Genomic DNA, 57671 nt, shown 5'->3' on the forward strand with positions numbered 1-57671 from the left:
TCGGCCAGATTGATGCTGCTCACGGCGCTGTCGGACTTCGCAGCAGAGGTATCGAACGACCTGGACGGACATACGGTCACAGTTCGCCTCGACGGTACGCAGGCGCACGCGGATGTTCGACGCGAAAGCCCCGTTCCCGGCCTGCACGACGGCGATCCGGCGGAGCCCGTCACCGAGGACTACCCGACCATGGACGACGTGTCCGGTGAGGTCCGACGGGTGACGCTGCGACTGGTCGAACAGATCAAGGAACGTGCCGAGGACGCCGCGAACAACAGCGGAGTGTCACTCAATTCGTGGTTGTCGCAAGCGGTTCAGGGCGCACTGCGCGATCAGATGCGCAAGGATCGCGGCTGGAACAACTGATCGGCCCTACTTCTTCTCGCGCCACTCCCGCTCGAACGGCAACCGCCATGCGTGTGGAGCGATGAGTTGATGAATGGCGTTGGGCCCCCACGAGCCCGGTGCATACAGGCGAACCGGGGGCGGGTCGGCGAGCAGCGGTTCGGACACTTTCCACAGCCGCTCGATGCCCTCGGCCGTGGTGAACAGCGTGTGGTCGCCGTACATGGCGTCGAGAATCAGCCGCTCGTAGGCCTCGAGTACGTCGCCGACTCGTTCGGTTTCGTGAACTGCGAACTGCATGCTGAGTTTGTCCAGGCGCATTCCGGGACCGGGGCGCTTACCGTAGAACGACAGTGACACCTTCGAGGCGTCCGCAAGATCGAAGGTCAGGTGGTCGGGACCTTGCGCACCCACGCCCGAGCCGACCGGGAACATGCTCTTCGGTGGTTCCCTGAAGGCGATCGAGATGATGCGTTGCCCCTCGGCGAGGCGTTTTCCGCTGCGCAGGTAGAAGGGCACTCCGGCCCAGCGCCAATTGTCGATCTCGCACTTGAGTGCCACGAAGGTGTCGGTGTCGGAATCGGCAGCCACCCCCTCCTCCGAGCGATAGCCCGTGTACTGGCCTCGCACAACGTTTTTCGGGTCCAGCGGCATCATGGATCGGAAGACCTTGTTCTTCTCCTCGCTGATGGCGCGGGGTTCGAGCGCCGTCGGCGGTTCCATCGCCATGAACGCCAGCACCTGGAACAGGTGGGTGACCACCATGTCCCTGTACGCACCGGTGGATTCGTAGAATCCGGCGCGCCCGTCCAGGGCGAGCTTCTCCGGGATGTCGATCTGGACGTGATCGATGAAGTTTCGGTTCCAGATCGGCTCGAACAACCCGTTGGCGAAGCGGAAGGCCAGGATGTTCTGCGCGGGCTCCTTGCCGAGAAAGTGATCGATTCGGAAGATCTGATCCTCGTCGAACGTTTCGTGAACCCGGGCGTTCAGTGCGATCGCGCTCTCGAGGTCGGTGCCGAACGGCTTCTCCATGATGATCCGGGAGCGCTTCACCAGATCTGCCGACGCGAGCGTATCCACCACTGCCAGAGCAGCTCTCGGGGGAACCGACAAGTAGTGCAGCCGTTTGGCGCTTCCTCCGAGCTCGATCTCGGCCTCGGCCACGGCCTCCCCCAGCGCCGCCGGTCCTGCCTTCTGCGACACGTAGGTCAGTCGCGAGGCGAAACGACTCCATTGCTCGTCGCCGACCTTGCGACTCGAGTGGGTGTTGATCGATTCGCGAGCGAGAGCGCGGAATTCGTCGGTCGACAGCTCTTCCAGCGATGTGCCGACGACCCGGATGTTCGGCGCGAGATCGGACAGCGCCAGATGCATCATCCCGGACAACAGTTTTCGCTTGGCCAGGTCTCCTGTCGCCCCGAACAGGACGACGACCTGGGGTGGGAGTTCCGTGGCGGTGTCCGTCCGGCGTGAAGTCACGGTTCGAATAGTGGCACCGATCCTGCCCGAGTGCACTTCGGCAGGATTCGACCAGGCCGGCAGGCGTCAACGCAATGCGGCGACGAGGTCTCCCCGGTCCCCCACCACCACGCGTTCGAGTTCGAGCCAATCCGCCATCTCGCGCAGTACCTCTCGTAGTCGAGGCGCGATGTCACCGGCGTTGCGGTCGCCCTCGACGTACGCCGCGATCACGTGCAGTTCGGACTGCGCCCGCACTGCCTTGAGATCGACGCGGGCCACCAGATGCCCGTCGAGCAGAAAGGGAAACACGTAGTAGCCGTGAACTCGCTTGTGCTGTGGGGTGTATATCTCGATTCGGTAGTGGAAATCGAAAATTCGCTGCACCCGCGGCCGGTAGAAGATCATCGGATCGAACGGACACAGCAGTGCGGCGGCGGTGGCCGTTCGCGGTGTTCTCGCCTCGCGGTGCAGGTATGCCGGTGCGTTCCAGCCTCGGACGGTCACCTGGTCGAGCACACCGTCCTCGACCAGTTCGCCGATCGCCGCCTTCGCCTGCTTCTGCGAGAGCCGGTAGTAGTCCCTCAGATCCGGCTCGGTACCGATTCCCAGTGCCCGCGAGGACTTTTCGATGAGTCGACGTGTCGCCTCCGGTTCGTCGACGCGCCTGTGCAGAACGTTCTCCGGGATCACTCGTTCACTGAGCTCGTACCGGCGCACGAATCCCGTCCGTGCCGGCACGGTCACCACGCCTGCCGCGAACAGCTGTTCGCAGACGACCTTGACATCGCTGCGATCCCACCAGGGCCCTTTACGACCGGGTGTGTCCACCTCGAGGTGCTTCTCGATGTCACCGGCGCTGGCCGCACCGTTGTCGCCGATCACCGCGAGGACGTCGTCGACGAGAGTCGGTTCGCGATCGAGAATGTGGGCGGCTCCGCCCCACCGCCCGTGTCGATACAACTCCATTCGCCACCGCATCAGCGGCCAGTCCTCGACGGGCAGCAGTGCGGCCTCGTGGGCCCAGTACTCCACCAATCGACGAGGCCGACGCGCGGTGTCGGTCCATGCGGCGTCGTCGACGATCGTGCGGTCGTAGGCACCGACGCGACTGAACACCGGTGCGTAGTGCGCGCGCACCACCACCGACACCGAGTCGATCTGCAACAACCCGGTGGTGTCGATGGCTGCGTGAACTGCGGTCTTGCTCGCCGGCCGAGTTCGCGACCGTCTCGATGCCAGCCCTTGGGCGGCCAGCGCGGTACGACGAGCGGCGGCGGCACTCATCTCCTGCATCGGATCAGCCTGTCACGGCCCACCGACACATCGACTCAGGTGCTGAACAGGTTCGCCGCCTTGAGGATCAATTCGTACAGCCCGTAGGCGAACGGCACGGCAACCCAGGCCCATGCGACCGCCATCGTGACCTGCCTCTGTCCGCCGCTCATGCCTTCGCTCCTGTGGTCGTCGCGGCCTTCGCCGGATCGGCTTCGTGGTATTTCGATGCAACCGGCTTGATGGCTTCGTTGGCCAGGAACCCGACCACCAGCAGACCGATCATCACGTAGAACGCCGGCAGATATCGGCCGGTGGTGCCGGGCTCTCCGGCGTCGGCGATGGCATTGACGATCAGCGGCCCCAGCACACCGGCCACCGACCACGCGGTGAGGAGTCGTCCGTGGATCGCGCCCACCTGATACGTACCGAAGAGGTCCTTGAGGTAGGCCGGAACCGTCGCGAAACCCGCACCGTAGAACGAGAGAATCAGCAGGGCCGAGACCATGAACAGGATCTTGTTGGTGTTGGTGAACAAGGCGATGTAGAGGTACAGCAGTGCACCGATACCGAGGTACATCCGATAGATGTTCTTACGCCCCACCACATCGGATACCGAAGACCAGACGAACCGTCCGATCATGTTGGTCAGGGAGAGGAACGCGACGAAACCGGCCGCAGCCGCGGCGAGCGATTCGGGCGAGGTGGCGTCGGGAAAGAAGTCCTGATAGATGCCCGATCCACGTTCGAGAATGCCGATTCCGGCAGTGACGTTGAAGCACAGGACGACCCACAGCAGCCAGAACTGCGGTGTCTTCACTGCGTTCGCGGCCGAGACGTTGTGCGTCGAGATCATCGACGACGACGCGGGCGGGGTCCACCCTGCCGGTGTCCACCCCTCGGCGGGCACTCGAATGAGAACGACTCCCAGCGCCATGAACACCGCGTATCCGACGCCCAGCGTGAGGAACGTCTTGGCGATCGAACCGTCGGTGAAACCGCCGAAGTTCACCATCAGCTGGCTGGTGAGCGGGGACGCGATGAGTGCGCCGCCGCCGAATCCCATGATGGCGATACCGGTGGCCATTCCCGGCCTGTCCGGGAACCATTTCATCAAGGTCGAGACGGGTGAGATATAGCCGATTCCGAGGCCGATACCGCCGACGAATCCGTAGCCGAAGATCACCAGCCAGAACTGTCCGAGGGCCATGCCGAGCGCGGACAGCAGCAGTCCGGAGACGAAGAAGACCAGAGAGACGGCCATGGCCCATCGTGGGCCGTTCTTCTCGACGCGGGTCCCGAAGATCGCCGCGGACAGGCCGAGCATCACGATGGCGAGCTGGAACGGAATGGCGGTGACGGTGCCGCTGAGCCCGAGTGCGTCGGGCTGCGAGATGGCGTTCTTGAACACGCTCCACGCGTAGGCGGACCCGATCGCGAGGTGAATGGACAGCGCGGCCGGTGGTATCAACCAGCGGCTCCACTCTGGTGTCGCGACGATGGCAGAGCGGTCGAGAATGCGGAGGGTCATCGAAATCCCTTGCGATAGAATTCGGTACAAAATTGCACTATCCCCTGCAGTCAAACACGGCCACCGCTCTACTCGCTCACAACCGCGAATAGTTTCTTCACCGAACTCACATTCTGACCCGCGTATCCTCGAGGCAGTGGATATCGAGCGGTGGCGCAGCAGATTGCCGGTGAGACGAGCCTCCGACGGCGAGGTGATCGGGTGGACCGTCGGGCACGGCACGAGTGCGCAGGACGAGTACGACGACGGCTATGTGGTCGATGCCGTCAATCCCGCCGGAATCACCGTTGCGCAGGGCGTTCCGATCGAGACTGCCATCGCGCACCTCGAGGATCGCGGTCTGGCATCGCTGTCGGCTCCACACTGGACGAAGGCACCCCTGCCATTGGAATCCGAGACCGATCTGTCTGCACCGCAGGAGGATTGGCAGTGGCGGCGGGTGCTGATGACGCAACTCGACGACAACCGAGTGTGGATTCGGCCCGCTTATCCGAGTTGGCCGGAACGCCTGCTCGAAATTCCGCTACCGATCCCGGCCGATGACATTCTGCTCCCGGACTCCCCCGAGAATTCCGACTGAGTCAGTAGCGTCCCAGAACGGACCTCATGGTGTCGGCAAGTTGGGTCAGCCCGGGTTCCTCGACGGGCAGGTGACCGCACCCGTCGAGCATGACGATCTCGGTGTCGGCCCGAATGCGTTCCAGGAAGCGGATACTGACCTCCGGTGGCGTCCACCGGTCGTCGGCGGGGTGGGTCAGCAGTATCGGCGGACCGTCGTAGTTCTCGGGTCGGGTGTGCGAGTAGCCGAAGAAGCACGCGAGGAAGCCGATCGGAACACGCACTCCGCCGCCTCTGGGGTCACGTGCACACAGGCCGGACAGCTCCGCGTCCAGGCTCATGTTCGCCATGTCGGCCATCCACCTGACGGGAATGCGTGCTCGGCTCGCGACGCCGGCGAGCAGCCGAAGCAGCTGTGGTGCGGGCCAGCCGAGCACGTCGAATCTCGCCGCAGCACGGCGGGCGCCGGGATCGGCCGGGTCGAGCAGACAGGTGGCGATCACCCTGTCCACCAGCCCCGTTCGGTGCGCTACCTCGTACGCGAGCATGCCTCCCATGCTTGCGCCCAACAGGACGAGAGGACGGCCGTCGCGAGACTTCTCGGCAACCACGAGCTCGCACAGCAGATCGATCCAGTCGCGGTAGCGAACGGACGCGGGGTCCGAGACGACGGTGTCTCCGTAGAGAGGCAGGTCGGGGCACATCACCTCGACGCCCTCTCGAACGGCGACAGCGGCGTACGGCCACAGCAGACCGGAGTAACCCCCGGCACCGTGCAGGGCCATGACACGGACCTTCGATTCGGGCCGCGCAGCGCGGGCGATGTGAACGCGCGTGTCGCGCCACATCCAGAACGTCGACTCCGGCTTCTCCCCTGGTACCGGCCGATACTGCTCGGGCAGGAATCGGGCATATCGGTCGACGTTCACGGACACACGGTATCCGTCAGACCGACAGCCCCGCTGCGACAGTTCCGCCGAGTTCGTAGCAGCGTTCACGTGCGGGCTTGCCGCTCTCGGCGAGGTGCACGGTGCCGAAGACCTTCTCGAGGCCCCAACCCGTCGCGATCTTCTCGATGGCCCGTCCGGCACCAACGGTGTCGTCGTTGCCGTGAACCCAAGCGGCGTAGGGCTTTGCGGCAACGGCACCGAGGCACGGGTAGTACACGGTGTCGAAGAAGTGTTTCAGAGCTCCGCTCATGTATCCGAAATTCGCCGGTGTTCCGAACAGAAACCCATCTGCGGCAAGCACATCGGGAACGGTAGCGCCGAGTGCAGGCACACTGCGCACGTCCACGCCGGTGATCTCGGGGTCGTGCGCGCCGTCGAGAACTGCCTCGAGCAGCTCACGAGTGAGCGGGCTCGGGGTGTGATGAACGACCAGAAGGGTGCGCGTCACCGGTGTCAGTTCTCTGCGCGTTCCAGTGCCACAGCACGTTTCATCGTCTCGCGGGCCCGCCCGCGGTCACCGGCGTAATCGTAGGCACGAGCCAGACGATAGGAGTTTCGCCAGTTGTCCGGATCCTTCTCCCATTCGGTCTTGACCTGTTGGAACAACTCGTCTGCGGCATCGCGTTCGATCCGTCCCGACGGCCTACGCGGAAGATCCGCGACGTCGAGTTCGAGGCCCTCCTCGTGGATGCGCGAGGCCAGCCTCTGGTGGTCGAAGCCGGCTTTGAGGGTGGCCCACACGATCCACAACCCGAGTATCGGCAGCAGCAGGACCCCGATCCCCAAGGAGATACTGGCCACGCCGCCGTTCTGGATCAGCGTCACACCGCGCTGGCCGAGCAGGAAGAAGTAGAAGCCGAGGATCAGCACCATCACCGTGATGATGGCGAGCACCTTCGTCGTTTTGTTCACCGTCGATCAGCTCACAGATCCAGCAGCGGATCGAGGCCGACGGTCAACCCGGGTCGCCCGGCGATCTCGCGGACTCCGAGAAGGACTCCGGGCGCGAAGGACGTGCGATCGAGCGAGTCGTGCCGAATGCTCAGCGTCTCCCCCTGCGTGCCGAGCAGAACCTCTTGATGCGCAACGAGTCCCGCGAGCCGGATCGAGTGCACACGCACTCCGTCCACGTCGGCACCACGTGCGCCGTCGAGTTCGGTCGTCGTCGCGTCGGGGCTCGGCGGAGTACCTGCGGCGGCGCGTGCCTCGGCAATCAGCGCGGCAGTGCGGTACGCCGTTCCCGACGGCGCATCGGCCTTGTTGGGGTGGTGCAGTTCGATCACCTCGACCGAGTCGAAGAACCGGGCGGCCTGCTGTGCGAACCGCATCGACAGCACCGCTCCGATGGCGAAGTTCGGCGCGATCAGCACACCCGTCTGCGGCGATCCCGCCAGCCATTCGCGAACCTGTTCGAGGCGCTGCTCATCGAATCCGGTGGTGCCGACCACTGCATGGATGCCCTGCTCGATCAGGAACTGCAGGTTCTCCATCACCACGTCGGGATGGGTGAAATCGACGACCACCTGGGCGTTCGCGTCGACGAAGTTCGCCAGCGGATCGCCCTGGTCGACGGTCGCCACGAGCTCGAGATCGTCGGCTGCCTCGACGGCGGCACAGATGGCCTGACCTACCTTGCCGCGTGACCCCAGTACCCCTACTCGAACAGGTGCCGTTGCACTCACGTCGTACCCACACTCGTTTCGTCGTCGTCTTGTCGCTTCTACCGACTTCAGAGCCTACTTCTCCACGGTCTGCCCCGGCCGCTACGGTCGTCCGGTGACTTCCAGCGTCCTGTTCGCCGACCGAGTCGATCTCGTCCGCGGTGGCCGATACCTGCTCAGCGATGCAACGCTGCGGGTCGAGGAGGGCGAGCACTGGGTATTGCTCGGCGCCAACGGCGCGGGCAAATCCACCCTGCTCAGCTTGCTGGGCGCGCTCGTCCATCCCACTCACGGTTCCGTGCACGTTCTGGGCCATCGCCTCGGGCGTGTGGACATGCGCGAGTTGCGGACGCACATCGGCCACGTCGATCCACGCCTGAGGGTCGAGGCTCCGCTGACGCTCTTCCAGGTCGTGTTGACCGGACTGACCAACACACCGGATCTGATCCCGAGATGGTCGGCCACCGACAGCGAAACCGCCCGGGCTCACCGACTCGTCGAGTCCCTCGGTGTCGCCCATCGACTCGACGCGTCGTGGCACACGCTCTCGCAAGGTGAGCGGGGCCGAGCGCTCATCGCGCGCGCTCTACTTCCCGACCCGGCGCTGCTGCTGCTCGACGAGCCCGCCACCGGGCTCGATCTCGCTGCCCGCGAACAACTCCTGAGTGCACTCGACTCGCTGCGCGCCGAACACCCGACTTTGGCCAGCATTCTGGTGACTCATCACCTCGAGGAAATCCCGACCTCGACCACCCACGCCCTGCTCATCCGTGACGGAAGAGTGCAGACGCAGGGTGCCGTCGACGCGGTGCTGACCACCGAGAACATCAGTGAGTGTTTCGACCATCCCATCGAGATCTCGAAGCAACGTGGCCGGTGGGTCGCCACGGCGGCCCACCGCTGATGCTCGGTCGAAGACAGCTGAAACTCAGTCGAAGACGATGACCTGACGGATCGCGTTACCGTCGGCCAATTCGTCCATGCCGCGGTTGATCTCGTCCAACGTGATTCTCGACGAGATCAGCTTCTCGACGGGAAGCCGTCCCTCACGCCACATCTGGGCGTAGGTCGGGATGTCGCGTGCAGGCACCGCCGAGCCGAGGTAGCTGCCGATGATCGTGCGCGCCTCCGCCACCAGGCCCAGCGGCGAGATGGATGATCGGGCGTCGGGTGCGGGGAGACCGACCGTGATGGTCTTGCCGCCGGGAGCCGTTGCAGCGACGGCAGTTTCGAAGGCTCGGGCGTTGCCGGCGGCCTCGATGACGATATCGGCCTTGATTCCCTTCTCGGCGAGCTCGGCCGGCGAATATACCTGCGTTGCACCCAGATCGGTTGCGGTGGAGAGCTTGTCCGGGACCCCGTCGACTCCGATCACCTCACCGGCACCCACCGAGACGGCCGTCAGAACAGCTGCCATGCCGACGCCGCCGAGGCCCACCACCATCACCGACTGCCCGGGCTTCGGAGTACCGGCGTTGAGCACCGCGCCGCCGCCGGTCAGTACCGCACAACCGAGGACTGCTGCGATATCGGCCGGGATGTCGTCCTCGACCGGCACCACCGACTTTCGGCTGACCACCGCGTGGGTGGCGAATCCGGAGACTCCGAGGTGATGCTTGACCTCTTCCCCGTCACGGTGCAACTTGATGCCGCCGCCGAGCAGCGTCCCGGCATTGTTCGACGCACTGCCGGTGATGCAGGGCATCTGGCCGTCGGTGGCGCACCCGGCGCATTCGCCGCAGCGCGGGAGGAACGTCATGACGACACGAGTGCCGACCGCGATGTCGTCGACACCGGGGCCGACTTCCTCGACGCGGCCTGCGGCCTCGTGGCCGAGCAGCATCGGGACCGGACGAACTCGATTGCCGTCGACCACCGACAGATCCGAGTGACACAGCCCCGCGGCTTCGATCCGGATCAGCAGTTCGCCGTCTCCGGGCGAGCCGAGCTCGAGGTCGGAGACGGTGATGGGATGCGAGTCCGCAAAGGGACGAGATCGGCCGATTTCTTCGAGTACTGCGCCGCGAATCTTCATCCCGCCAGACTATGCGGCTCCGCCGCAGTGGTGTGGAAAAGTGCCGTGGGGGGCAGTCAACCGCACCACTGCGCGTAGCGCACTACAGCGGCAGACGCGGCCTGAGCAGGTGCGCAACCAGTGCCGTCCACCCGGTTTGGTGCGTGGCCCCGAGTCCCTCGCCGGTGTCCCCGTCGAAGTACTCGTTGAAACTGGGATGCCGGCTCCACAGTGGGTCGAGGCTGGATTCGATGCGCTCGCCGTCCGCGGGTCTCTTGCCGTCGACCGGTCGGAACAGTCCGGCGAGACCGTTGTCGATCAGATCGGCGGCGTCGGTGAGGGTGCGGTGGTTGCCCGAGCCGGTGGGGATCTCGATGGTGAACGAGTCGCCGTAGTACCGGCCGTAGGCGCGGAGCTTGTCGGCGAGCAGCACGTTCACCGGGAACCACACCGGGCCGCGCCAGTTGGAGTTGCCGCCGAACATGCCGGTACGCGACTCCCCCGGCTCGTATTCGATGGACAGGCTACGGCCGTCGACGTCGAACGTGACCGGTTCTCGGTACGAGGCCGAGAGCGAACGAATCCCGAAGTGCGACAAGAACTCCTCGGAGTCGAACATGCGGGCCAGGATGCGCTTGAGCCGCTCGGGCTGTACGAGCGTCAGCAGCATGCGCACCTCGCCACCCTCACGCCGAGCCAGCAGCGGGCTGACCATCTCCGGCCGTCGACGCTGAATCCAACGCAGGCGGGCGGTGAGGTCCGGGCATTCCTCCTCGACCCACGGCGGGATCTCGGTCGCCCCGAGAATCGGAAGCAGACCCACCATCGACCGAACCCGCATCGGTACCGCATCGCCCTCGGGTTGCACGAGGACGTCGTAGAAGAAGCCGTCCTCCTCGTGCCACAGCGAAATGTGTTGAGAACCGAACGAATTGACCGCCTTCGCGATCGAGAGGAAGTGCGAGAAGAACTTGGTCGCGACGTCGTCCCAGGCGCTGTCGTGCCGCGCGAGTTCCAGTGCGATCTTGAACATCTGCTGGCAGTAGAACGCCATCCAACTCGTCGCGTCGGACTGCTCGAGCCGGAAGCCGGGAGGCAGCGGTGCCGATCGGTTGAACAACCCGATGTTGTCCATACCGAGGAATCCACCCTCGAAGATGTTCGAGCCCTCGGAGTCCTTGCGGTTGACCCACCAGGCGAAGTTGAGCAGCAGCTTGGTGAACACCCGCACCAGGAACTCGCGATCCCGGTAGCCGTCGATGCGATAGACGTGCCATGCCGCCCATGCGTGCACGGGTGGGTTGACGTCACCGAACTCCCACTCGTACGCGGGCAGCTGGCCGTTGGGGTGCATGGCCCATTCCCGGCACATGAGCACCAACTGCTCCTTGGCGAAATCGGCGTCCACGTGCGCCAACGGAATCGCGTGAAAGGCCAGGTCCCAGGCCGCGAACCACGGGTACTCCCACTCGTCGGGCATCGAGATGACGTCGGCCAACGCCAGGTGACGCCAGTGCGCATTGCGCCCACCCGGGTTCTGCCTCGAGTCCGGTGCCGGAGCACCGACCTTGTCGCCCTCGATCCATTCCTCCACGTCGTATCGATAGAGCTGTTTGGTCCACAGCAAGCCCGCGTAGGCGCGCCGCGCCACGTGCCGGTCGACGTCGGTGAGGTCGGAGCCGATCACGGCGCCGTAGAACTCGTCGGCCTCGGCCTGGCGATCGACGTTGACGGCATCGAATCCGGCCCCGAACGTCTGCTCGTCCGGTCGGTTGGGCGACAACCGCAGTCGGACCGATTCCGTTGCACCGGAGGCGATGTCGTCGAAGCGGTACCAGAACGCAGCCTTCGTACCGGTCTGCTCGGGGTTGACCGCATCGAGCTCCCCGTCGACGACTCGGCGGCCGATGCCGTCCTTGGGGTAGGCCGAGATGTTCTCCTGCCCCCACAGTGCTTCGGCATTGGTTTCGTTGTCGCAGAACAGAACTGCAGGCGTTCCTTCGGCGCTGAGGTAGTAGCGACCGAGAAATCCGTGGTCGACGGCGATGGCTTCGAGTCCACCTGCCATGAGGTCCGGCGGGCTCAGCTGCGCCAGTGTTCCGCCCCGCTCGTCGCGTCCCCAGGACCAGGTGTTGCGCAACCACAGGTGCGGCAGAAGGTCGACCGATGCCGCCTCGGGGCCGTGGTTGGTGATGGAGATGGTGATGCAGATGTCGTCGGGTGAGGCCTTGGCGTACGTGACCTGGACGTCGAAGAATCTGTTCTCGTCGAGAATGCCGGTGTCGGCCAGCTCGTATTCGCGGTCGTCACGCCCGCGCCGGGCATTCTCTTCTCGCAGGTGAGCGTAGGGATACTCCGCGTGCGGATAGCGGTAGAGCCATTGCATCCAGCTGTGCGTCGGCGTTCCGTCGACCGCCCAGAAGTACTCCTTGACGTCCTCGCCGTGATTGCCCTCTTCGTTGGCGAGACCGAACAACCGTTCCTTGAGGATCGGATCCTTGCGATTCCACAGTGCGAACGAAAAATTCAGGAACCCGAAGCGGTCGCAGATTCCCCCGATACCGTCCTCGCCCCAGCGGTATGCCCGTTTGTGTGCCTGATCGAACGGGAACGACGCCCAGGCGTTTCCGTCTTCCGAGTAGTCCTCGCGCACTGTGCCCCACTGCCGTCCCGCCAGGTACGGACCCCACTGACGCCACGGGCCGCTGACTCCCGGCGATTCGGCCAACCGATTGTGTTCGACGGTCGACGGGGTGGGAACGCTCACGGGATTGGTGGTCACAGCACACAGTCTGGTCGTTGGCGGTCAGCGATGCACGCCGACATTGGCCGCAAGGTATCCGACGCGGCGCTGCACCGCGGCGATCTCGCGGATCCCGTCGGTGAGCAGACTCCGTTCCAGCGGCGACAGATCGGCCATGATCAGCACGTCGCCGGGGCGGTGGCCCGCTGTGATCTGGTCGATCTGATGCGACAGTCGGAGCCGCTGCAACAGGGCGAACACTTCGGTCAGTGTGGCGACATCGCGTTCGGAGAGCATGCCGTTGCCCGACGCCGCGGCGAGCCGCGCGGGGGTGGAGGACGACGCGATGCCGACCGACAACCCACCCCACCGAGCGAGATTGACGATGGGAGTCAGTGCATGGGCCTTGAGGTCGAACGTCCCGCCTCGCCGAGCCAGCACGTCTCGCAGCGAACGCAATCGGGCGCGCCCGGCGAGCGCGTCACGCAGTTGCAACCGCAATGCATCGGGGTGATCGAGCAGGAGTCGACGGTAGGCCTCGGGCACGGTGTGCAGTTCCCTCGGGCCCCACACCACTCTGCCGTCGATCATCAGCGAGGACATGATGAGGCCCGAGTCCTCTGCCGGATTGCCACGTTCACCGAAGGGGTTGCTGAGCCAGTGGGCCGCGGCCCTTTCCCACTGACCGGCAGAGCGTGCGAATCGGGGCGAGCTCGCAACCGCGCCGTTGCTGTCCGACGGTAGTCCGGCAGCGTCGAGGCTCACGTGGACGCGAGTGGCCAAGTCCATCAGCGCCTCGTCGCGGGTCCACGACACCGCGTTCGATTTTCCTCGGACATCCGGGTCGGCGGTGGCATCCGCCCAGGTCAATGCACTGTCGACGTCCGAGGAGGGCATGGCTTCTCGACGTGCCACGCTGCCGAGAGTGATCCAGGCGAAGTGGTCACGCGGCACGTCCGGACGTGCGGTCCATTCGATCTCGACGGCCCGGCGGACGAGGCTGTCGACCACGACGGAGAGAATCGCGCTCACCGCCATCGCATCGGTTCCGCCCTTGAACAGATCCACCACAAGGCGAGGCACGAGTCTGCCTGCGTCGGCGAGTTCGGCGGGGGTCGACGCCGATGCCACAGCTCGGCGGACCACAAAACTGCGTCGGGTGGATGCGGCATGCAGATCCGAATCCTCGACGACGCCGAGTACCTCACCGCGGGTCGACACCACCGGTATGTGCCGCAAGCCTCGCTCGAGCATGTCCATCAGCACGGTGCCGGCCAACCGGTCCGCCGTGACGGTCTCGGCGGGCGACGTCATGACCTGCTCGATCGGAGTATCGATGCCGATACCGGCGGCCACCACACGAATTCGGAGGTCGCGGTCTGTGAAGATGCCGTGACGCGATCCCCGGAGCGGAATCAGAACGTACGAGCTGCCCTGCTCGGTCATGTGCCGGACGGCATCTCGGACCGTGGTTCCGACGGGCGTGAACACCGCAGGCGCAGAGACCAATTCACCGACGGTCCGGCCGGCACTGCCCTCCACCGGTCCCCCACGGTATGCAGAGGAGGAGTTGACGGCATCGGCCAGGAACGCCAGACCGGTGGGCGTTGCGAACAACGGCCGAACCAGCGCACCGGGCAACTGCAGGACGACAGTCGGTTCGGTTGCCCGCGCGCAGAATTCGACGGTTCCACCCGAGAGCAGCGCCGAGAATCCGAACACCCCACCGGGACCTATCGTGTCGACGGGAACGTCGGTGCGCGAGGTGTCGTCCGGGTGCGTGATCACCACGCGCCCGGTACGCACCACCCACACGGTGTCGGCATCGGCCGAGGCGTCCATCTGTGGACGGTCCACAACCCATGCGCCACTGCCGTACTCGCGTTCGACGGCTGCTGCGGCCATCTCGGCCAGCACAGCCGGTGGCGCGCCCTGAAACGGTGGATGCGCGCCGAGAAAATCGGCCGTCTCCTGTCTATCCGCCACGGATCAGGTCGGCGCATTTCTCCGCCATGGTCATCACCGTGATGTTGGGATTGACGTACGGCAGCTTCGGCATCGCCGACGCGTCGACCACTCGTAGGTTCGAGATGCCCTTGACGCGCAACTCGGGATCCAGCACGGCCATGGTGTCGTCCACCGAGCCCATCCGGGCAGTGCCTGCCGGGTGATAGACCGTGTTGTGCGTCTTGTGCACGTAATCGAGCAGGTCGTCGTCGGTGACGGCCTCGGGTCCGGGGGCGAGTTCGCGTTCGATCCACTCGGCCATCGGTCCGTCTGCGGCAATAGCGCGCGCCAGCTTCAGACCGGCAAGCATCACCGCGTCGTCGTGGCCGTCCGGGTCGGTGAAGTAGCGCGGGTCCACCTTCGCCCGATCACGAAAGTCCCTGCTGCGCAGACGAACAGTGCCACGCGAGCGCCCCTGGGTCACGTTGGGCGTCAGGCAGAATCCGTTGTCGGTGGTCGGGTAGCCCCATCGGAGGGTGTTCATGTCGAACGGCACACTGCCGTAATGCATCATGACGTCGGGATAGTTCAGTGAGGAGTCGGTCTGCGCGAACACACCGATTTCCCACCATTGCGAGGACGTGGTGACCATGGGCTTGCTCGCCTCCCAGAACACCAGCCCTTCGACGTGGTCGTCGAGGTTCTCACCCACTCCGGGCGAGTCGACTCGCACCGTGATGCCCATCTCGCGGAGCTGGTCTGCCGGTCCGATTCCAGAGAGCATCAACAGCTTCGGCGTGTCGATGGCTCCGGCGGTCACGATCACCTCGCGGCGCGCGGACACCGTGTCGTAGCCGGTGAGATCGGGACGTTGGTACCGAACTCCGGTCGCAGTGCGCGATTCGTCGATCAGAATCTCGCTGATCCAGCAGTCGGTACGCACCTCCAGGTTCGGGCGCGAGCCGATGATCGGGTGCAGGTACGCATGCGAGGTCGACATCCGCGAGCCGTCCTCACCCGCATTGATCTGGAACCAACCGGCACCGTTGAGTACAGGCGTTCCGCGGTTGAATGCGACCGTGGGAAGACCTATCCCGGCGGCCGATTCGAGCACTGCCGCACCGCACGGATCGTTCGGTGGCACGTCGCGGATTCGCACGGGGCCGTCGTGGCCACGGCCGGTGTCGTTGTTCTCCACTCGCGCGACGAACGGCAGGATGTCCGACGCGCCCCACCCCGTCGCGCCCGCAGCGGCCCAGTCGTCGAGGGTTTCCGCAGGCGGGTGAAAGGCGATGCAGGAGTTGTGCGAGGAGCAGCCACCGAGCACTTTCGCCCGCGCGTGCCGCATGAAGCTGTTGCCGCGCTCCTGCGGTTCGACGGGATAGTCCCAGTCGTAGCCGGAGTCGAGCAGATGCATCCACTCCACCAGTTCGAGAATTGCCTTGTCGCCGACGTCGGTCGGACCTGCTTCGACGAGGCAGACACTGACGGAGGGGTCCTCGCTCAGCCGCGCAGCGAGGACACACCCCGCCGTCCCGCCACCTGCGACGACGTAATCGAACTGGGTGTCTGTCACTGCACGCTCCTTCTAGTCGCCCGTGGAGGCATGTGATTTCAGAGTGCCGATGTGCTTGCGTCCCTTGACTGCGTACCACAGCAGGCCTACGCCCAGGATGCCGCCGATGTAGACGAACGCACCGAACGTGTTGTACCAGGGGGTTCCGTACACGGCCTCGCGTGGCCATGCGAGGTTGATCGCCATCCCTGCGCCCCACACCACTGCCGCGATGTTGACCGGCAGGCCCCACCTGCCCATCGTGAAGTACCCGCCGGGCTTCAGATCTGCCGGCGGCCACTCACCCTTGACTCGTTTGACCAACAGCGGCCCGGTGACCATCAGATACGCGAGGTAGATCATGATGATCGCGATCGAGGTGAGGACCGTGAAGATCTGCGGCTGACCGATGTTGACGACGAGAATGACGATGGCCAGCACGCCGATGGTCACTGCGGGGACCACCGGGGTCTGGGTCTTCGGGTTCACCTTGGCCAGACTCTCGCCGAAGGGCAACGCGTTGTCTCGCGCCATGGCGAACGTGAGCCGGATCGCCGCGGTGTGCACTGCCAGTGAGCAGACGAAGACCGCGATGACGATGCAGATGAGGAAGACGGTGCCCAGCGGGCCCCACATCACCGATTCGACGATGGACTGCAGGCTGCCGTCGGGGCTGCCGAGCGAAGGATCGTTCAGGTCCGGCGCGGCCATGACGGCGAACACCAGGATGGCTCCGCCGATGACGAACGACGCGAGGATGGCGCGAAAGATCGCTTTGGGGGCGGTGCGGCGAGGTTCGACGGTTTCTTCCCCGAGCGAGCTCGCGGTGTCGAATCCGTACATGACGTAGCCCGACGCCAGAGACGCGACCAGGAAGGCACCCAGGTAGCCGCCGCTCTCACCGGCACCGTAGCCGTTGGAGGAGAAGAACACCTCGGGCCCGCGAGTGATGTTGGCCGCGAGCAGGATCGCGATGAGGACGGCCGCAATGAGTTCGATGAACACACCCGCACTGTTGATCATCGCCATCAGTCGAACGCCGAGCGCGTTGATCGTGGTGGTGATGGCGATCAGGATCGCACCGAGCAGCACTGCGTTGGCCGCGAAGTCGGTGGCACCCGAGCCGTCACCGATGATCTGGAATCCGCTCCAGATGCGTGGCAGATTCAGCTGTAGAGCGAGGGCAACGGCGGCCAGTGTCACGATCGATGCCGTGAGCATCAACCAGCCCGCCGACCAACCGACGATCCTGCGGCCCAACAGCTTCGCCCAGTTGTACACCGATCCCGCCACCGGGTATTTCGCGGCCAGCTCCATGAAGCACAGTGCCACGCAGAGCTGACCGACGAAGACCGCAGGCCACGACCACAGGTACGCCGGCCCGGCGGTTCCGAAACCGAAGTAGAACAGCTGGAACGTGCCGGTGAGAATGGAGATGTAGCTGACGCCCGCGGCGAAGCTGGCGAATTTGCCGAGACTTCGATCAAGGGACTCCTTGTAGCCGAAATCGTCCATCCCGCTCGAGTTGTCGTTCAGTATTGCCATGCCTGCGGCCTTTCCCATCGTGCTCTATCGGGTACCGAACCACCCCGCCGCCGTGGGTGAGGTGTTGTGCCAAATATGCTTCGCTTCTTGATATTCGGACATTCCGGACGGGCCGAGCTCGCGTCCGTTCCCGGACTGTTTGAAGCCGCCCCATTCCGCGGCCGCCGTGTAAACACCGAAGTCGTTGAGCCACACCGTGCCATGGCGCAGCCCACGTACCATTCTTTCGCCTCGTGCGGCGTCGGATGTCCGAACTCCCGCGGCGAGACCGTAATTCGTATCGTTGCCCAACAGCAGTGCTTCGGCCTCCGTGTCGAAGCGCTCCACAGTGAGTATGGGCCCGAATGTCTCCTCCTGCACGATATTCATGGACCGATTGCAGTGGTCGAAAATCGTCGGTAGGAAATAGCTACCCTCGTCCAGAGCCGAATTGTCCGGTTTCGTTCCGCCGATGACCAGTGTTGCGCCCTCCTCGATGCCGCCCGCGACGAAAGCTTCGATCTTCTCGCGCTGCGCCTGCGACACCAGTGGACCGGTCTCGCTCGCCGGGTCCATCCCAGGACCGATCACGATGGTCTTCGCGCGTTCGGCCACGGCTGCGACGAAGCGGTCGGCGACCGATTCTTCGATGATGAGTCGAGTGCCGGCCGAACACACCTGACCCGAATGCAGAAAGACTCCGGTCAGGACGTTGTCGACGGAGTCTGCGAATGCCTGATCGTCGGCCACCGCGTCGGCGAACACGATGTGTGGATTCTTGCCACCGAGTTCGACGGCCACCTTGGTGACATTCTCGGCCGCAGCGGCCAAGATGTGCCGGCCCGTCGCCAGTCCGCCGGTGAACGAGATGAAGTCGACGTCACGGTTCCTCGTGAGCGCATCCCCGAGAACCGCCCCGCTGCCCTGCAGCAAGTTGACCACACCGGCCGGCACTCCGGCTTCTTCCACCAGCTTGGTGAACGCGATGGTGCTCAGCGGAGTCACCTCGCTCGGCTTGAGCACCATCGTGCAGCCGGCCGCCAGAGCGGGGGCAATCTTCCACGAGATCTGCAGCAGCGGATAGTTCCACGGTGCGATCATGACGCAGACGCCGATCGGCTCGTGGACCACGCGGCTGAGGATTTCGGGTCGATCGACGTCGATCAGGCGATCTGCCTGCACCACTGCAAGATCGGCGTAGAAGCGGAAGACCGACGTGACATCGTCGATGTCGATTTCGCTCTCGCCGAACGTCTTTCCGGTATCGAGAGTCTCGATACGCGCGAGCTCGGCCTTGTCCCTCTGGAGCAGATCTGCGATGCGGTTCAGCAGATCGCTGCGCTCGGTCACCGTCACCGAGCGCCACGGCCCGTCGTCGAACGCCGCCCGCGCCGAGGCCACCGCGCGCAGAGCGTCGTCCGGCGTGGCCTCGTCCACGACGGCGACCGTGCTGCCGTCCGCGGGGTTCACGATGTCTCGGGTTCCGCCGTCACCGGATCCCTGCCACTGCCCGTCGACGAACAACGACGGCCGTAGCGAGGTCGGGTCGAATACTGCATCGGAGTCGGTCACTGAAACTCCTTCTTCCGTCTGGGGGTCGGGTCGTGTGTCTACGCTATGCCCTCAGCGGCCGATGACTCCATCGATCCGTTCGCGGATGATGTCCGCGTGTCCGTTGTGTCGAGCATATTCGCCGATCATGTGCACGTAGACCATCCGCAGCGACATCGGCCCACCTCGCGAGTCGACCAGGTCGTCCAACGAGCGTCGGGCCGCAATCTCGTCCGCGGCACAGCACTCGGCAAAAATTGCGCGAAGTCGGATTCGGCCCCGGCCTCGGTCGCTCCCAGAAAGTCCGAGTCCTTACCCAACGCCGCGTCGTACATCGGGTCGAACGACATCGCGCCCAACCGCTCTCGGAACCAGATGCGTTCGACCTTGGCGAGATGACGAACGAGTCCGAGCAGCGAGAGCGTCGACGGTGGGAACGGACGTCGTGCCAGCTGCTCCGAATTCGCGCCTGCGCAGATGTTGAGCAACGTCGCTCGATGCCACTGCAACGTCCCTTCGAGAATCGGCCGCTCGTCGCCGAAGAGCGGACCGTCGACCGGTTCCGGTGTGGGCGCTGTCCATGTCTTTCGCCGATCGGTCATGCTGCGATTGTCGAACATGCGACGGCACTGTGCAGCGCAGCGCATTACGGTGGGAAACATGACTATCGAAGATGTGGGCGGCAGACGAACGGTGACGGCGGACGAGCTTCTTCTCCTGGTGGGCGATCACCTGCTCATCGAAGAGGGCGTCGCGACCGGGTTCATCGAAAGCGCAGGCCAAGTTGCCGAGAGCGTAGCGGTGACGGTGACCGATGGCGTCGACGGAACCACGACGACCGAGCGGGTTTTCCTTCCCGATGCCGAGGTGACCATCGAACCCGCCGATCGCGGACGTGCCCCCGTCACTCTGTGACGACAGGAGAGTCCCTGCTCAGAAGTACATTCATGTAACTCGAACAACTCTGCTCACACCAGTCACACTGGTACCGAACTGAGCTAGGGTGGCGGAAACCCGTCACCGCTCGGAAGGACGTCAGTAGTGCGACAAGGCCGAGTACACCCGACCGTTCGCGGTGCTGTCGTAACCTGTGCCGCTGTGCTCGCTGTCGGTTTCGGCTCGATCACGGCGATGGCCGAGCCCGCGGCGTCGGCCCCGGTAACCGTCGCCGAGTCGGTCCGGTCGGCCGACGCAGAGCAGTACAACGACGCGCAGGATGCGTTGGTGAAGGGTCGCTACGACGACGGTTTCGCTGCCCTCGACGCGCTCGCTACCGCCGCCCCGGACGACGCCAATGTGGCAGCGCTGCAGACGTTCTATGCCAACGCGACCGCTGACACCGATGCCCGTGCGCAACACTCGGCTCGTCTACGCACCCTGTCTCCCACCCTCGCCGACGCAGTCGATCGAGCGATCGCAGTCATCGACGACGCCGCAACGGAGACAATCGATTTCGCACCGACCACCGACGGACCCCGCACTGCGATCGTGGTACTCGGTCTGGGCCTGAACGGCGACGGCAGTATGGCCCCGGAGTTGGTGGCACGTCTCCGCTCGGCCGTAGCCGCGGCGGAGCGCTCACCCGAGTCCCCCATCATCGTCACCGGTGGGAACCCGCAGAGCGGCATCACCGAGGCCGACGCGATGCAGCAGTGGCTCGTCGACGACGGCATCGCGGCCGACCGCATTCACACCGAAACGACCGCAAATTCGACGGTGCAGAACGCACAGCGCACCACCGCGCTGGCAGCGGAGATCGACGTCGAGAATCTGGTTCTGGCCACGACTTCCAGTCACCTGCGGCGAGCGATCTCCGACTTCGAGATCGCCGGTGCCGACGTGATCGGTGCTGCCACATCCACTCCCGACGATCTCCCGGACCTACCTGCGCTCGCTCCGACAGCGCGGCTGGGTATGACGGTCGACGCCACCAAGATCCTCGGGATACCGCGCACCTACTGACGCGTCCACCCGCGTAGCACCGACTCCGTCCCGGCATCGAACATCGCCCGACGAATCTCGTCGTCGTTGTCGGTGGGCATCGCCAACTCCAGCGACACCAACCCGTGCACGATCGCCCAGAACGAGTGGCTGATCAACTCGACCGACGCCCCGGCCATGGTTCCCGTCGCGACTGCGCTCGCCACCGCTGACCGCAGCGGGTCCATCGCTGCGGAAGCACGTTGCGCCTCTTCGGATACATCGACCGAACCGAGCACACCGCCGAACATCACCGCGTACAGATGCGGATTACGTAGTGCCCAGTCTCGGTACGAGGCGGCGAGTTCCCGCAGATCGACCTCCGGATCGCCGCTGACCGGAACCCGGCGCTGCGCGTCCCCGAAACTCGCGAACGACGTGGAGAACAGAGCTACGAGCAACTCGGCACGTCCGCCGAACAGCGAGTAGATCGCTGTCGTCGAGGTGCCCTGCGCGGCCGCGAGTTTGCGCAGTGACAACGAGTCGACACCCTGGTGCGCAACGGTTTCGGCCGCGGCCTCGAGGAGCCGGGTGCGCAACTCCGCATCGTGAATTCTTGGTCTCGCCACTTGCGGAACCTACCACAACGGTGTTTTATAACAGTGTCATGTAAGTCTGTTCCCGCCCTCGAACCAGTAAGGACTCCCCATGCCACCCATCATCGACGGCCGCACCACGGTCGAGGCCGACCGCGACACCGTGACGGTTTTTCTCATCGGGATGCGCATCAACAATCCGGTGGCCGTTCGCTCCTGGCTACCCGCGGTGCGCGCGATGCCGCGAATGCTCGGCCATCTCGAGAGGGATCCCGCCTCCGGACTGCTCGGCTACCACTCGTGGCTGGGACGAACCACCATGCTGGTCAGCTATTGGCGCACTGCCGAGGACCTGACGCGATTCGCCTCCGATCCCGATGCACCACACGCACCGGCCTGGCGCGCCTTCAACCGATCGGTGGCTGCAACCCGCCATGTCGGCGTATGGCACGAGACCTACACCGCGACAGCGCGAAACAGTGAGGCGATCTACGTCAACATGCCTGCGTTCGGACTCGCGGGTGCCATCGGTGGACTCCCGGTCGGGACCGGCTCGCACACGTGGAAGCAGCGAATGAAGTCCGCGCAGTAACGGCTCGACGGCTACAGGAAAGCTCCGGCTCGCGCAGCAAGGTCGAGAACGGGCTGCGGGAAGACTCCGAGAGCCACGGTGACCACCACCGAGACCCCGATCGCGCACGACACCGACGCTGTCGGGCGCACGATCGTGGCGGTCCGCTCTCCCGGATCGGTGAAGAACATCAGCACGATCACCCGTACGTAGAAGAACGCTGCGATCGCGCTGCACACCACCCCGACCACGACCAGCGCCGCTCCCCCGGCACCCGAGGCAGCGCTGAACACCGCGAACTTGCCGATGAACCCACTGGTGAGCGGAATGCCGGCGAACGAGAGGAGGAACAACCCGAACACCGCCGCCACCAGCGGAGACCGACGACCGATTCCGGCCCACCGTTCCAGATCGCTCACCTCGCCGCGTTCGTCTCTCGCCAACCCGATGATCGCGAACCCCCCGAGAGTGCTGAAGGCATACGCCAACAGATAGAACATCGTGGCCGACACACCCGAATCACCCACATCACCTGAACTACCCAGTGCCGTCACTCCGGTGAGGATGAATCCGGTGTGCGCGACGGACGAGTACGCCAGCATCCGTTTGACATCGGTCTGCGTCACCGCGACAACCGATCCCACCACCATCGTCGCGATGGCGACGACCCACAACATCGGTCGCCAACTCGATTCGAGACCGGGCAGCGCCATCCCGAAGATGCGCAGAATCGCACCGAACGCCGCAACCTTGGTCACTGTGGCCATCAGTGCCGTCACCGGCGTAGGGGCACCCTGGTAGACATCGGGAATCCACGAATGGAACGGCACGGCACCGACCTTGAACAGCAGACCCACCGCGAGCAAGGCGGTTCCGATCAGCGCGAGCGATCTGCCCTGACCGTCAGCCGCGATGGCGTCGGCGATGCCGTCCAACCGAACGGTTCCGGCGTATCCGTACAGGAAGGCGACCCCGAACAGGAAGAACGCGGACGAGAACGCGCCCAGCAGAAAGTATTTGAGGGCTGCTTCCTGCGAGAGCAAGCGCCGTCGCCGGGCCAGTCCGCAGAGCAGATACAGCGGCAAGGACAGCACTTCCAGCGCCACGAACATCGTCAGCAGATCCGTGGCCGCCGGAAACAGCAACATGCCACCGATCGCGAACATCGCGAGAGGAAACACCTCGGTCTGGGCGACGCCTGCGTCGATGGCCTCCTTCTCCGCCACGCTGCCCGGAGTGGTCGATGCCTGCGGGGTGAACGAATCGATGCGACGCTCGGCACCGGCCGAGGTGACTGCAACGGTGCGCTCGGCCATCAATGCGATGGCCGGAATCGACACCAGCACAATGGTTCCCTGTAGAAACAGGGTGGGCCCGTCGATCGCGACCGCGCCGGACATCGCCGACGCCTCGGTGCCGGCCAGACCGAGAATTGCCGCCAGTGCCGCCACCAGTCCCGCGAGAGCCAGGCCCAGATGCGTGCTCCGGCGGGCCCGCAGCGGCACGAACGCCTCGACGAGAACACCGAGAACTGCGACCGAGAACACGATCAGCATCGGTGCCAGCAGACCGTATTGCACCTCGGGTGTGGTCATCGCTGACCTCCTGAACTGTCGACGATCGTGGATTGCACTGCCGGAGTGATGACATCGAGCGCGGGTTTCGGATACACCCCGAGCACGATCAGCAACGCGATCAACGGCACCACCACGGCCAGCTCGCGGCGAACGAGATCGGGCACCGTCTCGTTGCCCTCCCGGACCGGCCCGGTCATGACGCGCTGGTAGAGCCACAGTATGTAGATCGCCGACAGCACAAGGGCTCCAGCGGCCACGATCGCGGCGACTCCGTATCGACCGAACGTGCCGATCAGCACGAGGAATTCGCTCACGAACGGGGCGAGGCCGGGTAGCGAGAGCGTGGCAAGCCCCGAGATCAAGAACGTTCCGGCAAGTACCGGTGCCACCTTCTGCACACCGCCGTAGTCGGCGATCGCTCGTGACCCTCGACGCGACACGAGGAAGCCCGCGATCAAGAACAGTGCGGCCGTGGAGATTCCGTGGTTGACCATGTACAGCGTGGCACCGGTCTGACTCTGACCGGTCATGGCGAAGATGCCGAGGATGATGAATCCGAAGTGCGAAATCGACGTGTAGGCAATCAGTCTCATCATGTCGGTCTGGCCGATCGCCAGTATTGCGCCGTAGACGATGCCGATGACCGCGAGAGCGATGATCCACGGCGCGAACGTCTGCGACGAGCCGGGAAAGAGTTCGAGACAGAACCGCAGCATCGCGAACGTGCCGACCTTGTCCACCACCGACATCATCAGCACCGCAGTCGCGGGTGTGGACTGCACTGCGGCGTCGGGTAGCCACGAGTGGAACGGCCACAACGGTGCCTTGATCGCGAACGCGAACATGAAGCCGAGGAACAGTGCGTTCAGAACCATCGGATCCACACCGAGTCCGCCCGATGACGCCGCGTCGGCGATCGCGCGGAGATCGAACGTCCCGCCGTCGAACGGCCCGTCGGGTCGCGCGGTCACCACGTAGAGGCCGATGACGGCAGCCAACATGATCAGACCGCCGAACAGGTTGTACAACAGGAACTTCACCGCGGCGCGCGTGCGATGTACTCCCCCGAAGCCACCGATGAGGAAGTACATCGGAATCAGCATCGCCTCGAAGAAGATGTAGAACAACAACACGTCCAACGCGAGGAACGACACGAGCACCATCGATTCGACCACCAGAATCAACGCCATGTACGTGTGCGACACCCGACGGGAGCCGTAGTTCGCGACGCGACTGCCGTCGTACCAGCCCGCGACGAGCAGCAAGGGTGTGAGAACGGTGGTGAGCAACACCAAGACGAGGCCGATTCCGTCCAGACCGAGGGTGTACCGCGCACCGAAAGCCGCTATCCACGAATGGTCTTCGACGAACTGGTACCGATCACCACCGGAGTCGAACGACACCGCCAGTGCGACCGACACGGCCAAGGTCCCGGCAGCGAAGCCCACTGCGACACTGCGCGCGGCGGTCGGGCGAGCGGCGGGCACCAGGGCGACCACGATCGCACCGAGCGTCGGGAGTACCCACAGGACGGTCAACCAGGGAGTCGTCACAGAGCCACCACCATCAGTACGACGAGAACGGCTCCCGCGAACATCGCCAACGCGTACGACCGCACGTAGCCCGTCTGCAGTCTCCGAGACCGCGTCGATGCGCCTCCGATCGAGCTCCCCACCCCGTCCACGACGGCGTCGATCCCGTTGTCGGCGTGCACCAATGCGCGCGTGAGTGTCTGTCCCGGCCGCATGAATGCGGCCTCGTTGACGGCATCTCCGTAGAGATCGGCACGTGCAGCTCGGGTCAGGGGCGACACATCGTCGGGTGGTGTCGGCGGAACCTCGTTCGCGATGTACTTACGGTAGGCGACGCTCGCGCCGACCAGCACGACCACCAGGACGGCGACGGTGACCACCCAGGCCGGAATCGCGTGCTCCTCGGGTGCCGACCCCACGACGGGTTCCAGCCACGTCTCGAGGCGTCCGCCCACCGCAAGGAAGGCTCCCGACGCCACCGAGCCGACGGCCAACACGATCATCGGGGCAGTCATCGTCGCCGACGCCTCGTGCGGATGTGCCTGCGCAGACCAGCGTTTCGGACCGAAGAACGTCAGCAACATCACCCGAGTCATGTAGAAGGCCGTCAGGCCGGCACCGAGCAATGTCACGCAGCCGAGAATCGGACCTGCCACTCCATCGGCGGCGAATGCGACCTCGATGATCGGGTCCTTGGCGAAGAAGCCGGAGAACGGCGGCAGTCCGATGATGGCGAGATAGCCGAGGCCGAACGTGACGAACGTGATCGGCATCGCGGCGCGGAGCCCACCGAACCGTCGCATGTCGGTCTCGTCGTTCATCGCGTGCATCACCGAGCCCGCGCCCAGGAACAAGCCCGCTTTGAAGAAGCCGTGCGAGATCAACAGCACGATGGCGTAGGCGTATCCGGAGGGGCCGAGCCCGGCCGCGAGCACCATGTACCCGATCTGACTCATCGTCGACGCCGCGAGCGCCTTCTTGATGTCGTCCTTCGCACAACCGATGACGGCACCGAACAGCAAGGTGACCGCCCCGACGGTGACGGTGGCCGCGCGGGCGGTGGGCGACGCCTCGAACACCGGTCCGGAGCGCACGATGAGGTACACCCCTGCCGTGACCATCGTGGCCGCGTGAATCAATGCCGACACCGGTGTCGGGCCCTCCATGGCGTCACCGAGCCAGGACTGCAGCGGCACCTGCGCCGACTTTCCACACGCCGCCAAAAGCAGCATCAGCGCCATGGCGGTGGCCGCCGATTCGCTTGCCTCGCCGATTCCGGCGAACACGTCGTCGTACTGCACGGAGCCGAAGTTCACGAACATGATCATCAGCGCAACGGCCAGGCCGATGTCGCCGACTCGGTTGACCACGAACGCTTTTCGGGCAGCCGACGCAGCCGACGGCTTGTGCTGCCAGAAGCCGATGAGCAGATACGACGCCAGTCCGACACCCTCCCACCCCAGATACAAGCCCAGGAAGTTGTCGGCCAGGACCAGCAGCAGCATGGCTGCCAGAAACAGGTTGAGGTACGCGAAGAAGCGTCGCCGCTCGGCGTCGTGGCTCATGTAGCCGATGGAGTACACGTGAATGAGCGACCCGACCCCGGTGATCAGCAGGACGAAGCAGATCGACAATTGATCTGCGCGCAAGCCGAACTCGACCTGCAATTCGTCGACCGGAACCCATCGGAACAGGGTTTGGGTGAGGGCCCGGCCCGATTCTGCACGGCCCAGCATCGATGCGAACACCACCGCGGCCACCACGAACGAGGACACTGCCGCTGCCGTCGCGACGAGATGCCCCCACCCGTCGGTGCGCCTGCCGGCGAGCAGCAGGAACGCCGCACCGAACGCCGGCAGAGCCGGAAGAAGCCACAGTATCGACATCATTTCTGCGCCCCCGTCAATTCTTCATCAGGGAGTTCTCGTCCATCGAAATCGACCGACGAGAACGGAATATGGCCATGATGATGGCCAGGCCCACCACCACCTCGGCGGCGGCGACCACCATGGTGAAGAACGCGAACAACTGTCCGTCGAGATTGCCGTGCATGCGGGAGAAGGTGACGAACGCGAGATTGACTGCGTTGAGCATCAATTCGATGCACATGAACACGATGATGGCGTTGCGCCTGACGATGACGCCTGCCGCGCCTATCGTGAACAGCAGAACGGACAGGTAGAGATAGTTCTCCGGGTTCATCGCTCGTCACCCCCGTCCACCCTGTACTGGCTCCGTTGATCGGCGAACATGGCGTTGACGGACGACTCGGATTCGGTTCCGTCGGGCAACAGAGCGCGGCGATCGACCCCGTTGTGTCTGGCGTACACCCCTGGGCTCGGCAGAGGCGTCACCCTCGAACCGTCGCGGAATCGATCCTGCGCCATCTCTCGCTGACCCTTGACCGGCCCCAGAGCTTCCCGGTGCGCCAGGATCATCGCCCCGATGGTGGCAGTGATCAACAGTGCCCCGGTCAACTCGAACGCCCACACGTACTCGACGAAGATCAGCTCTGCCAGGCCCTCGACGTTTCCGGCGGAGTTGACGGCGTCGAGACCCGCGAAGTCGAGCCGACCACCCTGGGCCGCATCGCGAAGCAGTACCCCGATGATCAACAGTCCGAAGCCGATTCCGATGACGACGGCCGCGATGCGGTGGCCACGCAAGGTTTCGGTCAGCGACTCCGAGGTGTCGACTCCGACGAGCATCAGAACGAACAGGAACAGCATCATGACCGCGCCGGTGTAGACGACGATCTGCACGACACCGAGGAACAACGCACCCTGCGCCATGTAGAAGGTCGCCAGTACCACCATCGTGGCGGCGAGGAACAACGCCGAGTAGACGGCTTTGGTGCTCATCACGACGCCGAGCGCACCGATGACGGCAACGACACCCAGGGTCCAGAACTGCACGGCCTCACCGGTGGACGTGGCATCGAGGGCGAACTGCACAGCAGCATCCTGTGCCCTCATCGCACCGAACCGCCCTCGGGTTCGGCTGGGGACTCGGCCGGTGACTCGTGGCCGGTGACGGTTCCGCGGTAGTAGTCCTCGGCCGTCAGGCCCGGTGCCATCGCGTGCGGCGGTGCCGTCATGTCCGGCTCCAGCGGTGCCAGCAGCGCGTCCTTCTCGTAGATCAGATCGGCACGGTTGTCACCGGCCAGCTCGTACTCGTTGGTCATCGTCAGAGCGCGTGTCGGACAGGCCTCCACACACAGGCCGCACCCGATGCACCGGAGGTAGTTGATCTGATAGACCCCGCCGTAGCGCTCGCCCGGAGAGAACCTCTCGGTCTCGGTGTTGTCGGCTCCTTCGACGTAGATGGCGTCGGCCGGGCAGGCCCACGCGCAGAGCTCGCAGCCGATGCATTTCTCGAGACCGTCGGCGTACCGATTGAGCTGATGACGACCGTGGTAGCGAACCTCGGTCGGCTTCTTCTCCTCCGGGTACAGCTCCGTCTCGGCCTTCTTGAACATCGTGGCGAACGTGACCCCGAAACCGGCTATGGGACCGAGAAATTCAGGCATCGGCGTTCTCCTTCGGTGACCTGGCGGCGGGTGAGCGCACACCGGCGTGCCGGCTCGGGTAAGTCGAGCCCTGCTTGGGGATTGGAGGTATCGGGAATCCGCCTGCCACAGCATCGAACTCGGCGACGGGCGCAGGAGGCGGCACGTTCCGTTCCCGTGCACGCCTGCGCACCATCAGCAGCAGCGCACCCAGCACGGCCACCGCGAAGATCATCGACACGCCGAACGTGACCAGCGGTACGTCGTACCGATCGGCCCCGAGTACCCGCACCGTCGCGATCACCATCACCCAGATCAGGGCAACCGGAATGAGAATCTTCCAGCCGAAGTTCATGAACTGGTCGTAGCGCAGCCTCGGCAGTGTCGAACGCAGCCAGATGAACACGAACAGGAACACCCAGACCTTCAAGGTGAACCACAGCACCGGCCACCACCCCGAATTGGCACCGCTCCACAGACTCAACGGAATCGGAGCCTGCCAGCCGCCGAGGAACAGCGTGGTCGCGAGCGCCGACACGGTGACCATGTTGATGTACTCGGCGAGCATGAACATGGCGAAACGAAGGGACGAGTACTCCGTGTGGAATCCGCCCACCAACTCGCCCTCCGCCTCGGGCAGATCGAACGGAGCGCGGTTGGTTTCGCCGACCATCGCCGTCACGTACACCAGGAACGAGGGCAGCAGCAGAAACACGTACCAGGTGTTCTGTTGCGCAGCAACGATTCCGGACGTCGACATGGTGCCCGCGTACACGAAGACAGCCGCGAACGACAGGCCCATCGCGACCTCGTAGGAAATCACCTGCGCCGTCGAACGCAGCGCACCGAGCAGCGGGTACGTCGAGCCCGACGCCCACCCCGCCAACACGATCCCGTACACACCCACCGACGTGACCGCGAGAATGTACAGAACCCCCACCGGCAGGTCGGTCATCTGCAGCGGTGTCGTCGTGCCGAACACCGACACCTCGGGACCGAACGGAATCACGGCGAAGGCCATGAACGCAGGAACCACCGAAATGATCGGAGCCAAAACGTAAATCGGCTTGTCGACGCCGGTCGGAGTGATCCCCTCCTTCAGTGCCAGCTTGATCCCGTCCATGAGCGACTGCAGCAGACCCCACGGGCCCACCCGGTTGGGCCCCACCCTCATCTGCATCCACGCCATGATCTTGCGTTCGGCGTAGATCGCGACCAGCGGCGTCAGCACCAGGAAGACGAAGACCGCCAAGGCCTTCCCGACGACCAACCACCACGGGTCGTTGCCGAACATCGACAGATCGGTCGGCGCGGCCACGATCATGACTGCCCACTTTCGGGTCGTTCCGCAGAACCAAGCCGAACGCGCACAACCTCGCCCGACTGCACCCCCAGCGAGCGGTACACCGCCGAACCGGGCGAGTTCATCGGTACCCAGACCACGGCGTCGGGCAGGTCGGTGATCGTCAGCGGCAACGTGATCGAGCCGCGGTCCGTCACGACGCTCACCAGGTCACCGGTCTCCGCACCGATGGCCGAGGCCGTCGTCGCCGACAACCGAACCGTGGGTGTGCGACCGGTCGCGGCCAGGTTGTCCTCACCGTCCTGCATCCGTCCCGCATCGATGAGCATCCGCCACGTGGCCAGAATCGCTTCCCCTGGCCCGAGGGTCGGAACATCCGCGCGGGGAGCGACCCGGGCCACCGCGGTGCGCGGGCCGTTCCACACACCGAGGCGAGCCAACTCGGCGCGTGCCGCCGCCGCGTCGGGGACGGCCAGTTCGACTCCCATCTGCGCGGCGATGGCGTCGAGGATGCGTTGATCCGGCATCACCGCGCCGGCACCGAGTGCAGTGTCGAACGCGCGAGGTCGTCCTTCCCAGTCGACGAAAGTTCCCGATCTGTCGACCACCGGTGCCACCGGGAACACCACGTCGGCCCGCTCGGTGACCGCGCTGTGGCGCAGCTCGAGGCTCACCACGAACGCCGATTTGTCCACGGCGTCGAGCGCCTCCTGGGGGTCCGGAAGATCGTCGAGATCGATTCCGGCAGCGACCAGGGCGCGATTCGGTCCTGCGTCGGCGAGGATCGCAGCGGTGTCGCGGCCCACCTCCTCCGGTAGCTCGGGCACTCCCCATACCGCGGCCACCTCGGCGCGCGCAGCCGCATCGGCCACCGGACGCCCGCCGGGCAGGACGTTCGGCAGCGCCCCTGCGTCGAGCGCACCGCGTTCGCCGGCACGTCGCGGAATCCAGGCCAGGCTCGCCCCGGTGTCGTCCGCCAGCTTCGAAGCCGCCGCCAGACCCCCGGGAACGGAGCCGAGCCGCTCACCGACGAGAACGATCGCACCGGGCTCTCGGAGGAGGTGTGCGATCGATTCGGTGCCACGATCGCCGACGTGCAACGCATCGAGCCACCCCGGCTCGTCACCGGGAATCGACTGCAGCAGGACGCCGTCGAGCTTTCGTAGGCCTCGAGTGGAGAACGGCGCGATCGAGGCCACCACCACTGCGCGCGTGCGGTGCGCCTTCCGAAGCCTCAGGAACACCAGTGGTGACTCTTCCTCGGGCTCGAACCCGACGAGCACCACCACCGGGGCGTTCTCGAGGTCGGTGTAGGTGACCCCCAACCCGGTCGCTGCGATTCGACCGGCCAGGAAATCCGCTTCCTCGGCGCTGTGGCTGCGATTGCGGAAGTCGATATCGTTGGTGTGCAGCACTGTTCGAGCAAACTTGGCGTACGCGTAGGAGTCTTCGAGAGTCGATCGTCCGCCCACGAGTACCGCGGCGTGGCCGACCGATCCGGCCAGTCCGGCCGCCGCGGCAGCCAGCGCAGCCGACCACGACGCCTCGATCAACTCCCCCGATTCGTCGCGGATCATCGGCGCGGTGATGCGATCGGGTTCGGTGGCGTATTTGAACGCCCACCGTCCCTTGTCGCAGTTCCATTCCTCGTTGACCTGCGGGTCGTCCCCCGCCAGCCGGCGAAGGACCTTGCCGCGTCGATGGTCCGTGCGTTGAGCGCAGCCCCCTGCGCAGTGCTCGCACACGCTCGGCGACGAGGTGAGGTCGTACGGACGCGCCCGGAACCGATACTCGGTGTTGGTCAGCGCACCGACCGGACAGATCTGAACGGTGTTGCCCGAGAAGTAGGAGTCGAACGGCTCGTTGCCGAAGATGCCGACCTGTTGAACGGCACCACGTTCGAGGAGGTCGATGGACGGGTCGCCGGCCACTTGGGCGGCGAAACGAGTGCATCGCGCACACAGGACGCACCGCTCGCGGTCGAGCAGAATCTCGGCCGACAAGGGAATCGGCTTGGGATACGTGCGCTTGGTCTCGACGAATCTGGATTCGGACCGACCCGCGGCCATCGCCTGATTCTGCAGCGGACACTCACCGCCCTTGTCGCACACCGGGCAATCGAGCGGATGATTGATCAGCAGCAACTCCATGACGCCGCGTTGCGCCTTCTCCGCCGACTCCGATGTCACTTGAGTGCGCACGACCATGCCCTCGGCCACGGTCGTGGTACAGGACGCCAACGGCTTGCGTTGACCCTCGACATCGACGAGGCATTGCCGGCACGCCCCCACCGGATCGAGCAACGGGTGATCGCAGAAGCGCGGAATCTGCACGCCCATCAGCTCGGCGGCTCGAATCACCAATGTGCCCTTGGGAACACTGATCTCGTGGTCGTCGATGGTCAGTGTCACCATGTCGACCGGAGTGACCGACTGTTCAGGGGCAGGAGTGGAGCCTGCGGAACGACCAGAGGGTGCAGGAGTGGAGCCTTCGGAACGACCAGAGGGTTCAGGAGTGGAGCCTGCGGAACGACCATCTGCTGGTGCCGTCATGCCGTCAGCTCCTTTGCCATCAGGGTCGATCGGTGTGGATCGAATGGGCATCCCTGTTCGGTGACATGTCGGATGTATTCGTCGCGGAAGTACTTCAGCGAGGACACGATCGGGCTCGCGGCTCCGTCTCCCAACGCGCAGAACGACTTTCCGGCGATGCCGTCTGCGATGTCGAGCAGTGTGGTGAGGTCCGCTTCGGTGCCGGATCCGCCGTCGAGGCGGCGCAGTATCTGCACCAGCCAGTAGGTTCCTTCGCGGCACGGCGTGCATTTGCCGCAGGATTCGTGTGCGTAGAACTCCGTCCATCGCAGCACCGCTCGCACGACGCACGTCGTGTCGTCGAAGATCTGCAAGGCCTTGGTACCCAACATCGATCCGGCGGCGCCGACGCCCTCGTAGTCGAGTGGCACGTCCAGGTGCTCGCCGGTGAACATCGGCGTCGACGATCCTCCCGGTGTCCAGAATTTCAGCTCGTGGCCGGGACGGATGCCACCCGCGTAGTCCAGCAGCTCCCGCAGGGTGATGCCGAGCGGGGCCTCGTACTGGCCGGGCCGACACACGTGGCCGGACATCGAGTAGAGGGTGAAGCCGGGTGACTTCTCGCTTCCCATCGATCGGAACCATTCGATTCCCTTGCGCAGGATCACCGGGACGCTGGCTATCGATTCCACGTTGTTGACCACGGTTGGGCGCGCATACAGGCCTGCAACCGCGGGAAACGGTGGACGCAGTCGGGGTTGACCTCGTCGCCCTTCCAGCGAATCGAGTAGCGCCGTCTCCTCGCCGCAGATGTAGGCCCCGGCCCCGGCATGGATCACCAGCTCGAGGTCGAACCCCGATCCGAGGAGGTTCTTGCCCAGGTAGCCCGCGGAGTATGCCTCGGCAACCGCGGCCTGCAGTCTGCGCAGCACCGGTACCACTTCGCCGCGAACGTAGACGAATGCGCGCGATGCACGTATTGCGTAGGCCGCGATGATGATTCCTTCGATCAACGTGTGCGGGCTCGCCATCATCAAGGGCATGTCCTTGCAGGTGCCCGGCTCCGACTCGTCGGCGTTGACCACCAGATAGTGAGCTTTCCCGTCACCCTGAGGAATGAAGCTCCACTTCGTTCCGGTGGGGAATCCCGCGCCGCCACGGCCGCGCAGGCCGGAATCCTTGACGAATGCGATGAGATCGTCGGGGTCCATGGCAAGGGCCTTCTCGAGCCCCCGGTATCCGTCGTGACTGCGGTAGGTGTCGAGTGTCCACGAGTCCTTCTCGTCCCAGAACTCGCTCAGCACCGGCGTCAGGGCCATGTCACTTCCCCTTCGTCGATGGATCGGTTTCGGCGGTGTTCGGCTGCGGTGGAACGGTCGCAGAGGGAGCCGGAGCCGGTTTCTCGCGCACCGTCTCCGCCACGGCCTCGGCACCCAGGTCGGGATGCCCGTCCGGGGAGCCGGTGACGACCTGGGGAGCAGACATCGAGTGCTCTCGGGCGTACCGCAGGCCGACGAGACTGGCTTCGCCTGCGCTGCCGGACGATTCGAGTGCCCCGGGTCGGTCGTCGGCGAACCCGGCCAGAATGCGCTCGGTGTCGCGGAACGTGCACAACGGAGCTCCGCGGGTCGGGGTCACCTGCGCACCGGAACGAAGCGCGTCGACCAATTCCCGCGCCGACGCCGGTGTTCTGTTGTCGAAGAATTCCCAGTTCACCATCATCACCGGCGCGAAGTCGCACGCGGCGTTGCATTCGATGTGCTCGAGGGTGATGCTGCCGTCGGCGGTGGTCTCGCCGTGGTCGATCTCGAGGTGATCCCGCAGAGCGTCCATGATGGCGTCGCCGCCCATGACGGCGCACAGGGTGTTGGTGCACACTCCGACGCGGTAGTCGCCGGTGGGCTCGCGGCGGTACATCGAGTAGAACGTCGCGACCGCGGTCACCTCTGCACCGGTGAGATCGAGTACATCGGAACAGAATTCGATTCCGGCCGGCGTCAGATAGCCGTCCTCGGATTGCACCAGGTGCAGCAGCGGTAGCAACGCCGATCGGGCCTGCGGATAACGAGCGAGGACGATGTCGGCGTCGGCGCGTAGGCGGGCACGGACGTCGGCGGGATAGGACGCGCGTGCGTCGGGGCCGACAAGTTGTACGGCTTCCTCGGGGCGTGCTCCGAGTTGGACGAGCACCGGCTCCGAGCGTGGCGCGGTCATCGGTCCACCCCGCCCATCACCGGATCGATACTCGCGACGGCAGCGATGACGTCGGAGATCATGCCGCCCTCGCACATGGCGGCGACCGCCTGCAAGTTGGTGAAGGAGGGGTCTCTGAAGTGCACTCGGTACGGCCGGGTTCCGCCGTCGCTGACGATGTGCACACCCAGTTCGCCTCGCGGCGATTCCACCGTGGACAGCACTTGCCCTGCCGGTACCCGCATCCCCTCGGTCACCAACTTGAAGTGGTGGATCAACGACTCCATCGAGGTGTCCATGATGGTGCGCACGTGGTCCTGAGAATTGCCGAGACCATCGGGGCCGGAGACCAGTTCGGCCGGCCAGGCGATCTTCTTGTCGTCGATAACCACCGGTCCTGGCCGCAGACGATCGAGAGTCTGCTCGACGATCTTGAGCGATTCCTTCATCTCATCGACGCGAATCAGATAGCGCCCGTAGCAGTCGCATCCGGTGTCGGTGACGACATCGAACTCGTAGTTCTCGTACCCGCAGTAGGGATCGGACCGGCGCAGATCGTAGGGAAGTCCGGTCGATCGAAGCACCGGCCCGGTGACGCCGAGGGCCATGCACCCGGTGAGGTCCAGGTAGCCGACGTTCTCGGTTCTGGCCTTCCAGATCGGGTTGTCGTTGAGCATGAGTTCGAGATCGCGTAGCCGTCCGGGAAGAACCCGCAGCAGCTCGCGGACCTTGTCGATCGCGTCGGCGGGCAGATCCTGAGACAAGCCACCGGGACGGATGTAGGCGTGGTTCATGCGAAGTCCGGTGATGGCCTCGAAGACGTCGAGAATCAGTTCGCGTTCCCGGAAGCCGAACAGCATCGCCGTCACGGCACCCAATTCCATTCCACCCGTGGCCAATGCCACGAGGTGCGACGAGATCCGATTGAGCTCCATCAACATCACCCTGACGACCGTCGCGCGCTCGGGAATGTCGTCGGTGATGTCGAGTAGCTTCTCCACCCCCAGGCAGTACGCGGTCTCGTTGAAGAAGGGCGACAGATAGTCCATCCGAGTGACGAACGTGACGCCCTGAGTCCAGTTGCGATACTCGAGATTCTTCTCGATTCCGGTGTGCAGGTAGCCGATTCCACATCGGGCCTCGGTGACGGTCTCGCCTTCGATCTCGAGAATCAACCGCAGCACACCATGGGTGGACGGGTGTTGCGGACCCATGTTGACCACGATGCGTTCCGTGGTCGACCCGCGCGCCAGTTCGACCACGTCGTCCCAGTCCTGGCCCGACACTGCATAGATGGTTTCGTCCGTTGCGCTCATCAGTTGTACGACCTGCGCTCGTTGGGAGGCGCGACCCGAGCGCCCTTGTACTCGATGGGAATTCCACCCAGTGGATAGTCCTTGCGTTGCGGGTGACCGACCCAGTCGTCGGGCATCTCGATCCGCGTGAGTGCGGGATGACCGTCGAACACGATGCCGAAGAAGTCGTACACCTCGCGCTCGTGCCAGTCGTTGGTCGGATAAACCGCGCAGAGCGAGGGTGTGTGTGGATCTGCATCGGGTACAGCAACTTCGAGTCGGAGGCGGCGTCCGTGGGTGATGGACACCAGATGGTAGACCGCACGCAATTCCCGGCCGACCTGATCCGGATAGTGCACACCCGATGCCCCCGTGCACAATTCGAATCTCAGTTCCTCGTCGTCACGGAGAGCACGGGCCACGGCGGGCACGTGCTCCCGCGAGAGATGCAGCGTCAGCTCCCCACGAAAGATCACGGCACGCTCGACGGCGTCCTCGAACGGCACGGCCACGTCATCGGTGTCGAGAACCGTGGCCAATCGATCGACCAGGGCGTCGAAGTAGCTGCCGTAGGGCCGAACAGCCGTGTCCGCCGATGCCAACGGCGGCTGCAACCGGCCGTAGCCGGAGGTGTCACCGCTCCCCCGGACACCGAACATCCCACGGGTTCCGTCCGCTGTCATCGCAGCAGCCCCTTCAAGTCGATGGTCGGGGTGGAGGCCAGCGCTGCAGCCTCGGCCGCCGCGCGCACCTGTTCTCGATTGACACCCAGCGGCATCTCCTGAATCTTTTTGTGCAGCTCCAGGATTGCGTTGAGCAGCATCTCGGGTCGGGGTGGGCAACCGGGAAGGTAGATGTCGACCGGGACGATGTGATCGACACCCTGAACCACCGCGTAGTTGTTGAACATCCCGCCCGAGGACGCGCAGACTCCCATGGCCAGGACCCATTTCGGTTCCGCCATCTGGTCGTACACCTGCCGCAGTACGGGCCCCATCTTCTGGCTGACACGGCCTGCGACGATCATCAGATCCGCTTGGCGCGGAGACGCACGGAACGCTTCCATGCCGAATCGCGCGAGATCGAACCGGCCGGACGTGGTGGCCATCATCTCGATCGCGCAGCACGCGAGACCGAAGGTCGCGGGCCACAACGAACCCTTGCGGGCGTAGCCGGCCAGCCCCTCGACGGTGGTCAGCAGAAATCCACTGGGTAGCTTCTCTTCGAGTCCCATCGATCACACTCTTTCCGCATCCGCTGAAGGTGAGAACCGTGCATCGTGCCGTCGCCGATCAGTGTTCGGACGTCAATCCCATCCGAGCCCGCCTCGCCGCCACTCGTAGACGTAGGCCACCGACACGTTGACGACGAACAGCGCCATGGCAACCAGCCCGAACGCGCCGAGAACATCGAGATGGACGGCCCACGGATAGAGAAAGACGATCTCGATGTCGAAGATGATGAACAGCATGGCGGTCAGGTAGAACTTCACCGGAAATCGTTGGCCCGTGGGCGCATGCATCGTGGGCTCGATGCCGCACTCGTACGCGTCGAACTTGGCTCGGTTGTACCGCGCGGGTCCCACCATCGTTCCGACCATCACCGAGAACACCGCGAACACGACCGCAATGGCACCGAGAACGAGGATCGGAACGTAGGCGTTCATCCCGGCATCTGCTCCCTCGATCGACTACCGCGCCGGCGCGTAGTAAATGCGACGGCCGTACCAATGTGACCTGAACCACACAGTATGGGTTCGGTGTCGATCTCGCGGGATTTCGAGGAGTCCAGTTTCGTAATCCGTTGACGCGCATGGGGCACCCGATCCCGGCCACCGGGCAACTGTGACTCAGATCACTCGATCGCCCCATACGCTCCACCCCGGGGACAACGACAAACCTCCCGACGATTCCGGCCGGCCGAACGAGGCCGCCGACATGAAACAGGAGAAATGATGAAGTCGATTTCCGTCTCGGCGCTCGCCGCCGAGGGACTGGGAACTGCCCTGCTCGTGATCTTCGGCGTCGGCACCGCCGTCATCGCGGGCGACACCGTCGGAACCCCGGGCATCGCCCTGGCATTCGGGCTCACACTGCTCGCCCTCGTCTACGCGATCGGCCCGATCTCGGGATGCCACATCAACCCGGCCGTGACGATCGGAGCCCTGATCGCTCGCGCGATCACCCCGATCAAGGCTGCGTTCTACATCGCCGCCCAGGCCGTCGGTGCCGTGATCGGCGCGCTGATCGTACTGCTCGTCGCGTCCGGCCGTCCCGGATACGACATCTCGTCGGACGGTCTGGGCACCAATGGATTCGGCAGCTCCTCGCCCGGAGAATACGGGCTGGTGTCGGTGGCGGTGTTCGAGACCATCGCGACCGGCTTGCTCGTCCTCGTCGTGCTGGCCACCACGGCCCCCACCGTTCACCCCGTCGTGGCGGCCGGCATCCCGATCGGCCTGACCCTGACTGTGGTTCACCTGCTGGGCATCGGAATCGACTCGACCTCGGTCAACCCTGCCCGGTCCCTCGGCCCAGCCCTCGTCGCCGGCGGACCTGCCCTGTCACAACTGTGGGTGTTCGTGGTGTTCCCCGTGCTCGGTGCTGTCATCGCCGGCTCGATCCACCGGTTCGTGCTGACGGTGCCCGCATCGGAGAAAACGGTCTGATCTACCGCGATCGAGTGACCCGGGCACCGACGCGTACCGAATGCTGCTTCAGCAGATCGACCACTGCGCGCCCGAGCCGGATCGGATCCAGCGGGTGCGGAACTGCAGCCTCGGCGCGCGACCATTCGGCCAACCATGCGTCGTCCGGACGTCCGATGAGCACCAACACCGGTGGGCAGTGAAGGATCTCGTCTTTCAGCTGCTTCGCCAGGCCCAGCCCGCCTACGGGCGAGGACTCGCCGTCGAGAATTGCCAACGCGACACCGCCTGCATCCATGTGCTCGATGACGACGGCTGCCGTGGCGATGTCGACGTACTCGATGTCACCGAGTGCGGGATCCGGTCGAGTTCCCACCGCAGACCGAACCTGGGCGCGGGTCGCGGCGTTGCTGCTGTAGACGAGCACGCGCACACGCCCGGATGGGCTCTCTCCCGCTGTGGCGTCGGACACATCGCGATGCTACCGCGGGTTCCCCGGTAAACGGATCGAAACAGCCACGGCCGAAGTGCATTCGACGTTCCAGCGCCGGTCAGGACTCGAGGGTGACGATCACCGCGGCGGGTTCTTCGGTGGTGGTCACCGTGAACTCGGGTCGATCGGCCGCAACTCCGATGAAGGACTGTGAGATACCGCCGGGATCGGCCAGGAAATCGACCGAGGCGACAGCGGAATCAGCACCGCCTCGGACACGCTCGGGCCCGGCATACGGCGAGAATGTGTCGTCGGAGTCCGTCGACGTACCCGACAGGTCCACCTGCAACACGGATCTCCCCGGCACTGCCAGCGGTTCACTGGTGCCGTAGCGAATGGCCTCGTCCACATACCGGACCGTGAAGGACACCGGGCCGTTGCCTGCCAACCTGAATACGACCGTCGACGCCCCTTCGAGCACCACGTCGGTGACGCCGACCGGCGACCCGCTCGGGAACCGCGCACCGTCGAGACTCTCAGGGAGCTCCGGTACCACCGGCAGTACCGCAGTCGGCGCTTCGGTGGGCGGCCCCGGACCGGATAGGGGATCACCGACCACCAACGACCCTGTGACCGTGGTGTAGTTCGCGGCGGCCGGGACCTCGTCGACCCGGCCGCTGCCGTCCGCGCCGGAACAGCCCGCGAGCACGCCGAGCAGCAGTGATCCGACGACCGAGAGCGCGACTCGAACTCTGCGGTGGCCGTCGTACATTGCGATACCGTACTGAAGAAACCGATCGGTTCGATAGTGCTGTCTCGACCCGATTCGGTCACGATTGCGCCGCCCTCCAATCCTGCTAGCGTCGGAGGGTATGGAGCCGAAGAGCTATTCGTCCGGTGAGCGTGTGTTCGGGCCGCCCAACGGGACTTTCGACGCGGACTGGGCTGCGACCGCATTGCGCTCGAACCGCCCCGAGTTGGACCATCCCACCTCGGTTCGCCTGGTCGAACAAGCCTGGGAGCTGCTCCGAACGCAGGGGCTGCGCGGAGATCGACTCACAGCCGCGCTGGACCTCGAGCCCGGTCTTGCCGCTGCCGTGTCGGCGGTCGCCACCGAGACTGCCGAGCTGTACCTGGATCCTCGGTAACTCTCTCAGCTCGGACCGAACTGCGCGAATGCGAAACCGGCCACCAGCACCGCTGTACCGCCGATTTCGCCGACGATCAACGACACCATGAACAGGTGCGTCCCCCGGACGGGATTCACAAACTGGTTCTCGGTATCTCGGCGAAACCCGTGCACGGTGTAGCTCACGATGGCAGCGACGAAGAACACCAGCACCACCGATGCGGCGATCAGATCCACCGTGACCGACCACGCGCTGAACTGTGCCAGCGCAGCGAGAACCAGGGCGGCGAACGAGTACATCAACGCTGCCCGATGAGCGATGTCGACATAACGATGCGCGGTGCCATCCGCCGACGTCGACATCTGGTGATACTTGACCACCCCCAACCCCAGTGCCCAGAGCAGCAGTAGACCGGCCACGAGGACGATCACCTTGGTGTCCGGCTCCAACTGCATGTCTCTCTCCCCCACTCGATCCCGCGCCGAAGGTATCACCGGCACCGGACTTGATACCGTTCCGCAATGCCGGCCGACCCCGTACTGTCCCAGAACGCATTCGGTCTCCGCTTCGACTGGGGCCTGTGTGGAGCCGACGCCATCGTCGACGGCGCAGCCATCGCCGTCGTCGTGGACGTCCTGTCGTTCACGACGACTCTGACGGTTGCTGTGGACGCGGGCATCGACGTCATCCCCAGTCGGTGGCGCGACGACCGGGCCGCGCAGTTGGCCGAGCAGTTCGACGCGGTTCTCGCCGTGGGGCGGTCGGCCGCGTCACCGGGCCTGATCAGCTTGTGCCCGGCCACCGTACGGGCCGCGCCCGCCCCGCCACGGTTGGTGCTGCCGTCACCGAACGGGTCCACCATCGCCCACGATCTCGCGAGCACGGCCCCGCTGTGTGTGGGAGCGTCGCTGAGAAACGCATCCGCGGTAGCGCGGTGGATACGTGCCGACAACCGAAATGCCGTGACGACCGTCATAGCGGCCGGAGAACGGTGGCCGGACGGATCCCTCCGGCCTGCCGTCGAGGACCTGTGGGGTGCCGGTGCAGTCATCGCCGCCCTCGTCGATGCCGGAGCTACCGATGCCTCCCCGGAGGCGAGAACGGCCGCGGCCGCGTGGCGAGCCGTCGAGCGAGACGTGGGCTCGGAGCTGCGGCAATGTGGCTCCGGTCGCGAACTGGCCGGGATGGGACACCCGGAAGACGTGGCCATTGCGGCCGAGGTCGACTCGAGCTCCTGCGTCCCGATTCTGCGCGACGGCATATTCGTCGACGCGACTCGGTCATGAGGCGACGGACGCTCGAAAACGACCCACGATGCCGACCCGACACGGCCGACCGTGTCCGATATTTGGATCGGAACCCCTAATCACGGATCATACGGTGGTGAGTACGGAACGAGTCGCCCCGAAGACCACCGTCGTTGTACCGACGTACAACGAACGTGAGAACCTCCCCAAGCTCGTCGAGCTGCTGGCCGGGTTGCAGGTGGAGGGGCTCGGTGTGTTGGTCGTCGACGACAATTCACCCGACGGCACCGGCGACGTCGCCGACAAGTTGGCCATCGACGGCCCCATCGACGTCAGCGTTCTGCACCGCACCGAGAAGAACGGGCTGGGACGCGCATACGTCGCAGGCATGACGCGAGCGCTCGACGAGGGTGCGGACATCGTCATTCAGATGGACGCCGATCTTTCGCACCCCACCGAGGTGATCCCGGCGATGATCGACAAGCTGAACGCCACCGACGCCGCCGTGGTGCTCGGATCGCGATACGTACCCGGCGGAGCGGTCGCCGCCGATTGGCCCTGGCACCGCAAGGCCCTTTCGGCGTGGGCGAACTTCTACGTCAACACGATCCTGCGCCTCGGAGTCAAGGATGCGACAGCGGGATTCAAGGCGTGGCACGCGCGCACCCTGCGCACCATCGACGTGGCCTCGGTCGAGAGCAACGGGTACGCATTCCAGGTGGAGATGAACTACCGAACGGTCAAGCACGGCCTCACTCTCGCCGAAGTGCCGATCACCTTCGAGGAGCGCAGCGAGGGCGAATCCAAGATGAGCCTGTCGGTTCAGCTCGAGTCGGCATTGGTGCCCTGGAAGTTGTTGCTGAACAAGAAGAAGCTCTGACCGAGGCGCGCCACGCCGTGATCACGGCGTGAAGCGTCGGAATCCGCCTTCGGCGCCGATGACCTGACCGGTGATCGAGCCCGAATCGGGCGACAGCAACATCGCCACGACCGCTGCGGCCTCGTCCGGTGAGTTCCACCGCCCGCGCGGCATGTGGCGCGAGACGAACTCGTTCAGATCCGCACTTGCCCAACCGGTATCGGTCGGACCCGGATTGATCGTGTTGACGGTGATGCCACGGTCGATCAGGGAATCGGCCACGGTCGGTGTGATCGCGGCGATGGCACCCTTGGTCACCGCATAGGGAATCTCGGTCGGCATCGGCCCCTCTCCCTGCCCGGACGTGAACAGCACGACGCGTCCACCGTCAGGATGATCGACGTACCGTTGCGCGAATTCCTGCACCAGAAGCAACGACGCGCGCACGTTCACCGCCCACGTCAGGTCGAGGTTCTCTGCCGTCAGAGAACCCAGTTCGCCCAGCTGTGATCGCGCATGGTTGATCACCAACGAGTCGACGGCACCGAACCTGGATTCGACAGCATCGAACAGGGCGGCAGGCGCTTCGACATCGGAGAGATCGATGTCCAGATGCCCGAGCCTGCTTGGCGCGGTAGACAACTCGGCGAGTACCCGCACTGCTCCCGGCGTCCCCGCTCCCCACGGTTCGCTCACGTCGTAGGCATCGCATGATTGCGCGAAGACGCGGGCGCGCTCGTCCTGCAGCAACCTGCGGGTGATGGCATAGCCGATACCGAGGCGTCGACCCACACCCGTGACGAGGACGGTACGCCCATCGCTGTTCATGCTGCATCCTTGATGGTGGCGGCATACACGTCGACGTATTCCTGACCCGACAGGGTGGACAACCCCGCCATCACCTCATCGGTGGCCGCACGCAGAATCGCCCTACTGTTCTCTCCCCCTGCATATCTCGTGAAGTCCAGCGGCTTGCCGACTGTCATGCGCACCTTCCCCGGACGCCACATCCGCGAGCCGACCGGATTGACCGTGCGCGTTCCGTGCATCACCACCGGCACGACGGGGGCACCCGTTTCGATCGCGACTCTCGCAAGGCCGGTCTTGCCCTTGTACAGCCGGCCGTCGGGAGATCGCGTGCCCTCCGGGTACACCGCCCACACCTTCCCTTGTCGCAGAATGCTTTTCGCAGCGTCGAGCGCCGGAGTAGAAGCGTCCGCGCCGCGGCGGTCGACGGGAACCTGACCTGTCGCGCTGTAGAACCAACGAAGCGCCGCGCCCTTGATTCCGCGGCCGGTGAAGTACTCGCTCTTCGCGATGAAGGTGACCCGGCGACGAACCATGAGGACGAGAAAGAACGAGTCGACGACGGTCAGGTGATTTCCAGCGACGATCACCGGTCCCGACGTCGGAAAATTTTCCATCCCGACCACCGTCGGCCGACCCAGAATGCGGAGGATCGGCCCGATCAGCACATATTTGAAGAGCAAGTACCACATCGATGAATCCTCTCGGCTGGACAACGTCACGGCCGAGAGTAGACAATGTCTACGTGCCTGACAACCTACGGACTCGACTGGTGGACGCAGGTGTCCGCCTGCTCGAAAGCGAAGGGCAGGGCGGGCTCACAATCAGAGCGGTCACGCGTGAAGCCGGCGTCTCACACGGCGCGCCGAGACGCTATTTTCCGACGTTGAGTGCGCTGTGCGCCGCCGTCGCTCGGGTCGGTCTCGTCGATATCGGGGTGGCTCTGGACCGCGCGACGCAGCAATCGACGTCGCCGCAGGAAGCATTGAATGCGATAGCGGACGCGTACGTGGACTTTGCGGCGCGGCGACCGGCGATGTTCGCCCTCGTCTTCAGGCACGACCTACTCGAGGGCTCGGGCGAGAACCTGCGGCTCACCTCGCGTCCGTTGTTCGAGGCCTTGATCGCCGCGGTCGGTGCCGTCGCGCCGGAGAATCCACAGTTCACCGCCCTGCGACTGTGGACCTCCGTGCACGGAATAGCGGCGCTCAACTCCACCCACGCATTCGAGCCGGTCACCGACCTGTCGGCGGTGACGGAGTTGACCCGCCGCGCAGTGCGCGACGTGATCGCCGACGCTACCGAACCAGGGACTTGACCGACGCCGGCAGCTGGCGGACGTTCTTGTAGGGGCCGACCACCGCGGCACCGAAAGGACGGTCGAGCAACACGGCAGCGACCTCGCGTACCTCGTCGTTGCCGACGCTGTCGATCCTCGCCAACGTATCGGTGATGTCGCGGTGATTGCCGTAGTTCAGTTCACTGCGACCGATCCGGTTCATCCGAGAGCCCGAATCCTCGAGTCCCAGAACCAAACCGCCACGCAACGAACCCTTGGCCCGCGCACACTCCGCGTCGGTGATCCCCTCGGCGGCAACCTTGGCCAGCACTTCCCTGATCACCGTGGTCACTTCGCCCAAGTTCTCCGGCTGACAACCCGCGTAGACGGAGAAGGCACCACTGTCGGCAAACGTATCCACCGACGAGTACACCGAGTACGCCAGACCACGTTCTTCCCTGATCTCCTGGAACAGACGAGAACTGAGCCCGCCCCCCACTGCGGAGTTCAGCACGGACAACGCCCAGCGATGCCCTTCGTGTCGACCGAACGCCCGTACGCCCAGGCACAGATGCGCCTGCTCGCTGTCACGAGTGGTCAGGCTCAACGTGGGAGCATTGCGCAATCGCGCTGTGCCACCGCGTCGTTCGGCCGGCCGTGCGCCCTTGACCAGATGGCCGGAGAACGCTCGGCGCACGAGCGAGACGATCTGCTTGTGATCGACGTTGCCCGCGACGGCAACGACCATGCGCTGCGGCGTGTAGCGGCGAACGTGGAACGAGTGCAATTGCGCACGGGTCATCGACTCGATGGATTCGACGGAACCGATGATCGGGCGTCCGATCGGATGATCGCCGAACATGGCTTCCAGGAAGGCATCTCCGAGCAGATCCTCGGGATCGTCGTCGCGCATGGAGATCTCTTCGAGGACCACCTGTCGCTCGACGTCGACATCTGCCGAGCGGCACCGGCCACGAAGCACCACATCGCTGACGAGATCGATGGCGAGCGCCACGTCCTCGTCGAGCACGTGCGCGTAGAAGCAGGTGCTCTCCTTCGAGGTGAACGCGTTCAGCTCTCCCCCGACACCGTCCATCACCTGGGCGATTTCGAGCGCGCTGCGCGTAGGAGTCGACTTGAACAGCAGATGTTCGAGGAAGTGTGCGGCACCGGCAACACTGGGTTGCTCGTCCCGTGAACCGACCCCGACCCACACGCCGACCGAAGCCGAGCGAACGCCGGGCACGAACTCGGTGACGATCCGAAGACCGCCGGGCAGAGTGGTGCGTTGCACGCCCGTGTCGATGCCGGTGCTCTCTGGAACGGCCGAACGGTACGTCCCGAGGGGACGTACCGTTCGGCTCGGTTGCTTCTTACTCAGCGCTGGCCTCGGCGGGAGCCTCGGGAGCGTCGGCGGGAGCAGCAGCGTTGTCGTCTTCGACGGGAACGAGGCTGATCTTGCCGCGGTTGTCGATATCGGCGATCTCGACGCGCAACTTGGATCCGACGCTGACGACGTCCTCCACCTTGTTGATGCGCTTGCCGTTACCGAGCTTGGAGATGTGCACCAGTCCGTCGCGGCCCGGGAGCAGCGAGACGAATGCACCGAAAGCCGTTGTCTTGACGACGGTTCCGAGGAATCGCTCGCCGACCTTCGGCAGCTGCGGGTTGGCAATGGCGTTGATCATGTCGATCGCGGCCTGTGCGGACGGGCCGTCCGCTGCACCGACGTAGACAGTGCCGTCATCTTCGATCGAGATGTTGGCACCGGTCTGCTCGGTGATGGAGTTGATCATCTTGCCCTTGGGCCCGATGACCTCGCCGATCTTGTCGACCGGCACCTTGATCGCGGTGACGCGAGGTGCGTACGGGCTCATCTCGTCCGGGGTGTCGATGGCCTCGGCCATGACCTCGAGGATCGTCGTGCGAGCATCCTTGGCCTGCGACAGCGCGCCGGCGAGCACCTTGGAGGGGATGCCGTCGAGCTTGGTGTCGAGCTGCAGCGCCGTGACGAAGTCCTTGGTTCCGGCGACCTTGAAGTCCATGTCGCCGAACGCGTCCTCGGCACCGAGGATGTCGGTGAGTGCGACGTAACGGGTCTCGCCGTCGACCTCGTCGGACACGAGGCCCATCGCGATACCGGCAACCGGGGCACGCAGCGGCACACCGGCATTGAGCAGCGACAGAGTCGATGCGCAGACCGAGCCCATCGAGGTCGAGCCGTTGGAGCTCAGTGCCTCGGAGACCTGACGGATGGCGTACGGGAACTCGGCCTGGCTCGGCAGCACCGGCAGCAGGGCGCGCTCGGCGAGTGCGCCGTGCCCGATCTCGCGACGCTTCGGCGAACCGACGCGGCCGGTCTCACCGGTCGAGTACGGCGGGAAGTTGTAATGGTGCATGTAGCGCTTGGACGTCTCGGGCCCGAGCGAGTCGACCTGCTGCGCCATCTTGACCATGTCGAGGGTGGTGACGCCCAGGATCTGGGTCTCGCCGCGCTCGAACAGGGCCGATCCGTGGGTACGGGGGATGATCGCGACCTCGGCGGACAGCGACCGGATGTCGGTGATGCCACGGCCGTCGATGCGGAAGTGATCGGTGAGGATGCGCTGGCGAACCGACTTCTTGGTCAGTGCGCGGAATGCGGCACCGATCTCCTTCTCGCGGCCGGCGAAGCTGTCTCCGACCGACGTGAGGACCTGAGCCTTGACCTCGTCGAGCTTGCTCTCACGCTCGGCCTTGCCTGCGATGGTCAGTGCCTCGTTCAGCGGGATCTTCGCGGCGTTCTCGACGGCCTCGAAGACGTCCGACTGGTACGCCGGGAAGACCGGGTAGTCGCCGGTCGGCTTGGCGGCCTTGGACGCGAGCTCCTGCTGTGCGGTGCACAGGGCTGCGATGAACGGCTTCGAAGCCTCGAGGCCCTCGGCGACGACCGACTCGTTGGGGGCGGTTGCACCACCCTCGATGAGCTCGATGACGTTCTCGGTGGCCTCGGCTTCGACCATCATGATCGCGACGTCTGCGTCGGCACCGGAGCCGGAGACGATGCGGCCGGCGACGACCATGTTGAACACGGCCTTCTCGAGCTGCTCGTTGGTCGGGAACGCGACCCACTGCTTGTCGATCAGTGCGACGCGGACGCCGCCGATCGGGCCGGAGAACGGCAGTCCGGCGATCTGCGTCGAGGCCGATGCCGCGTTGATCGCGACGACGTCGTACAGATCGGCCGGGTTGAGGCTCATCACCGTGATGACGACCTGGATCTCGTTGCGCAGTCCGTCGACGAACGTCGGACGCAACGGCCGGTCGATCAGGCGGCAGGTGAGGATGGCGTCGGTGGACGGACGGCCCTCGCGGCGGAAGAACGATCCGGGGATACGGCCCGCGGCGTACATGCGCTCTTCGACGTCGACCGTCAGCGGGAAGAAATCGAATCCCTCACGGGGGTGCTTGCCTGCGGTCGTTGCCGACAGCAGCATGGTGTCCTCGTCGAGGTACGCGGCGACTGCGCCTGCGGCCTGCTGTGCGAGGCGGCCGGTCTCGAAGCGGATGGTCCGCTTGCCGAACGTGCCGTTGTCGATGATCGCAGTTGCTTCGTAGACGCCTTCTTCGACGTCCACGGTCGTTGTCTCTGTCATAGGTTCTCTTCTCGTCCTCTCGTCTTTGCCGTGCCCGCGCGGACACACCACGAGCCCTCCTGGCTGTGGCGGCATACCTGTGCCGTCCATCCGACGAGAGCTTCTCTCGGGACGCGGCTGCGCGGAGGCGGCCATCGATCGAAGCCCATCGGATCTCGTATCCGAAAGGCCACTACCGAAGACCGTCACCACGGCGTGACAGGCATACACGGCGGTGTGCGGATGCCGTGCATCCGCTTTCTCGTGCTGACGTAACTGTTCTTGCGGTACAAACACAGATAGCCAACGAGGAACAGTCTAAGCACTGCCTCGTTGGCTACTGCACTATTGCTGCGAGTCGGGTGCGCACCGGCGCGTCGAACCGTGCATCGGTGACATCCTCGCGTCGATGCGAATTATCGACGCAGACCCAGACGCTCGATGAGCGAGCGGTAGCGGGTGACGTCGACCTTCGCGATGTACTTGAGCAGGCGACGACGACGTCCGACCAGCAGCAGCAGGCCGCGGCGGGAGTGGTGGTCGTGCTTGTGCATCTTGAGGTGCTCGGTCAAGTCGACGATGCGCTTGGTGAGCATTGCAACCTGCGCCTCGGGCGAGCCCGTGTCGGTGGGATGCAAGCCGTACTCGCCGAGAACGGCCTTCTTCTGTTCGGTGGTCAATGCCACTGGTACTACTCCTGATCAATGACGTCCGCGTGAAAGGAAGCAACGCACCCTGTGGTCGAGACCACGGAATCGAAGCCGGTACAGCCGCCACGGACCGCAGCGAGCACCGAGGGGCCAGCCTATCAGGCCGTGCTCGCCGCCAGAATCGAGCGGGCCCGCTCGGCGTCGCGCCCCATTTCCTCCACGAGTGCTTCCATCGAGTCGAACTTCTCCATGCCGCGCAGTCGGTCGACGAAGTCGACTGCCACATGCTGCCCGTACAGGTCGGCCTCACCGTCGAGGACAAACGCCTCGACGGTTCTGGTACGACCCGAGAACGTGGGATTGGTGCCCACCGACACAGCAGCCGGATGCCGCTCCCCCGGAGTGACCGTACCCATGATCGGACCCGGCCCGAGCACGGTGAACCATGCCGCGTACACACCGTCGGCGGGGATGGCCGAGTACATGGGCGGCGCGACATTGGCTGTGGGATAACCCATTTGGCGACCTCGACCGTCTCCGTGCACAACGACACCTTCGACACGGTGCGGTCGCCCGAGCGCGGCGGTGGCCGCAGCGACGTCACCGGCGTCCACGCACGATCTGATGTACGTCGAGGAGAACGTCACGGCATGCTCGGCGAGCAGGTTGACCCCGTCGACTGCAAATCCGGACCGCTCGCCGATCTTGCGCAGCATGGGCACGGTGCCGAGCGCCTTCTTCCCGTAGGTGAAGTTCTCGCCGACGACGACCTCGGCGACGTGCAGGCGTTCGATCAGGATCTCGTGCACGTATCGCTCGGGAGTGAGCTTCATCAGTTCGGGCGTGAACGGCATGACGCAGAAGACGTCGATTCCCAGTTCCTCGGCGAGTTCGGCTCGCCTCGTCAGGGTCGTGAGCTGAGCAGGGTGGCTGCCCGGCCGCACGACCTCCATCGGATGGGGATCGAACGTCATGAGCACGCTGGGAACGCCGCGCTTCTTCGCAGCGGCCACCGCTCTCCCGATCAGTTGTGCGTGTCCGCGATGAACGCCGTCGAAGACGCCGATCGTGAGCACGCACCGACCCCAGTCGGCAGGTACATCGTCGAGACCTCGCCATCTCTGCACACCGCGAAGCCTACGGCCCGAAGGCCGCTCGGTCACTCTCGGCCAGGCGTGTCGCGCGCGGCAGGTATGGACAAAAAGGTATCCCCACGGTAAATATTTCGGGGTGCCTAACTTATTTCTTCGCCAGCGTGGATCTCGCGCCCGGCGGATTCTCGCGAGCTGGGCCGTGGTGGGACTACTGGTAGCAGCGTCGACCGGCTGCGCGCGGGCTGTCGGAGAGGACGATCCGACTGTGCTCGACGACGGCAGACCCCTGGTTCTGACGACCTTCACCGTCCTCGCCGACATGGCAGCCAATGTCGCCGGTGACCACCTTCGAGTGGAATCGATCACAAAAGCCGGAGCCGAGATCCACGGCTACGAGCCGACACCCGGAGACCTACGCACCGCGGAGCAGGCCGAGTTGATCCTGGACAACGGGCTGGGGCTGGAGGCCTGGTTCGAGAAGTTCGTCGAGCGCATCCCCGCACCGCACGCCGTGGTGAGTGCAAACGTGGACCCGATCTACATCCGTGACGACGCCTACGCGGGGAAAGCGAACCCCCATGCGTGGATGTCCCCCGTCGTGGCCGAGACGTACGTGGAGAACATCGCCGAGGCGTTCGTCGCCCTGGACCCCGCCAACACCGACGACTATCGAGCGAACGCAACCGCGTACATCGGACAGCTCCGCGAGGTCGGAGCCGAACTGGCCGCCGATCTCTCCGGGCTGCCCGCTCGTCAACGCGCGCTCGTCACCTGCGAGGGCGCATTCGGCTACCTGGCCCGCGACTTCGATCTGCAGGAGGCCTACCTGTGGCCGGTCAACGCCGAGCAGGAGGGGACGCCGAAGCAGGTGGTACGCACCATCGATTTCGTTCGTGACAACGACGTACCCGCCGTGTTCTGCGAGTCGACCGTCTCGGACAAGGCGCAGCTGCAGGTCGCCGAGGACACCGGAGCTCGGTTCGGCGGACAGCTCTACGTCGATTCACTGAGCGATGCAGCCGGCCCCGTCCCCACGTACCTGGATCTACTGCGCTACGACGCACGATTGATCGCCGACGCACTCGTAGGAGAACGATGACCCAGCACCACAGGCCCCCGCACGAGAACGGGGCGGCGCTGACGGTCGATACCGTCAATGTCCGATACCGCGATGTCGTGGCCCTCACCGATGCCAGCCTGACCCTCGCACCCGGCCGGGTGTGCGGGTTGGTCGGCATGAACGGATCGGGCAAGTCGACGCTGTTCAAGGCCGTCATGGGAGTGGTCAAGCCCAACTCCGGCTCGATCACCGTGTTCGGCGGCGACCCGGCCCAGGCGCGCAAGGCCGGCACGGTCAGCTACGTACCCCAGGCGGAATCCGTCGACTGGACATTCCCGATCAGCGTGCGCGACGTGGTCATGATGGGCCGATACGGGAAGCAGAATTTCCTCCGCACCCCCCGGGCAGCCGATCGACTGGCCGTCGACGAGGCTCTGCAGCGCGTCGACCTCGCCGAACTCGCGAACCGACAGATCGGCCAGCTCTCCGGCGGTCAACGAAAACGTGCGTTCGTCGCCCGCGCCATCGCCCAGGAGGCGTCACTGCTGTTGCTCGACGAACCCTTCGCCGGTGTGGACAAGAAGACCGAAGCCACCATCACCCGCCTGCTCCGCGAACTCGCAGCACACGGCGCGTCGGTTCTCGTGTCCACGCACGATCTCCATGCCCTACCGGAGCTGTGCGACGAGGCGATCCTGCTGCAGCAACGGGTGCTCATGCACGGCAGTCCGGCCGAAGTACTGCGCCCGGAGAACCTGGCGCTGGCCTTCGGTATCGACCCGTCGAAGGTCGACCAACTCGGTGCGGGCACCCGAACTCCGGTCACCCGAACCACGGAAGCGAGCTGAACCGTGTATCTGATCGATTTTCTGGTGGACCCACTCGAATACACCTTCATGCAGCGAGCCCTCCTGGTGACCGTCACCGCCTCGATCGTGTGCGCGGTCCTGAGCTGCTGGCTCGTCCTCATCGGGTGGTCGTTGATGGGCGACGCCGTCTCGCACGCAGTTCTTCCCGGCGTCGCGCTGTCGTACCTGTTCGGGGCACCGTTCGCGATCGGAGCACTGCTGTTCGCCCTCATCGCGGTCGGTGCCATCGGAGTGGTCCGCAACACCACCATCGTCAAGGAGGACGCCGCGATCGGCGTCGTCTTCACCACGTTGTTCGCGCTCGGCGTCGTCCTGATCTCCAAGTTTCCGAGCCAGATCGACCTCAACCACATCCTGTTCGGCAACCTGCTCGGAGTCTCGCAGGCCGACATGGTCCAGGTGTTCGTCCTCGGTGGCATCGCGCTGGTGGCCATGATCGTCAAGCGTCGCGACTTCACTCTCTTCGCGTTCGACCGCACCCAGGCCCGCGCCGTCGGCATCAATCCGACGGTGATCTCGGCCGTGATGCTGACCCTGCTCGCCCTGACGACCGTGGTCGCACTCCAGGCCGTCGGCGTCATCCTCGTGGTGGCGATGCTCATCACTCCCGGTGCGTCCGCCTATCTACTCACGCACAGCTTCGGCCGCATGCTCGTGCTGGCACCGATCGTCTCGGTGGGTTGCGCGCTGGTGGGGATCTACGCCAGCTTCTACCTCGACGTGTCCTCCGGCGGCAGCGTGGTGCTCACCCAGGGCCTGGTCTTCGTCCTTGCCTACCTCTTCAGCCCGTCACAGGGCATCGTCGTCCGCGCCCTTCGGCAACGCGGACAGGTGCCGGTGGCTCCGGCCGGGTGAGATGTCTTTTTCCATTGGATTGCCTAAGCTCGGCGACGTGGCGCAACGAAAAGACGATCCCGCACCGGCCGACGAGGGCGTCCAGCTGTCCGCGGTTGCGCAGGACTACCTCAAGGTCATCTGGACGGCCAGCGAATGGAGCGAGGACTCCGTCAGCACCAAGATGCTCTCCGAACGCATCGGTGTCTCCGCCTCGACGGTGTCGGAGGCGATTCGCAAGCTCGCCGACCAGGGCATGGTCGACCACGCCCGCTACGGGGCCATCTCACTGACCGAGAAGGGTCGCCTGGCTGCCATAGGCATGGTGCGTCGGCACCGACTGATCGAGACCTATCTGGTCCGCGAACTGGGTTACGGCTGGGACGAAGTGCACGACGAGGCAGAGATCCTCGAACACGCCGTCTCGGATCTGATGATGGATCGCATCGACGCCAAACTGGGCCATCCCGAACGCGATCCGCACGGCGACCCGATTCCGTCGGTCGACGGTGCGATCGAGACTCCGTCCGCGACCCGCCTGAGCGAGTACCTCGACGGACAGTCCGGCCGTGTCGCCAGAATTTCCGACTCCGACCCGGCGATGCTCCGCTACTTCGATTCCGTCGGTATCACGCTGGACCTGCCGATAACGGTGGTCGAGCGACGCGACTACGCCGGCACCGTCGCCATCGAGCTGGCCCGCACCGACGCCACCGATTCCATCGACCTGGGCCATCGCGCCGCCGAGGCGATCTGGATGGTTCCGGCTACCTGATCGCCGGGATCGCGTCAGTGCCCGCGCAAGGTCGCGGGCCGCACGACCATGACCGAACTGGCGCGCTTGCCCTTCTCCTGAAGCAGAGCGATGGTGTGACCCGTGGGATCGACCGCCGCGTACACCCCGTCGATTCCGACCGGATCCAGCCACCGTCCCTGGCTCAACGATTCCGCTTCACCCGCGTCGATCTGCCGGTGCGGGAAGGCTGTTCGCGCCGCCTGGTCGATGTCCAGGCTCACGGCCGGATCCTCGGCCAGTTCTTCGAGTGTCCGGGCATGCTCGAGGGTGAAGGGACCGACGCGGGTGCGGCGCAGCACGGTCAAGTGACCGCCGACGCCCAGCGCCGCACCGAGATCTCGGGCCAGGGCTCGCACGTACGTCCCCGACGTGCAGTCCACCTCGACATCGAGGTCGACGAACGCGGATTCGTTCTCCACCACATCACGCCTGGCCGTCACGTCGAATCGGGTGACGCTGACCTTGCGGGCGGCGAGTGTGAACTCCTCACCTGCGCGGGACAATTTGTGGGCACGTTGCCCGTCGACCTTGATGGCGCTGACACTGGCGGGCACTTGCTCGATATCGCCGGTCAGGGCGGCGATCGCGGTCGAGATCTCGGGGTCGGTGACATGCGCGGCCGAGACATCGGCCAGAACGTCACCCTCGGCGTCGTCGGTCGTCGTGCTCCGGCCGAGCCGGATGGTTGCGGTGTACGACTTGGTGGTCAGCGAGAGCAATCCGAGCATCTTGGTCGCACGCTCCACGCCGAGCACGAGCACGCCGGTCGCCATGGGATCCAGAGTCCCCGCATGGCCGACCTTTCTGGTGCGCAACAGTTTTCGGCACGACGCCACCACATCGTGGCTCGTCACTCCCGGCCCCTTGTCGACCACAAGCAGGCCGGCACCGACGAGACCGGACGAAATCTTTTCGCGAGCACTCACGAGAGAGCATTGTGCCAGGCTCACGGAACGGGTCGTCACATCACCGAGATCGCGGTCATCACCAGGCCTCCCGCAACCATCCATCGACCGTCGAAGGCCCGCAACGGCGGTCCGGACACCGTGTCTCCTGGCACCAGCAGCTCGGAATGGAACGTTCCGGAAATGTCGTCACCGGAGCCGGTGCGTTCGAAGGTGATGTGTGCGTCCTCGAAACCGAGCCAGCGTCCCGTCAACGGCTCCCAGGCCTTGTACGTCGCTTCCTTGGCGCAGAACAAGACTCGATCCCAGTGCACGTCTTCACGGCCCACGGTCGCGAGCCACTCGCGTTCGGCCTCCAGGCTCACTGCCCCGAGTACTCCATCGGGCAAGGGCCCGTGCGGCTCCGCGTCGATTCCCACCGAACGCACCTGCATCGAATAGGCCAACACCGCACCGCGATAGCCGTCGCAGTGCGTCAACGATCCGACCACACCCTTCGGCCACTGCGGGGCGCCGGACTTACCGCGCATGATCGGTGCCGGCTCCACACCCAGCTTCTCCATCGCCACCCGCGCGCAGTGTCGAGCCGAGGTGAACTCACGTTTGCGCTTGTCCACCGCCTTGGCCACCAGCGGGGCTTCGAGCGGATGCGGCGTCAGACCCGGTGGGTCCGCGAACAATTCGGCCGAGACGACGCCGTTGGGAAGTATGGATTCGATCACTTGCCTGCCCTCATCTTCTCTACCTCTGCCTCCATCTCGGGCGTCACCGTGAAGTGCCCGCCCCACTTGTTCAACGCGCCCGGCGGGTACTCGGGGACCGGAAGAATCTGGCGCAGAACGTTCTTCGGCAGGCCGCGGCGCTGCCATTCACGCGGGTAACCCACCGACACCTCCTCGAAGCGAACGCCGTCGTAATAGGTCGTCCGCGGGATGTGCAGGTGCCCGTACACCGAGCAGATCGCGTTGTACCGCGTGTGCCAATCCGCCGTCAGAGTGGACCCGCACCACAGCGCGAACTCCGGGTAGAACAGCACCTCGGTGGGCTGCCGGACCATCGGGAAGTGGTTGATCAACACGGTCGGAACGGAGGTGTCCAACGCATCGAGACGCTCCCGGGTGGCGTCGATCCGCGCGTGGCACCAGGCATCTCGCGTCGCGTACGGCTGCGAGGACAGCAGGAACTCGTCGGTGGCAACGACGTTCTTCTCGCGTGCGATCGCCAGTCCGTGTTCCTTGTCTCTCGCTCCCTGCGGCAGGAACGTGTAGTCGTAGAGCAGGAACATCGGCACGATCGTCGCCGGGCCTCCCTCCCCCTCCCACCGCAGATACGGGTCCTCCGGGGTGACGACGTCGATCTCGCGGCACAGGTTCACCAGGTACTCGTATCGAGCAGCACCGTGGATCTGCACGGGATCTTTCACCGTCGTCCACAGCTCGTGGTTTCCGGGAACCCAGATGACTTTCGCGAAACGGCTACGGAGCAGTTCGAGCGCCCACTTGATGTCGTCGGTCTTCTCCGACACGTCACCGGCGACGATCAGCCAGTCGTCGGGCGATTCGGGGAAGATGTCCTCGGTCACGGGCCGGTTGCCCCGATGTCCGACGTGAATGTCGCTCACTGCCCACAGCTTCGCTGCCACTGAAAATTCCTTCCGATGCGCTCGGCCGCCGGCGTCGAATCGCCAGAACCGTCCGAGAACGTACCAACGTCCAATACTCCATGCAGATTCCGCGACGTATCCGGGCGGGGTGAAGTGGCACCGAGGTCGACGGTGGGACGGTACGGCTCACCGAAAACAGGATTGGGTCGAAACACCCGCAGATTCGGGTATATGGTGCCGTTCATGACTTGTTTGCGGATGATTGCTCGGGTGGCGTCTCGATGACGGTGCCCCCGGTCCGCGTTCGAGATGCCGCGGCACTCCTCGGTGTCAGTGACGACACCGTGCGCAGATGGATCGACAGCGGAGCGCTCCCGGCGCTCGAGGACGAGACCGGGCGCAAGGTCATCGCCGGCCGCGACCTCGCCGACTATGCACGCGAACACGCCGTCCCCCCACCGGAGATCTCGCCGGGCGGCAGCTCTGCCCGCAACCGACTCGTGGGGTTGGTCACCGAGGTCGTCTCGGACGCGGTGATGAGCGAGGTGAGCATGCAGTGCGGGCCGTTCACGATCGTGTCCCTGATGAGCACCCGATCGGTTCGTGAACTGGGGCTCGAGCCCGGCAAGGTCACCACCGCCGTCGTCAAGGCCACGACCGTCATCGTCGAGACACCCTAGAACGCAGGAGATGTTCGTGAAGACAGTGCACTCGGTATCCGCGCTCGTGATTGCAGCCACCCTGATTCTGGTCGGGTGCAGTGCGCAGTCCGATTCGACCGCGCCCGATGGACCCTCGGACGGTAGCGCGGTCCGAGGAGAGATCACGGTCTTCGCCGCGGCATCGCTTCGCGCGACGTTCACCGATCTCGGTACTCGATTCGAGGCCGAACACCCCGGCACCTCGGTGGAGTTCAGCTTCGCGGGCTCATCCGATCTGGCCGCGCAGCTGATCTCCGGCGCTCCTGCCGACGTCTTTGCCTCCGCGGATACGAAGAACATGACCGAGACGGTCGACGAGGGCCTGGTTGCGGGCGATCCCGTCGACTTCGCGTCGAACACTCTGACCATCGTGACCGCCCCCGGAAACCCGGACGGCATCACATCGTTCGCCGATCTGGCGAATCCCGACGTTCTCACGGTGATCTGCGCACCCCAGGTGCCGTGCGGCGCGGCGACGGCCTCGGTCGAAACTGCAACCGGCACTTCCGTCCCGGCCGTGAGCGAAGAATCCTCGGTCACCGACGTGCTGGGCAAGGTCACCTCGGGGCAGGCCGATGCCGGGCTGGTCTACGTCACCGACGCTGCCGGGGCAGGCGAGGCCGTGACCGCGGTGCCCTTCGAGGAGTCGAGCGAGGCCGTCAACACCTACCCGATCGCGACACTGGCCGGTTCCGGCAACCCGGACACAGCTCGCGCCTTCACCGAGTTCGTCACCGGACCCGTCGGACGGGACGTACTCGGTCGAGCCGGCTTCGCCGCACCGTGACCGCTCGAGTCGCCGAAGGCGGAAGGTCCTCGGCCGGGCCCCGTCCGACCGTCGGAGTACCACTGTGGATATTCGCACCGGCCGCCGTGGGCGCACTACTCGTCGTGTTGCCGCTGGCCGCGATGTTCACCCGCATCGATTGGTCGAATTTTCTCGGCCTCGTCACCTCCGAATCCGCTGTCGCAGCGCTGGTTCTCAGCCTGAAGACGGCGACG

Annotated in this window: 60 protein-coding genes (2 of these 60 cut by a window edge); 18 read left to right on the plus strand and 42 right to left on the minus strand. The window is 65.0% G+C overall.

Annotated features, from left to right (window positions below; translation table 11 throughout):
• Positions 1-366 carry the 3' portion of a hypothetical protein gene (locus tag ABZ677_RS11160; protein WP_358369259.1) on the plus strand. 114 nt of this gene lie to the left of the window's left edge, so only the last 366 of its 480 coding nucleotides appear in the window; the start codon falls outside the window, past its left edge; it ends in the stop codon at positions 364-366.
• Positions 367-372: 6 nt separating this feature from the next.
• Here the strand turns inward: ABZ677_RS11160 and zwf are convergent, their stop codons facing one another.
• From zwf to ABZ677_RS11175, 3 genes are all read right to left on the minus strand, one after another.
• Positions 373-1827, minus strand: a complete 1455-nt coding sequence (gene zwf, locus ABZ677_RS11165) for a glucose-6-phosphate dehydrogenase (RefSeq protein ID WP_037190126.1) — start codon at positions 1825-1827, stop codon at positions 373-375.
• 66 nt (positions 1828-1893) lie between these two features.
• Entirely contained in the window at positions 1894-3102 is a 1209-nt protein-coding gene (locus tag ABZ677_RS11170) for a crosslink repair DNA glycosylase YcaQ family protein (RefSeq protein WP_358369263.1), read from the minus strand.
• 148 nt (positions 3103-3250) lie between these two features.
• Positions 3251-4612: an OFA family MFS transporter gene (locus tag ABZ677_RS11175; protein WP_037189540.1), complete on the minus strand. Its 1362-nt coding sequence runs from the start codon at positions 4610-4612 to the stop codon at positions 3251-3253.
• Positions 4613-4748: 136 nt separating this feature from the next.
• Between ABZ677_RS11175 and ABZ677_RS11180 the strand changes: the two genes are divergently transcribed.
• Positions 4749-5192, plus strand: coding sequence for a hypothetical protein (locus tag ABZ677_RS11180; RefSeq protein ID WP_358369266.1), 444 nt, complete (start codon positions 4749-4751; stop codon positions 5190-5192).
• A gap of 1 nt (position 5193) precedes the next feature.
• Here the strand turns inward: ABZ677_RS11180 and ABZ677_RS11185 are convergent, their stop codons facing one another.
• The 4 genes from ABZ677_RS11185 to dapB are packed head-to-tail and all read right to left on the minus strand — an operon-like array spanning position 5194 to position 7802.
• Complete coding sequence (locus ABZ677_RS11185) at positions 5194-6099, minus strand: alpha/beta hydrolase (protein ID WP_358369268.1); 906 nt, start codon at positions 6097-6099, stop codon at positions 5194-5196.
• A gap of 16 nt (positions 6100-6115) precedes the next feature.
• Positions 6116-6568 carry an NAD(P)H-dependent oxidoreductase gene (locus ABZ677_RS11190; protein WP_358369271.1) on the minus strand — a complete coding sequence of 151 codons (453 nt, stop codon included), beginning with the start codon at positions 6566-6568 and terminating at the stop codon, positions 6116-6118.
• Between the two features lie 5 nt (positions 6569-6573).
• A complete protein-coding gene (locus tag ABZ677_RS11195) occupies positions 6574-6993 on the minus strand; it encodes a hypothetical protein (protein ID WP_052047573.1) in 420 nt (139 codons plus the stop codon).
• 50 nt (positions 6994-7043) lie between these two features.
• Positions 7044-7802: a 4-hydroxy-tetrahydrodipicolinate reductase gene (gene dapB / locus ABZ677_RS11200; protein WP_358369273.1), complete on the minus strand. Its 759-nt coding sequence runs from the start codon at positions 7800-7802 to the stop codon at positions 7044-7046.
• A 94-nt stretch (positions 7803-7896) separates the two neighbouring features.
• On the opposite strand from dapB, the gene ABZ677_RS11205 reads away from it, so the two are divergent.
• Positions 7897-8685, plus strand: coding sequence for an ATP-binding cassette domain-containing protein (locus ABZ677_RS11205; protein WP_358369276.1), 789 nt, complete (start codon positions 7897-7899; stop codon positions 8683-8685).
• 24 nt (positions 8686-8709) lie between these two features.
• On the opposite strand, the gene ABZ677_RS11210 is transcribed toward ABZ677_RS11205, so the two are convergent.
• From ABZ677_RS11210 to ABZ677_RS11245, 8 genes are all read right to left on the minus strand, one after another.
• Positions 8710-9816, minus strand: coding sequence for an alcohol dehydrogenase catalytic domain-containing protein (locus ABZ677_RS11210; protein WP_094634269.1), 1107 nt, complete (start codon positions 9814-9816; stop codon positions 8710-8712).
• Between the two features lie 82 nt (positions 9817-9898).
• The gene (locus ABZ677_RS11215) at positions 9899-12577 is read right to left on the minus strand and encodes a glucosidase (protein ID WP_358369279.1); all 2679 of its coding nucleotides are present in this window, start codon (positions 12575-12577) and stop codon (positions 9899-9901) included.
• A 24-nt stretch (positions 12578-12601) separates the two neighbouring features.
• The gene (locus tag ABZ677_RS11220; protein ID WP_358369282.1) at positions 12602-14524 is read right to left on the minus strand and encodes a putative nucleotidyltransferase substrate binding domain-containing protein; all 1923 of its coding nucleotides are present in this window, start codon (positions 14522-14524) and stop codon (positions 12602-12604) included.
• On the minus strand, positions 14514-16061 hold the full coding sequence (locus tag ABZ677_RS11225; RefSeq protein WP_358369285.1) for a GMC family oxidoreductase N-terminal domain-containing protein: 1548 nt from the start codon (positions 16059-16061) through the stop codon (positions 14514-14516). Before ABZ677_RS11225 ends, ABZ677_RS11220 begins: the two co-directional genes overlap by 11 nt.
• Positions 16062-16073: 12 nt before the next feature.
• Positions 16074-17585 carry an amino acid permease gene (locus tag ABZ677_RS11230; protein ID WP_037190132.1) on the minus strand — a complete coding sequence of 504 codons (1512 nt, stop codon included), beginning with the start codon at positions 17583-17585 and terminating at the stop codon, positions 16074-16076.
• Positions 17586-17609: 24 nt separating this feature from the next.
• Positions 17610-19136: an aldehyde dehydrogenase family protein gene (locus tag ABZ677_RS11235; protein WP_052047511.1), complete on the minus strand. Its 1527-nt coding sequence runs from the start codon at positions 19134-19136 to the stop codon at positions 17610-17612.
• Positions 19137-19187: 51 nt separating this feature from the next.
• Positions 19188-19325, minus strand: a complete 138-nt coding sequence (locus ABZ677_RS11240) for a DUF664 domain-containing protein (protein WP_358369288.1) — start codon at positions 19323-19325, stop codon at positions 19188-19190.
• Positions 19262-19717 (minus strand): DUF664 domain-containing protein, encoded by a 456-nt coding sequence (locus ABZ677_RS11245; RefSeq protein ID WP_358369291.1) that lies wholly within the window; start codon positions 19715-19717, stop codon positions 19262-19264. Before ABZ677_RS11245 ends, ABZ677_RS11240 begins: the two co-directional genes overlap by 64 nt.
• 58 nt (positions 19718-19775) lie before the next feature.
• Between ABZ677_RS11245 and ABZ677_RS11250 the strand changes: the two genes are divergently transcribed.
• Entirely contained in the window at positions 19776-20030 is a 255-nt protein-coding gene (locus ABZ677_RS11250; RefSeq protein WP_032378219.1) for a hypothetical protein, read from the plus strand.
• Between the two features lie 183 nt (positions 20031-20213).
• The gene (locus ABZ677_RS11255; protein WP_358369295.1) at positions 20214-21077 is read left to right on the plus strand and encodes a YdcF family protein; all 864 of its coding nucleotides are present in this window, start codon (positions 20214-20216) and stop codon (positions 21075-21077) included.
• On the opposite strand, the gene ABZ677_RS11260 is transcribed toward ABZ677_RS11255, so the two are convergent.
• Entirely contained in the window at positions 21071-21664 is a 594-nt protein-coding gene (locus ABZ677_RS11260) for a TetR/AcrR family transcriptional regulator (RefSeq protein ID WP_094634265.1), read from the minus strand. The genes ABZ677_RS11255 and ABZ677_RS11260 overlap by 7 nt on opposite strands.
• Positions 21665-21743: 79 nt before the next feature.
• Here ABZ677_RS11260 and ABZ677_RS11265 point away from each other — a divergent pair, with 79 nt between their 5' ends.
• Positions 21744-22223, plus strand: a complete 480-nt coding sequence (locus ABZ677_RS11265) for a DUF4188 domain-containing protein (RefSeq protein WP_094634264.1) — start codon at positions 21744-21746, stop codon at positions 22221-22223.
• Between the two features lie 11 nt (positions 22224-22234).
• On the opposite strand, the gene nuoN is transcribed toward ABZ677_RS11265, so the two are convergent.
• The 14 genes from nuoN to ABZ677_RS11335 form a co-directional block, all read right to left on the minus strand.
• Complete coding sequence (gene nuoN, locus ABZ677_RS11270) at positions 22235-23797, minus strand: NADH-quinone oxidoreductase subunit NuoN (RefSeq protein WP_358369298.1); 1563 nt, start codon at positions 23795-23797, stop codon at positions 22235-22237.
• Positions 23794-25332, minus strand: coding sequence for an NADH-quinone oxidoreductase subunit M (locus ABZ677_RS11275; RefSeq protein ID WP_358369301.1), 1539 nt, complete (start codon positions 25330-25332; stop codon positions 23794-23796). Before ABZ677_RS11275 ends, nuoN begins: the two co-directional genes overlap by 4 nt.
• Positions 25329-27200, minus strand: a complete 1872-nt coding sequence (gene nuoL, locus ABZ677_RS11280) for an NADH-quinone oxidoreductase subunit L (protein WP_358369304.1) — start codon at positions 27198-27200, stop codon at positions 25329-25331. Before nuoL ends, ABZ677_RS11275 begins: the two co-directional genes overlap by 4 nt.
• 13 nt (positions 27201-27213) lie before the next feature.
• Complete coding sequence (nuoK, locus tag ABZ677_RS11285; protein ID WP_008717020.1) at positions 27214-27513, minus strand: NADH-quinone oxidoreductase subunit NuoK; 300 nt, start codon at positions 27511-27513, stop codon at positions 27214-27216.
• A complete protein-coding gene (locus tag ABZ677_RS11290; protein WP_358369307.1) occupies positions 27510-28286 on the minus strand; it encodes an NADH-quinone oxidoreductase subunit J in 777 nt (258 codons plus the stop codon). Before ABZ677_RS11290 ends, nuoK begins: the two co-directional genes overlap by 4 nt.
• Positions 28283-28840, minus strand: coding sequence for an NADH-quinone oxidoreductase subunit NuoI (gene nuoI, locus ABZ677_RS11295; RefSeq protein WP_358369310.1), 558 nt, complete (start codon positions 28838-28840; stop codon positions 28283-28285). Before nuoI ends, ABZ677_RS11290 begins: the two co-directional genes overlap by 4 nt.
• Complete coding sequence (gene nuoH, locus ABZ677_RS11300) at positions 28833-30143, minus strand: NADH-quinone oxidoreductase subunit NuoH (protein WP_094742049.1); 1311 nt, start codon at positions 30141-30143, stop codon at positions 28833-28835. Before nuoH ends, nuoI begins: the two co-directional genes overlap by 8 nt.
• Positions 30140-32674 carry an NADH-quinone oxidoreductase subunit G gene (locus tag ABZ677_RS11305; RefSeq protein ID WP_358369313.1) on the minus strand — a complete coding sequence of 845 codons (2535 nt, stop codon included), beginning with the start codon at positions 32672-32674 and terminating at the stop codon, positions 30140-30142. Before ABZ677_RS11305 ends, nuoH begins: the two co-directional genes overlap by 4 nt.
• Positions 32671-33972 carry an NADH-quinone oxidoreductase subunit NuoF gene (gene nuoF / locus ABZ677_RS11310; protein ID WP_358369316.1) on the minus strand — a complete coding sequence of 434 codons (1302 nt, stop codon included), beginning with the start codon at positions 33970-33972 and terminating at the stop codon, positions 32671-32673. The genes ABZ677_RS11305 and nuoF overlap by 4 nt, the downstream gene beginning before the upstream one ends.
• A 1-nt stretch (position 33973) precedes the next feature.
• Positions 33974-34867, minus strand: a complete 894-nt coding sequence (nuoE, locus tag ABZ677_RS11315; RefSeq protein ID WP_358369318.1) for an NADH-quinone oxidoreductase subunit NuoE — start codon at positions 34865-34867, stop codon at positions 33974-33976.
• Positions 34864-36162: an NADH dehydrogenase (quinone) subunit D gene (nuoD, locus tag ABZ677_RS11320; RefSeq protein ID WP_358369320.1), complete on the minus strand. Its 1299-nt coding sequence runs from the start codon at positions 36160-36162 to the stop codon at positions 34864-34866. Before nuoD ends, nuoE begins: the two co-directional genes overlap by 4 nt.
• On the minus strand, positions 36162-36824 hold the full coding sequence (locus ABZ677_RS11325) for an NADH-quinone oxidoreductase subunit C (RefSeq protein WP_358369322.1): 663 nt from the start codon (positions 36822-36824) through the stop codon (positions 36162-36164). The genes nuoD and ABZ677_RS11325 overlap by 1 nt, the downstream gene beginning before the upstream one ends.
• On the minus strand, positions 36821-37375 hold the full coding sequence (locus ABZ677_RS11330) for an NADH-quinone oxidoreductase subunit B (protein ID WP_032397855.1): 555 nt from the start codon (positions 37373-37375) through the stop codon (positions 36821-36823). The genes ABZ677_RS11325 and ABZ677_RS11330 overlap by 4 nt, the downstream gene beginning before the upstream one ends.
• 72 nt (positions 37376-37447) lie before the next feature.
• Positions 37448-37807 (minus strand): NADH-quinone oxidoreductase subunit A, encoded by a 360-nt coding sequence (locus tag ABZ677_RS11335; RefSeq protein WP_032397854.1) that lies wholly within the window; start codon positions 37805-37807, stop codon positions 37448-37450.
• Positions 37808-38095: 288 nt separating this feature from the next.
• Here ABZ677_RS11335 and ABZ677_RS11340 point away from each other — a divergent pair, with 288 nt between their 5' ends.
• Positions 38096-38809, plus strand: coding sequence for an aquaporin (locus ABZ677_RS11340; RefSeq protein WP_358369327.1), 714 nt, complete (start codon positions 38096-38098; stop codon positions 38807-38809).
• A 1-nt stretch (position 38810) separates the two neighbouring features.
• Here ABZ677_RS11340 and ABZ677_RS11345 read toward each other — a convergent pair whose 3' ends face one another.
• Both ABZ677_RS11345 and ABZ677_RS11350 read right to left on the minus strand, forming a co-directional pair.
• Positions 38811-39260 (minus strand): hypothetical protein, encoded by a 450-nt coding sequence (locus ABZ677_RS11345; protein WP_094634253.1) that lies wholly within the window; start codon positions 39258-39260, stop codon positions 38811-38813.
• Between the two features lie 79 nt (positions 39261-39339).
• On the minus strand, positions 39340-39993 hold the full coding sequence (locus ABZ677_RS11350; protein WP_358369330.1) for a hypothetical protein: 654 nt from the start codon (positions 39991-39993) through the stop codon (positions 39340-39342).
• A 100-nt stretch (positions 39994-40093) separates the two neighbouring features.
• Here ABZ677_RS11350 and ABZ677_RS11355 point away from each other — a divergent pair, with 100 nt between their 5' ends.
• Positions 40094-40369: a hypothetical protein gene (locus tag ABZ677_RS11355; RefSeq protein ID WP_037189568.1), complete on the plus strand. Its 276-nt coding sequence runs from the start codon at positions 40094-40096 to the stop codon at positions 40367-40369.
• Between the two features lie 5 nt (positions 40370-40374).
• Here the strand turns inward: ABZ677_RS11355 and ABZ677_RS11360 are convergent, their stop codons facing one another.
• Entirely contained in the window at positions 40375-40806 is a 432-nt protein-coding gene (locus ABZ677_RS11360; protein WP_037189569.1) for a hypothetical protein, read from the minus strand.
• Positions 40807-40872: 66 nt separating this feature from the next.
• Here ABZ677_RS11360 and ABZ677_RS11365 point away from each other — a divergent pair, with 66 nt between their 5' ends.
• Both ABZ677_RS11365 and ABZ677_RS11370 read left to right on the plus strand, forming a co-directional pair.
• The gene (locus ABZ677_RS11365) at positions 40873-41637 is read left to right on the plus strand and encodes a 2-phosphosulfolactate phosphatase (RefSeq protein ID WP_358369334.1); all 765 of its coding nucleotides are present in this window, start codon (positions 40873-40875) and stop codon (positions 41635-41637) included.
• A gap of 97 nt (positions 41638-41734) precedes the next feature.
• The gene (locus ABZ677_RS11370) at positions 41735-42478 is read left to right on the plus strand and encodes a polyprenol monophosphomannose synthase (protein WP_094742055.1); all 744 of its coding nucleotides are present in this window, start codon (positions 41735-41737) and stop codon (positions 42476-42478) included.
• A gap of 21 nt (positions 42479-42499) precedes the next feature.
• Here ABZ677_RS11370 and ABZ677_RS11375 read toward each other — a convergent pair whose 3' ends face one another.
• Positions 42500-43285, minus strand: coding sequence for an SDR family oxidoreductase (locus ABZ677_RS11375; protein WP_358369337.1), 786 nt, complete (start codon positions 43283-43285; stop codon positions 42500-42502).
• A complete protein-coding gene (locus tag ABZ677_RS11380) occupies positions 43282-43956 on the minus strand; it encodes a lysophospholipid acyltransferase family protein (RefSeq protein ID WP_358369339.1) in 675 nt (224 codons plus the stop codon). Before ABZ677_RS11380 ends, ABZ677_RS11375 begins: the two co-directional genes overlap by 4 nt.
• A 53-nt stretch (positions 43957-44009) precedes the next feature.
• Here ABZ677_RS11380 and ABZ677_RS11385 point away from each other — a divergent pair, with 53 nt between their 5' ends.
• On the plus strand, positions 44010-44582 hold the full coding sequence (locus tag ABZ677_RS11385) for a TetR/AcrR family transcriptional regulator (RefSeq protein WP_358369342.1): 573 nt from the start codon (positions 44010-44012) through the stop codon (positions 44580-44582).
• On the opposite strand, the gene ABZ677_RS11390 is transcribed toward ABZ677_RS11385, so the two are convergent.
• From ABZ677_RS11390 to ABZ677_RS11405, 4 genes are all read right to left on the minus strand, one after another.
• Entirely contained in the window at positions 44563-45849 is a 1287-nt protein-coding gene (locus ABZ677_RS11390) for a pitrilysin family protein (RefSeq protein WP_052047575.1), read from the minus strand. The genes ABZ677_RS11385 and ABZ677_RS11390 overlap by 20 nt on opposite strands.
• 67 nt (positions 45850-45916) lie before the next feature.
• A complete protein-coding gene (locus tag ABZ677_RS11395) occupies positions 45917-48178 on the minus strand; it encodes a polyribonucleotide nucleotidyltransferase (protein WP_037189574.1) in 2262 nt (753 codons plus the stop codon).
• Positions 48179-48573: 395 nt separating this feature from the next.
• Positions 48574-48843, minus strand: a complete 270-nt coding sequence (gene rpsO, locus ABZ677_RS11400; protein WP_027496764.1) for a 30S ribosomal protein S15 — start codon at positions 48841-48843, stop codon at positions 48574-48576.
• 122 nt (positions 48844-48965) lie between these two features.
• On the minus strand, positions 48966-49934 hold the full coding sequence (locus ABZ677_RS11405) for a bifunctional riboflavin kinase/FAD synthetase (RefSeq protein WP_170946035.1): 969 nt from the start codon (positions 49932-49934) through the stop codon (positions 48966-48968).
• 232 nt (positions 49935-50166) lie between these two features.
• Between ABZ677_RS11405 and ABZ677_RS11410 the strand changes: the two genes are divergently transcribed.
• From ABZ677_RS11410 to ABZ677_RS11425, 4 genes are read left to right on the plus strand one after another with little or no spacing between them, the layout of a single operon-like run.
• On the plus strand, positions 50167-51000 hold the full coding sequence (locus ABZ677_RS11410; RefSeq protein ID WP_358369666.1) for a metal ABC transporter substrate-binding protein: 834 nt from the start codon (positions 50167-50169) through the stop codon (positions 50998-51000).
• Positions 50997-51809, plus strand: coding sequence for a metal ABC transporter ATP-binding protein (locus ABZ677_RS11415; protein ID WP_358369347.1), 813 nt, complete (start codon positions 50997-50999; stop codon positions 51807-51809). The genes ABZ677_RS11410 and ABZ677_RS11415 overlap by 4 nt, the downstream gene beginning before the upstream one ends.
• A gap of 3 nt (positions 51810-51812) precedes the next feature.
• The gene (locus tag ABZ677_RS11420) at positions 51813-52685 is read left to right on the plus strand and encodes a metal ABC transporter permease (RefSeq protein ID WP_358369350.1); all 873 of its coding nucleotides are present in this window, start codon (positions 51813-51815) and stop codon (positions 52683-52685) included.
• Between the two features lie 19 nt (positions 52686-52704).
• Positions 52705-53439: a metal-dependent transcriptional regulator gene (locus ABZ677_RS11425; RefSeq protein ID WP_358369669.1), complete on the plus strand. Its 735-nt coding sequence runs from the start codon at positions 52705-52707 to the stop codon at positions 53437-53439.
• A 14-nt stretch (positions 53440-53453) separates the two neighbouring features.
• Here the strand turns inward: ABZ677_RS11425 and truB are convergent, their stop codons facing one another.
• From truB to ABZ677_RS11440, 3 genes are read right to left on the minus strand one after another with little or no spacing between them, the layout of a single operon-like run.
• Complete coding sequence (truB, locus tag ABZ677_RS11430; RefSeq protein ID WP_358369352.1) at positions 53454-54386, minus strand: tRNA pseudouridine(55) synthase TruB; 933 nt, start codon at positions 54384-54386, stop codon at positions 53454-53456.
• A 35-nt stretch (positions 54387-54421) separates the two neighbouring features.
• A complete protein-coding gene (locus ABZ677_RS11435) occupies positions 54422-55087 on the minus strand; it encodes a 4'-phosphopantetheinyl transferase (RefSeq protein WP_094634246.1) in 666 nt (221 codons plus the stop codon).
• On the minus strand, positions 55084-56007 hold the full coding sequence (locus tag ABZ677_RS11440) for a metallophosphoesterase (protein ID WP_032397841.1): 924 nt from the start codon (positions 56005-56007) through the stop codon (positions 55084-55086). Before ABZ677_RS11440 ends, ABZ677_RS11435 begins: the two co-directional genes overlap by 4 nt.
• Before the next feature lie 242 nt (positions 56008-56249).
• Between ABZ677_RS11440 and ABZ677_RS11445 the strand changes: the two genes are divergently transcribed.
• The 3 genes from ABZ677_RS11445 to ABZ677_RS11455 all read left to right on the plus strand — a co-directional run.
• Positions 56250-56648: a TOBE domain-containing protein gene (locus ABZ677_RS11445; protein ID WP_094634245.1), complete on the plus strand. Its 399-nt coding sequence runs from the start codon at positions 56250-56252 to the stop codon at positions 56646-56648.
• 64 nt (positions 56649-56712) lie between these two features.
• On the plus strand, positions 56713-57456 hold the full coding sequence (gene modA, locus ABZ677_RS11450; protein WP_358369672.1) for a molybdate ABC transporter substrate-binding protein: 744 nt from the start codon (positions 56713-56715) through the stop codon (positions 57454-57456).
• Positions 57453-57671, plus strand: the start of a protein-coding gene (locus ABZ677_RS11455) for an ABC transporter permease (RefSeq protein ID WP_037189583.1). Its footprint extends 612 nt past the window's final position; 219 of the gene's 831 nt are visible here — the first part of the coding sequence; it begins with the start codon at positions 57453-57455; its stop codon lies beyond the right edge, outside the window. The genes modA and ABZ677_RS11455 overlap by 4 nt, the downstream gene beginning before the upstream one ends.

It is taken from the genome of Rhodococcus sp. NPDC006774 (assembly GCF_040636045.1).
In the GTDB taxonomy this organism is placed as follows: domain Bacteria; phylum Actinomycetota; class Actinomycetes; order Mycobacteriales; family Mycobacteriaceae; genus Rhodococcoides.

Bases quoted from the DNA above. Each gene is read 5' to 3' on its own strand.
- ABZ677_RS11445 (WP_094634245.1), top strand. From the start codon at position 56,250: ATGACGGTGCCCCCGGTCCGCGTTCGAGATGCCGCGGCACTCCTCGGT.
- ABZ677_RS11175 (WP_037189540.1), bottom strand. From the start codon at position 4,612: ATGACCCTCCGCATTCTCGACCGCTCTGCCATCGTCGCGACACCAGAG.
- ABZ677_RS11360 (WP_037189569.1), bottom strand. From the start codon at position 40,806: ATGCAGTTGGAGCCGGACACCAAGGTGATCGTCCTCGTGGCCGGTCTA.
- nuoI (WP_358369310.1), bottom strand. From the start codon at position 28,840: ATGCCTGAATTTCTCGGTCCCATAGCCGGTTTCGGGGTCACGTTCGCC.
- ABZ677_RS11395 (WP_037189574.1), bottom strand. From the start codon at position 48,178: ATGACAGAGACAACGACCGTGGACGTCGAAGAAGGCGTCTACGAAGCA.
- nuoD (WP_358369320.1), bottom strand. From the start codon at position 36,162: ATGAGCGCAACGGACGAAACCATCTATGCAGTGTCGGGCCAGGACTGG.
- ABZ677_RS11365 (WP_358369334.1), top strand. From the start codon at position 40,873: ATGCCGGCCGACCCCGTACTGTCCCAGAACGCATTCGGTCTCCGCTTC.
- ABZ677_RS11375 (WP_358369337.1), bottom strand. From the start codon at position 43,285: ATGAACAGCGATGGGCGTACCGTCCTCGTCACGGGTGTGGGTCGACGC.
- nuoE (WP_358369318.1), bottom strand. From the start codon at position 34,867: ATGACCGCGCCACGCTCGGAGCCGGTGCTCGTCCAACTCGGAGCACGC.
- ABZ677_RS11265 (WP_094634264.1), top strand. From the start codon at position 21,744: ATGCCACCCATCATCGACGGCCGCACCACGGTCGAGGCCGACCGCGAC.
- ABZ677_RS11350 (WP_358369330.1), bottom strand. From the start codon at position 39,993: ATGTACGACGGCCACCGCAGAGTTCGAGTCGCGCTCTCGGTCGTCGGA.
- nuoL (WP_358369304.1), bottom strand. From the start codon at position 27,200: ATGATGTCGATACTGTGGCTTCTTCCGGCTCTGCCGGCGTTCGGTGCG.
- ABZ677_RS11250 (WP_032378219.1), top strand. From the start codon at position 19,776: ATGACTATCGAAGATGTGGGCGGCAGACGAACGGTGACGGCGGACGAG.
- ABZ677_RS11415 (WP_358369347.1), top strand. From the start codon at position 50,997: ATGACCCAGCACCACAGGCCCCCGCACGAGAACGGGGCGGCGCTGACG.
- ABZ677_RS11195 (WP_052047573.1), bottom strand. From the start codon at position 6,993: ATGGTGCTGATCCTCGGCTTCTACTTCTTCCTGCTCGGCCAGCGCGGT.
- nuoK (WP_008717020.1), bottom strand. From the start codon at position 27,513: ATGAACCCGGAGAACTATCTCTACCTGTCCGTTCTGCTGTTCACGATA.
- ABZ677_RS11355 (WP_037189568.1), top strand. From the start codon at position 40,094: ATGGAGCCGAAGAGCTATTCGTCCGGTGAGCGTGTGTTCGGGCCGCCC.
- nuoF (WP_358369316.1), bottom strand. From the start codon at position 33,972: ATGGCCCTGACGCCGGTGCTGAGCGAGTTCTGGGACGAGAAGGACTCG.
- ABZ677_RS11340 (WP_358369327.1), top strand. From the start codon at position 38,096: ATGAAGTCGATTTCCGTCTCGGCGCTCGCCGCCGAGGGACTGGGAACT.
- ABZ677_RS11170 (WP_358369263.1), bottom strand. From the start codon at position 3,102: ATGCAGGAGATGAGTGCCGCCGCCGCTCGTCGTACCGCGCTGGCCGCC.
- ABZ677_RS11335 (WP_032397854.1), bottom strand. From the start codon at position 37,807: ATGAACGCCTACGTTCCGATCCTCGTTCTCGGTGCCATTGCGGTCGTG.
- ABZ677_RS11290 (WP_358369307.1), bottom strand. From the start codon at position 28,286: ATGAGGGCACAGGATGCTGCTGTGCAGTTCGCCCTCGATGCCACGTCC.
- ABZ677_RS11380 (WP_358369339.1), bottom strand. From the start codon at position 43,956: ATGTGGTACTTGCTCTTCAAATATGTGCTGATCGGGCCGATCCTCCGC.
- ABZ677_RS11210 (WP_094634269.1), bottom strand. From the start codon at position 9,816: ATGAAGATTCGCGGCGCAGTACTCGAAGAAATCGGCCGATCTCGTCCC.
- ABZ677_RS11325 (WP_358369322.1), bottom strand. From the start codon at position 36,824: ATGACAGCGGACGGAACCCGTGGGATGTTCGGTGTCCGGGGGAGCGGT.
- ABZ677_RS11305 (WP_358369313.1), bottom strand. From the start codon at position 32,674: ATGACGGCACCAGCAGATGGTCGTTCCGCAGGCTCCACTCCTGAACCC.
- nuoH (WP_094742049.1), bottom strand. From the start codon at position 30,143: ATGATCGTGGCCGCGCCGACCGATCTGTCGATGTTCGGCAACGACCCG.
- ABZ677_RS11245 (WP_358369291.1), bottom strand. From the start codon at position 19,717: ATGACCGATCGGCGAAAGACATGGACAGCGCCCACACCGGAACCGGTC.
- nuoN (WP_358369298.1), bottom strand. From the start codon at position 23,797: ATGACCACACCCGAGGTGCAATACGGTCTGCTGGCACCGATGCTGATC.
- ABZ677_RS11330 (WP_032397855.1), bottom strand. From the start codon at position 37,375: ATGGGACTCGAAGAGAAGCTACCCAGTGGATTTCTGCTGACCACCGTC.
- ABZ677_RS11230 (WP_037190132.1), bottom strand. From the start codon at position 17,585: ATGGCAATACTGAACGACAACTCGAGCGGGATGGACGATTTCGGCTAC.